Origin of the sequence: Gordonia sp. QH-12 (assembly GCF_001578675.1) — a bacterium.
Lineage (GTDB): Bacteria > Actinomycetota > Actinomycetes > Mycobacteriales > Mycobacteriaceae > Gordonia > Gordonia sihwensis.
In genome coordinates, this window is sequence record NZ_KQ969296.1 from 56,759 (window position 1) to 108,896 (window position 52,138).

General features: G+C 67.8%; 49 protein-coding genes. 21 read left to right on the plus strand and 28 right to left on the minus strand.

The window, feature by feature from the left end:
- Nucleotide 1 precedes the first annotated feature (1 nt).
- The 6 genes from Y710_RS13810 to Y710_RS13835 are packed head-to-tail and all read right to left on the minus strand — an operon-like array spanning nt 2 to nt 6,189.
- Nucleotides 2–874, minus strand: coding sequence for a hypothetical protein (locus Y710_RS13810; protein WP_006895071.1), 873 nt, complete (start codon nt 872–874; stop codon nt 2–4).
- Nucleotides 874–1,950 carry a hemolysin family protein gene (locus tag Y710_RS13815; protein WP_006895070.1) on the minus strand — a complete coding sequence of 359 codons (1,077 nt, stop codon included), beginning with the start codon at nt 1,948–1,950 and terminating at the stop codon, nt 874–876. The genes Y710_RS13810 and Y710_RS13815 overlap by 1 nt, the downstream gene beginning before the upstream one ends.
- Nucleotides 1,943–3,331 (minus strand): hemolysin family protein, encoded by a 1,389-nt coding sequence (locus tag Y710_RS13820; protein WP_006895069.1) that lies wholly within the window; start codon nt 3,329–3,331, stop codon nt 1,943–1,945. Before Y710_RS13820 ends, Y710_RS13815 begins: the two co-directional genes overlap by 8 nt.
- A gap of 9 nt (nt 3,332–3,340) precedes the next feature.
- Nucleotides 3,341–4,777 (minus strand): GMP reductase, encoded by a 1,437-nt coding sequence (locus Y710_RS13825; RefSeq protein ID WP_006895068.1) that lies wholly within the window; start codon nt 4,775–4,777, stop codon nt 3,341–3,343.
- A 35-nt stretch (nt 4,778–4,812) separates the two neighbouring features.
- Complete coding sequence (locus tag Y710_RS13830; protein WP_062367702.1) at nt 4,813–5,751, minus strand: M56 family metallopeptidase; 939 nt, start codon at nt 5,749–5,751, stop codon at nt 4,813–4,815.
- Between the two features lie 45 nt (nt 5,752–5,796).
- Nucleotides 5,797–6,189: a BlaI/MecI/CopY family transcriptional regulator gene (locus tag Y710_RS13835; protein ID WP_006895066.1), complete on the minus strand. Its 393-nt coding sequence runs from the start codon at nt 6,187–6,189 to the stop codon at nt 5,797–5,799.
- 288 nt (nt 6,190–6,477) lie between these two features.
- Between Y710_RS13835 and Y710_RS13840 the strand changes: the two genes are divergently transcribed.
- A complete protein-coding gene (locus Y710_RS13840) occupies nt 6,478–6,900 on the plus strand; it encodes a PaaI family thioesterase (RefSeq protein ID WP_045537875.1) in 423 nt (140 codons plus the stop codon).
- 58 nt (nt 6,901–6,958) lie between these two features.
- Here the strand turns inward: Y710_RS13840 and Y710_RS13845 are convergent, their stop codons facing one another.
- Nucleotides 6,959–8,389 (minus strand): NAD(P)/FAD-dependent oxidoreductase, encoded by a 1,431-nt coding sequence (locus tag Y710_RS13845; RefSeq protein WP_006895064.1) that lies wholly within the window; start codon nt 8,387–8,389, stop codon nt 6,959–6,961.
- Nucleotides 8,390–8,481: 92 nt separating this feature from the next.
- Nucleotides 8,482–9,102 carry a GNAT family N-acetyltransferase gene (locus Y710_RS13850; RefSeq protein ID WP_006895062.1) on the minus strand — a complete coding sequence of 207 codons (621 nt, stop codon included), beginning with the start codon at nt 9,100–9,102 and terminating at the stop codon, nt 8,482–8,484.
- A gap of 119 nt (nt 9,103–9,221) precedes the next feature.
- Here Y710_RS13850 and Y710_RS13855 point away from each other — a divergent pair, with 119 nt between their 5' ends.
- The 4 genes from Y710_RS13855 to recD are packed head-to-tail and all read left to right on the plus strand — an operon-like array spanning nt 9,222 to nt 18,351.
- A complete protein-coding gene (locus Y710_RS13855) occupies nt 9,222–9,653 on the plus strand; it encodes an acyl-CoA thioesterase (RefSeq protein WP_062367703.1) in 432 nt (143 codons plus the stop codon).
- A gap of 60 nt (nt 9,654–9,713) precedes the next feature.
- The gene (recC, locus tag Y710_RS13860) at nt 9,714–13,094 is read left to right on the plus strand and encodes an exodeoxyribonuclease V subunit gamma (protein WP_062367704.1); all 3,381 of its coding nucleotides are present in this window, start codon (nt 9,714–9,716) and stop codon (nt 13,092–13,094) included.
- Nucleotides 13,091–16,459 (plus strand): UvrD-helicase domain-containing protein, encoded by a 3,369-nt coding sequence (locus Y710_RS13865; RefSeq protein WP_062367705.1) that lies wholly within the window; start codon nt 13,091–13,093, stop codon nt 16,457–16,459. Before recC ends, Y710_RS13865 begins: the two co-directional genes overlap by 4 nt.
- Nucleotides 16,456–18,351: an exodeoxyribonuclease V subunit alpha gene (recD, locus tag Y710_RS13870; protein WP_062367706.1), complete on the plus strand. Its 1,896-nt coding sequence runs from the start codon at nt 16,456–16,458 to the stop codon at nt 18,349–18,351. Before Y710_RS13865 ends, recD begins: the two co-directional genes overlap by 4 nt.
- Nucleotides 18,352–18,359: 8 nt before the next feature.
- Here the strand turns inward: recD and Y710_RS13875 are convergent, their stop codons facing one another.
- Complete coding sequence (locus Y710_RS13875) at nt 18,360–19,124, minus strand: PIG-L family deacetylase (protein ID WP_082781325.1); 765 nt, start codon at nt 19,122–19,124, stop codon at nt 18,360–18,362.
- A 50-nt stretch (nt 19,125–19,174) separates the two neighbouring features.
- On the opposite strand from Y710_RS13875, the gene htpG reads away from it, so the two are divergent.
- Both htpG and Y710_RS13885 read left to right on the plus strand, forming a co-directional pair.
- Nucleotides 19,175–21,115: a molecular chaperone HtpG gene (gene htpG / locus Y710_RS13880; protein ID WP_062367707.1), complete on the plus strand. Its 1,941-nt coding sequence runs from the start codon at nt 19,175–19,177 to the stop codon at nt 21,113–21,115.
- Nucleotides 21,116–21,119: 4 nt separating this feature from the next.
- On the plus strand, nt 21,120–21,590 hold the full coding sequence (locus tag Y710_RS13885; protein ID WP_006895053.1) for a nitroreductase family deazaflavin-dependent oxidoreductase: 471 nt from the start codon (nt 21,120–21,122) through the stop codon (nt 21,588–21,590).
- Nucleotides 21,591–21,717: 127 nt separating this feature from the next.
- Here the strand turns inward: Y710_RS13885 and Y710_RS18780 are convergent, their stop codons facing one another.
- The 5 genes from Y710_RS18780 to Y710_RS13905 form a co-directional block, all read right to left on the minus strand.
- Entirely contained in the window at nt 21,718–21,861 is a 144-nt protein-coding gene (locus Y710_RS18780; RefSeq protein WP_156150511.1) for a hypothetical protein, read from the minus strand.
- A gap of 121 nt (nt 21,862–21,982) precedes the next feature.
- Nucleotides 21,983–23,017 (minus strand): LLM class F420-dependent oxidoreductase, encoded by a 1,035-nt coding sequence (locus tag Y710_RS13890; protein WP_062367708.1) that lies wholly within the window; start codon nt 23,015–23,017, stop codon nt 21,983–21,985.
- Between the two features lie 137 nt (nt 23,018–23,154).
- Entirely contained in the window at nt 23,155–25,356 is a 2,202-nt protein-coding gene (katG, locus tag Y710_RS13895) for a catalase/peroxidase HPI (RefSeq protein WP_062367709.1), read from the minus strand.
- Between the two features lie 38 nt (nt 25,357–25,394).
- On the minus strand, nt 25,395–25,856 hold the full coding sequence (locus tag Y710_RS13900; RefSeq protein WP_006895049.1) for a Fur family transcriptional regulator: 462 nt from the start codon (nt 25,854–25,856) through the stop codon (nt 25,395–25,397).
- 9 nt (nt 25,857–25,865) lie between these two features.
- Entirely contained in the window at nt 25,866–26,909 is a 1,044-nt protein-coding gene (locus tag Y710_RS13905; RefSeq protein ID WP_006895048.1) for a phosphotriesterase family protein, read from the minus strand.
- 177 nt (nt 26,910–27,086) lie between these two features.
- Between Y710_RS13905 and Y710_RS13910 the strand changes: the two genes are divergently transcribed.
- The gene (locus Y710_RS13910) at nt 27,087–27,740 is read left to right on the plus strand and encodes a phosphatase PAP2 family protein (RefSeq protein WP_006895047.1); all 654 of its coding nucleotides are present in this window, start codon (nt 27,087–27,089) and stop codon (nt 27,738–27,740) included.
- Nucleotides 27,741–27,754: 14 nt separating this feature from the next.
- Nucleotides 27,755–29,686 (plus strand): serine/threonine-protein kinase, encoded by a 1,932-nt coding sequence (locus Y710_RS13915; protein WP_006895046.1) that lies wholly within the window; start codon nt 27,755–27,757, stop codon nt 29,684–29,686.
- Nucleotides 29,687–29,696: 10 nt separating this feature from the next.
- Here Y710_RS13915 and Y710_RS13920 read toward each other — a convergent pair whose 3' ends face one another.
- Nucleotides 29,697–30,407, minus strand: coding sequence for a CPBP family intramembrane glutamic endopeptidase (locus tag Y710_RS13920; RefSeq protein WP_062367710.1), 711 nt, complete (start codon nt 30,405–30,407; stop codon nt 29,697–29,699).
- 148 nt (nt 30,408–30,555) lie between these two features.
- Here Y710_RS13920 and Y710_RS13925 point away from each other — a divergent pair, with 148 nt between their 5' ends.
- A complete protein-coding gene (locus tag Y710_RS13925) occupies nt 30,556–32,943 on the plus strand; it encodes an ATP-binding cassette domain-containing protein (RefSeq protein WP_062367711.1) in 2,388 nt (795 codons plus the stop codon).
- A gap of 23 nt (nt 32,944–32,966) precedes the next feature.
- On the opposite strand, the gene Y710_RS13930 is transcribed toward Y710_RS13925, so the two are convergent.
- Both Y710_RS13930 and Y710_RS13935 read right to left on the minus strand, forming a co-directional pair.
- Nucleotides 32,967–33,452: a nuclear transport factor 2 family protein gene (locus Y710_RS13930; RefSeq protein ID WP_062367712.1), complete on the minus strand. Its 486-nt coding sequence runs from the start codon at nt 33,450–33,452 to the stop codon at nt 32,967–32,969.
- 56 nt (nt 33,453–33,508) lie between these two features.
- Nucleotides 33,509–34,294, minus strand: a complete 786-nt coding sequence (locus Y710_RS13935) for an SDR family oxidoreductase (protein ID WP_062367713.1) — start codon at nt 34,292–34,294, stop codon at nt 33,509–33,511.
- A 112-nt stretch (nt 34,295–34,406) separates the two neighbouring features.
- Between Y710_RS13935 and Y710_RS13940 the strand changes: the two genes are divergently transcribed.
- Nucleotides 34,407–35,261 (plus strand): MarR family transcriptional regulator, encoded by an 855-nt coding sequence (locus Y710_RS13940; RefSeq protein WP_062367714.1) that lies wholly within the window; start codon nt 34,407–34,409, stop codon nt 35,259–35,261.
- A gap of 12 nt (nt 35,262–35,273) precedes the next feature.
- Here the strand turns inward: Y710_RS13940 and Y710_RS13945 are convergent, their stop codons facing one another.
- Nucleotides 35,274–35,714, minus strand: a complete 441-nt coding sequence (locus tag Y710_RS13945; protein WP_045538462.1) for a MarR family winged helix-turn-helix transcriptional regulator — start codon at nt 35,712–35,714, stop codon at nt 35,274–35,276.
- Between the two features lie 246 nt (nt 35,715–35,960).
- Between Y710_RS13945 and Y710_RS13950 the strand changes: the two genes are divergently transcribed.
- From Y710_RS13950 to Y710_RS13970, 5 genes are read left to right on the plus strand one after another with little or no spacing between them, the layout of a single operon-like run.
- Nucleotides 35,961–36,608 (plus strand): ABC transporter permease, encoded by a 648-nt coding sequence (locus Y710_RS13950; RefSeq protein ID WP_174302276.1) that lies wholly within the window; start codon nt 35,961–35,963, stop codon nt 36,606–36,608.
- Complete coding sequence (locus Y710_RS13955) at nt 36,605–37,837, plus strand: ABC transporter ATP-binding protein (protein WP_062367715.1); 1,233 nt, start codon at nt 36,605–36,607, stop codon at nt 37,835–37,837. The genes Y710_RS13950 and Y710_RS13955 overlap by 4 nt, the downstream gene beginning before the upstream one ends.
- Entirely contained in the window at nt 37,837–38,607 is a 771-nt protein-coding gene (locus tag Y710_RS13960; RefSeq protein WP_006895037.1) for an ABC transporter permease, read from the plus strand. The genes Y710_RS13955 and Y710_RS13960 overlap by 1 nt, the downstream gene beginning before the upstream one ends.
- Nucleotides 38,604–39,608, plus strand: coding sequence for a glycine betaine ABC transporter substrate-binding protein (locus Y710_RS13965; protein ID WP_231650211.1), 1,005 nt, complete (start codon nt 38,604–38,606; stop codon nt 39,606–39,608). Before Y710_RS13960 ends, Y710_RS13965 begins: the two co-directional genes overlap by 4 nt.
- A gap of 54 nt (nt 39,609–39,662) precedes the next feature.
- Nucleotides 39,663–40,400, plus strand: a complete 738-nt coding sequence (locus Y710_RS13970; RefSeq protein ID WP_062367716.1) for a 1-acyl-sn-glycerol-3-phosphate acyltransferase — start codon at nt 39,663–39,665, stop codon at nt 40,398–40,400.
- Between the two features lie 10 nt (nt 40,401–40,410).
- On the opposite strand, the gene Y710_RS13975 is transcribed toward Y710_RS13970, so the two are convergent.
- The 5 genes from Y710_RS13975 to Y710_RS13995 form a co-directional block, all read right to left on the minus strand.
- A complete protein-coding gene (locus Y710_RS13975; RefSeq protein WP_006895034.1) occupies nt 40,411–40,974 on the minus strand; it encodes a peroxidase-related enzyme in 564 nt (187 codons plus the stop codon).
- A gap of 97 nt (nt 40,975–41,071) precedes the next feature.
- Nucleotides 41,072–41,725, minus strand: coding sequence for a 5,6-dimethylbenzimidazole synthase (gene bluB, locus Y710_RS13980; protein ID WP_006895033.1), 654 nt, complete (start codon nt 41,723–41,725; stop codon nt 41,072–41,074).
- Nucleotides 41,726–41,805: 80 nt separating this feature from the next.
- Nucleotides 41,806–42,315, minus strand: a complete 510-nt coding sequence (locus Y710_RS13985; protein ID WP_006895032.1) for a GNAT family N-acetyltransferase — start codon at nt 42,313–42,315, stop codon at nt 41,806–41,808.
- On the minus strand, nt 42,312–43,058 hold the full coding sequence (locus tag Y710_RS13990; protein WP_006895031.1) for a methyltransferase: 747 nt from the start codon (nt 43,056–43,058) through the stop codon (nt 42,312–42,314). The genes Y710_RS13985 and Y710_RS13990 overlap by 4 nt, the downstream gene beginning before the upstream one ends.
- Nucleotides 43,055–44,116, minus strand: a complete 1,062-nt coding sequence (locus tag Y710_RS13995; RefSeq protein WP_039866846.1) for an iron-containing redox enzyme family protein — start codon at nt 44,114–44,116, stop codon at nt 43,055–43,057. The genes Y710_RS13990 and Y710_RS13995 overlap by 4 nt, the downstream gene beginning before the upstream one ends.
- Before the next feature lie 21 nt (nt 44,117–44,137).
- On the opposite strand from Y710_RS13995, the gene Y710_RS18565 reads away from it, so the two are divergent.
- Nucleotides 44,138–44,362 carry a CDGSH iron-sulfur domain-containing protein gene (locus tag Y710_RS18565; protein ID WP_081598062.1) on the plus strand — a complete coding sequence of 75 codons (225 nt, stop codon included), beginning with the start codon at nt 44,138–44,140 and terminating at the stop codon, nt 44,360–44,362.
- Between the two features lie 22 nt (nt 44,363–44,384).
- On the opposite strand, the gene Y710_RS14000 is transcribed toward Y710_RS18565, so the two are convergent.
- Complete coding sequence (locus Y710_RS14000) at nt 44,385–46,181, minus strand: acyl-CoA dehydrogenase (protein ID WP_062367717.1); 1,797 nt, start codon at nt 46,179–46,181, stop codon at nt 44,385–44,387.
- Between the two features lie 158 nt (nt 46,182–46,339).
- Between Y710_RS14000 and Y710_RS14005 the strand changes: the two genes are divergently transcribed.
- Nucleotides 46,340–46,957, plus strand: a complete 618-nt coding sequence (locus tag Y710_RS14005; protein WP_062367730.1) for a TetR/AcrR family transcriptional regulator — start codon at nt 46,340–46,342, stop codon at nt 46,955–46,957.
- A 13-nt stretch (nt 46,958–46,970) separates the two neighbouring features.
- Here the strand turns inward: Y710_RS14005 and Y710_RS14010 are convergent, their stop codons facing one another.
- On the minus strand, nt 46,971–47,423 hold the full coding sequence (locus Y710_RS14010; protein WP_006895027.1) for a MarR family winged helix-turn-helix transcriptional regulator: 453 nt from the start codon (nt 47,421–47,423) through the stop codon (nt 46,971–46,973).
- A gap of 51 nt (nt 47,424–47,474) precedes the next feature.
- On the minus strand, nt 47,475–47,663 hold the full coding sequence (locus Y710_RS14015; protein ID WP_045538450.1) for a TSUP family transporter: 189 nt from the start codon (nt 47,661–47,663) through the stop codon (nt 47,475–47,477).
- Nucleotides 47,664–47,716: 53 nt separating this feature from the next.
- Between Y710_RS14015 and Y710_RS14020 the strand changes: the two genes are divergently transcribed.
- Nucleotides 47,717–48,412, plus strand: coding sequence for a hypothetical protein (locus tag Y710_RS14020; RefSeq protein ID WP_197462941.1), 696 nt, complete (start codon nt 47,717–47,719; stop codon nt 48,410–48,412).
- Nucleotides 48,413–49,001: 589 nt separating this feature from the next.
- Here the strand turns inward: Y710_RS14020 and Y710_RS14030 are convergent.
- Nucleotides 49,002–49,298, minus strand: a complete 297-nt coding sequence (locus Y710_RS14030; RefSeq protein ID WP_006895015.1) for a helix-turn-helix domain-containing protein — start codon at nt 49,296–49,298, stop codon at nt 49,002–49,004.
- Nucleotides 49,295–49,648, minus strand: a complete 354-nt coding sequence (locus Y710_RS14035) for a type II toxin-antitoxin system RelE/ParE family toxin (protein ID WP_006895014.1) — start codon at nt 49,646–49,648, stop codon at nt 49,295–49,297. Before Y710_RS14035 ends, Y710_RS14030 begins: the two co-directional genes overlap by 4 nt.
- Before the next feature lie 788 nt (nt 49,649–50,436).
- Here Y710_RS14035 and Y710_RS14040 point away from each other — a divergent pair.
- Nucleotides 50,437–51,543 carry a tyrosine-type recombinase/integrase gene (locus tag Y710_RS14040; protein ID WP_009678360.1) on the plus strand — a complete coding sequence of 369 codons (1,107 nt, stop codon included), beginning with the start codon at nt 50,437–50,439 and terminating at the stop codon, nt 51,541–51,543.
- Nucleotides 51,540–51,872: a helix-turn-helix domain-containing protein gene (locus Y710_RS14045; protein ID WP_009678361.1), complete on the plus strand. Its 333-nt coding sequence runs from the start codon at nt 51,540–51,542 to the stop codon at nt 51,870–51,872. The genes Y710_RS14040 and Y710_RS14045 overlap by 4 nt, the downstream gene beginning before the upstream one ends.
- Nucleotides 51,873–52,138 lie beyond the last annotated feature (266 nt).

Below are 52,138 nucleotides of genomic sequence, written 5' to 3' on the forward strand. Positions count from 1 at the left end.
TTTATCCGAGGCCGACCGATTCGAGAAGGCTGTCGCAGGTTGTGATGAGGGCCTCACGGAGTTCCTGCCCGCGCCGCGCGATAGCCGCCTGCTCGCGGACGTACCGGGCCCGCCCCTCGGGCGTCTCGATGGCCACCGGTGCGTAGCCGTACGAGGTGAGGTCGTACGGACTGGCTCGCATGTCGAGTTCCCGCGCGTCCAGGGCCAGCTCGAAGCAGTCGGCCAGCAGGTCCGCCGGGAGCAGTGGCGTGAGGCGCAGACAGTAGCGGTACAGGTCCATCGTCGCGTGCAGGCAGCCCGGCTGCTCGTTGTCGACGGCTCCGGCTCGACTCAGGGCGGTGGCGTTGCGCCCGACCGCGTCCGCGGTGAAGAACCGGAAGGCGTCGAAGTGCGTGCACGCGAGTGTGCTCTCCTCGACCACGGCGTCGGTGCCGCGCGCGCCGAGCCGGAGCGGCAGTTCGTGACGGGTCTCGTCGGCGCGATACACCATCGCCCACTCGTGCAGGCCGAGACAACCGAGGCGCGGTGCGCGGTTCGCCGTCGCCCGCGTGATGCGGACGGTGTCGGTGAGCAGCCGGACCCGGGACTCGAGATGTTCGCGCGTCACCTCTGCGGTGCCGTCGACATCGACGCGGTAGCCACGCAGACCGGAGTAGCGGTGGGCCTGGGCCAGCCGCACACCGTAGCCGGGATGCCAGCGCAGCACCTGACCGGGGCGGGCCGAGTAGTAGGTGAAAAGGAAGTCGATGACCGGGTGCTTGCGTCCTTCGTTCCGCATCCGCAGATACGGACCGATGAGGGTCTCGACGCGCTCCCGGTGGGCGTCGGCCCGGGACTGCCACTCCGGGCGCGACAGCGTCTCCTGCCGCTGCATCAGATGCGGTGCGTGGAGTCGCGGAGGTCGCCGACGAAGGCCTCCGCGAGGTCGGCGAGTGCGATAACCCCGATGATCGTGCCCGCCGTGTCGACGACCGCCCCGAGGTGGGCGCTGGTGCGGCGGAGCACGACGGTGGCTTCGTCCAGCGGTGTCGCCGAACCGATCTTCGGCAGCGGCCGGATCTGGTCCACACCGATGATCGACTCCGGGCCGACGGCCGGATCGAGGATGTCGTCGAGCACGTCCTTGATGTGCAGGTAGCCGATGAACGAGCCGTCCAACCCGCGGACGGGGAAGCGGGAGTAACCCGTCTCGCGCACCGCACGCTCGACTGAACCGAGTGTGGGACCGAGTCCGCCCGTCGATGCGTCGAGCTGAACGCGCACGCTGCGCACCGTGCTCAGCGGGATCATCAGTTCGGCCACCGTCCGTTCGACGGTCGTCAGTGCGCGGGTGAGCCGCTCGTGCTCGTCGGCGTCGAGCAGACCGAGCTCCCGGGACTCGCCGATCATGTCGGCCAGCTCGGCCTCGTTGACCGTGGTCGCCAACTCGTCCTTGGGCTCGACGCGCATCGCCCTGAGCGAGATGTTCGCCAACGCGTTGTAGAACCAGATCAGCGGCCGTGCGACGCGCATGAAGACCAGGTGCACCGGAACCACCAGCATCGCCACGGTCTCGGGGCCGGCGAGCGCGATGTTCTTCGGCACCATCTCACCCAGCAGGATGTGCAGGATCACCACGATCGCCAGACCGATCGCGAAGGCGATCGGGTGCAGCAGCTGACTCGGCACGCGCATCAGATCCAGCGGTGCGCTGATCAGATGGGCGATGGCCGGTTCGGCGACCCGACCGAGCAGGATCGAACAGATCGTGATTCCGAGCTGCGAGCCCGCGAGCATCAGCGACAGATGCTCGGAGGCCTCGATCACCGTGCGGGCACGCTTCTTTCCCGATTCCTCGAGGGCGACGAGCCGGTCCCGCCGCGCCGCGATGAGCGAGAACTCGCCGGCGACGAAGAAGGCGTTGGCGGCCAGGAGCACCACCGTCAGCAGGATTCCCCACCAGTCACCCACGGGACGCCTCCGTCCCGCCGGGCTCGGCACTGCCGTCGATGATCGTCATCCACACCTTGTCGACGCGGCGCTGATCCATCTGCACCACGGTCGCGCGCCATCGGGGTTCGGGTTCGTCGAGGAAGTTCTCGCCGGCCGACTCGCGCTGCGGAAGGTCGACGATGTCGCCGGTGCGCGGAATGCGGCCGAGGCAGAACATCACCAGTCCGCCGAGCGTCTCGTACGACCCCTCGGGTGCGCGGTAGCCGGTGCCGCTCTGCAGTTCGTCGAGCCGCAGCAGCCCGGAGCAGCGGAAGCCGTTGCCGACCGGAGTCACGTCCGACTCCTCGACGTCGTGCTCGTCGGTGACGTCGCCGAGGATCTCCTCGACGATGTCCTCCGACGTCACCAGGCCCGCGGTGCCGCCGTACTCGTCGATGACCACGCAGACCTCGAGGCCGTTCGACGAGATGCGATCCATCAGCGAGTCGCCGTCGAGGCTGTCCGGGACCCGGGTGATCGGGCGTGCCAGCGACCGCAGCGACGTGGTCGCGAGGCTCTGCGGCGGCAGGGTGAAGGCCTGCTTGATGTGGACGACGCCGACGAGGTTGTCGAGGTCGCCGCCTTCGGCGATCAGGAACCGGGAGTGGCCGGTCCGGGAAGCGGCGGCGATCAGATCGCGCACCGAGTCGTTGGGTTCGAGCGATTCGATCCGCACGCGGGGAGTCATCAGGTCCGCGGCCGTGAGATCGCCGAAACGCAGCGACCGGTCGACGAGAGTCGCGGTGTCGGGGTCGAGGGCCCCGCGCAGCGCGGAGTTGCGCACCAGCGCGGCGAGTTCGGCAGCCGACCGCGCCGACCCGAGTTCTTCGGTGGGCTCGATGCCCAGGCGCCGCACCAGTGCGTTCGCCGAGCCGTTGAGGCCGTTGATCGCCGGCCGGAAGAACGAGGAGAACATCGCGAGGGGAGTGGCGGTGGCGCGCGCGACCGCCAGCGGCTTGGTGATCGCGAGGTTCTTCGGTATCAGCTCACCGAGGACCATCGAGAGCGAGGTGGCGATGATCAGGGCCAGCGCCAGGGAGATGCCGTCGGCGACTCCGTCCGGAATCCTCATCGCCTCCAGCACGGGCGCGAACAGGGTCGCCAGCACCGGTTCGGCGATGTAACCGGTGATCAGCGTTGTGATCGTGATGCCCAGCTGGGCGCCCGACAACTGGAAGGAGAGGGATCGGTGCGCTCGGTCGACGGCTCGCGCACGGCGATCGCCGCGACGCGCGACGTCGCCCGCGATGGTGGACCGTTCGAGCGCGGTCAGCGAGAACTCTCCGGCGACGAACAGCGCCGTGCCCAGCGTCAGCGCGATGAATCCGGCCAGACTCGCGATGATGACGAATACGTTCACCGGCGCGGGTCACCAACCACCCGGGAGCGGGCGTCCCTCGGCGAAACCGGCGGCGGACTGGACGCCCAGTACCACCTTGTCGTGCAATTCCTGCAGAGTCGAGGCACCGGCGTAGGTCGCGGTGCTGCGGACTCCTGAACAGATGTGGTCGATCAAGTCCTCTACTCCGGGGCGGTCGGGGTCGATACGGATGCGCGAGGAGGAGATGCCCTCCTCGAACAGCGCTTTCCGGGCACGATCGTATGCGGCGTCGGCGGACGAACGCGCGGCGACGGCGCGTTTCGACGCCATGCCGAAGCTCACCTTGTATTCGCCTGCGGAGTCGGCGTGCAGGTCGCCCGGCGACTCGTACGTTCCGGCGAACCAGGAACCGACCATCGCATTCGATGCGCCGGCCGCCACCGCCAGCGCCACGTCCCGCGGGTGCCGGATGCCGCCGTCCGCCCACACCGCCGCACCGTGCTCGCGTGCGACGGCGGCGCATTCGGCGACCGCCGAGAACTGTGGCCGGCCGACGCCGGTCATCATCCGCGTGGTGCACATCGCGCCCGGGCCGACACCGACCTTGACGATGTCGGCGCCCGCCTCGATCAGATCGAGCGTGCCCTGTGCGGACACCACATTCCCCGCGGCCAGCCGGACGCCGAGATCGGCGCCCGCGATTGCGGCGAGCGCACTGATCATCTTCTCCTGATGTCCGTGAGCGGTATCGACGACGAGCAGGTCGGCCCCGGCCTCGACCAGTGCGCGGGCCTTGCCGACCACGTCCCCGTTGATGCCGACCGCGGCACCGATCCGGAGCCTGCCCGAGGCGTCCACGTTGGGGCGGTAGATACCGGACCGGAGCGCGCCGAGGCGGGTCAGCACGCCGGCGAGCTCGCCGGCTCCGTCGGTGAGTACGGCCAGGTCGGCGTTCGCCTCGACCAGCGCGTCGAAGACAAGCCGGGGGTCGGTCTCGGCGGGCAGGGTCACCGGCACGGGCTCGGCGACCGAGGCGACATCGGTGAAGAGGTCGATCTCGTGTCCGGGCGCCGCGCGTGGGATCAGTCCGATCGGCCGACGTCCGTCGAGGACCACCGCGTAGCCGTGCGAACGCTTCGGGATCAGTGCCTGCGCATGCGCCATCACGTCGGTCGCGCAGAGGGTGACCGGCGTCTCGGCCACCAGGTGCGCATTCTTGACGTAGGCGATGGTCCGGGCCGCGACATCGAGCGGCACGTCCTGCGGAAGCACCACCAGGCCGCCGCGTCGCGCCACGGTCTCGGCCATCCGCTTTCCGGCGATCGCCGTCATATTGGCGACCACCAGCGGGATGGTGGTGCCGGTGCCGTCGGAGGTCGACATGTCGACGTCGAACCGCGAGGCCACCGACGACCGGTTCGGAACGATGAAGACGTCGTCGTAAGTCAGGTCGTAGTGCGGTGCGTGGCCGTCCAGGAAGCGCACGGGGAACCTTTCATGTCACAGCGTCTCGGCGGTCGTCAGTGGTGGGCGATGAGGCGGCTGAGCTCGGTGAGCCAGGGGATGGCCACCGCGAGGGTCGGAACGACCAGGATGGCCGCGGCGAGCAGGTAGGCCGTCGCCGAGATGCGGCGTGCGGAGTGCATGTATGAGAGCCGCCGGACGCGGACGAGGGTGGTCGGGCCGCCGACCGCCATGGCGCCGCGAGGTGCGGTCGCGTCCGCGCAGGCCACCAGTGCGCGGCCGAGAGTGGTGGGAGTGGTGGCACGCGCGGCCTGATCGTCGGCCAGGGCCTCGGCCAGCAGTTCCACCGACCCGAGCGCGGACTTGGACCGGACGAATCGGGGGAAGGCCTCGTGCAGCGCGATGAATGCCTCAAGCACCAGATCGTGCCGGGCCCGCAGGTGTGCGCGTTCGTGTTCGATGACGGCGGTCAGCTCGCGCTCGTCGAGTCGAGCCAGCACCCCTTCGCTGAGGACTACTCGCCTGCGCAGTCCGGGCAGGCAGTAGGCGAGCGGCGCGGGGACGTCGAGGATCCGGATGTCGCGCCCGGCCGCGAGCCTGCGGTCGGCGTTGTCGACCAGGTCGATGAGCGTGCGGTGCGCATTGCGTCGCGCCCGCGTGCGGATGCCGACGCGGATCACGGTGTACATCAGGCGCGCGCCGATGAGGAGGGTCAGCGCGAAGACCGCGACGTAGACCGTCCAGAGAAACCAGCCGAGCCGGTGGATCTCTTCGATGGGATTGCTGGTCGGCGCACCGTTGGGCCCGGGCGAGAGCAGGTTGGCGGCGATCGCGAGCCCGGTGCTGAATGCCGACAGCACGGCTGCGAGGGCGATCGACTGCCACAGGGCCATCGCCGCACGCGGAGCGTAGAGCGGCCAGGTGGCGCGGGAGAGGGAAGCGGGGATCGGTCCGACCAAGGCGATCGTGAGGATGCCGAACAGCAGCGCCGTCATGGCCCTCCCCAGGTCGTCGGAGTCGGTGATCTCATGTCAGGGTAGTCAACTGTGGCTGCCGCGCGTGGTTTCCAGCTCATCGAGAGCTTCGCGCAGTGCCGCGGCTTCGTCCGCGCCGACTCGTCCGACGAACGAGACGAGGGCCGCGTGACGCGAGTCCGGGGCGTCGGCGGAACTGAGTGCGTCGACCATCAGCTTGGCCACGAGGTCCTCGCGCGGCGAGGTGGCCGTGTACTGGTGTGCGCGGTCGTCACGGATCTGGGTAACCAGACCCTTCTTGGTGAGACGCTGCAGCACGGTCATGACGGTCGTGTACGCGAGAGTGCGGCTCTTGGCCAGTTCGGCATGCACCTGACGCACGGTCTGTGGCGTCGCGGACGCCCACAGGGTGTCCATGACGGCACGCTCGAGATCGCCCAATCCATTCATCTTCTTCATCTTACGTCGACTCCCTGATTTCTCCGCTTCGTGCCGGTCATGGATCGTGTCGGTCGAGGCCGCCATCGCTCACGATTGTGTAACGCGTGAGGCGGGGAAGGAGTTCCCGTCGGCTCTGCGGCGGACCGTGTTGACACGAAACTAAGGTTAGCCTACATTCATCACCAAGGATCGCGTGAGAGTCCTGAGGGCTGCAGAGACCCCCGATCCGCGACGGTGACCCCCGTGTTCGATGAGGAGCGCGGGGGTCACTGGCGTCTCTCCTGCCGGCAGTGGCAGGGTTCACGTATGGAAGAGACGTCAATTGCGATCGACCCGACCGAGGCCCGAGGCCTCGACCGACTCCTCGGCTTCACCGTGACCCACGCAGACGGCGAGGGACTGCGCGGCACGCTGGAACTCTCCGAGATCCACCATCAGCCCTTCGGCATCACTCACGGCGGTGTGTACTGCGCACTGGCCGAGAGCGCCGCGAGCATCAGCGCCTTCTGCTGGCTGCAGGAGAGCGGACTCGGCGGGACCGCCGTCGGTGCGAACAACTCGACCGATTTCCTCCGCTCGGTGTCGAGCGGGACGCTGTCGGTGTCGACCAGCCCGATTCACCGGGGCCGCCGCCAGCAGCTCTGGCAGGTCGACATCACTGATCAGACGGGCAGGCTCGTCGCGCAGTCGCGGGTCCGCCTGCAGAACATCGAGACACCCGCGGGCTGAGAATGCCGATCGGGCCCTCTCGCCGCGGCGAGAGGGCCCGGGTCACGGGAACGATCGGTCAGCCGGCAGTGTCGGTCCGTTCGGGGCCGTCGCCGTCGGCGCGGGCGGCCTCGGCCAGCCGGAGCCGTTCGAGATAGGACAGTTCGGTGAGGGCGGTCCGCGCGTACACCTGCTGCTCGGTGACCGCCAGCTGAGTGCGCCCGCGGGTGTTGAAGGCGAAGAACCAGTTGATGATGGTGTTCAACCGGTTGCGGAAGCCCACCAGGTACACCAAGTGGAGTGCGAGCCAGCCGAGCCAGGCGATGTAACCCTCGCTCTCGAACTTCCACTTGGTTCCGGGGATCGGCACCTGCATCACGGCGCTGAAGCGTGAGACGGTGGCCATCGAGCCCTTGTCGAAGTAGCTGAAGGGCTTGCGCTGGTCGGGCGTCTGCCCCTTGCGGATCTCCGCGAGAATCGCGTCGGCGGCGTACCGGCCGCCCTGGATCGCGCCCTGCGCGACTCCGGGGACGCCGTCGACCGCCATCATGTCGCCCACGACGAAGACGTTGGGATGACCGGGGATCGTGAGGTCCGGTCCCACCTTCACCCGGCCCGCGCGGTCGAGTTCGGTGTCGGACTGATCGGCCAGCACCTTGCCGAGCGAACTGGCCTGCACACCGGCCGACCACACCTTGCACTGGCTCTCGATGCGCCGGGTGGTGCCGTCCTTCTCCTTGACGGTGAGACCGTCGTAATCGAGATCGGTCACCATCGCACCGAGTTGCACGTCCACGCCGAGGCGTTCGAGCCTGCGTCGCGCCTTCTCGCCGAGTTTGGGGCCGAAGGGCGGAAGAACGGCGGGCGAGGCGTCGAGAAGGATGACGTTCGCGTCGGTCGGATCGATGTTGCGGAACGCGCCGCGGAGCGTCTTGTCGCTCATCTCGGCGATCTGACCCGCCAGTTCCACACCGGTCGGGCCCGCACCGATCACGACGAAGGTCAGCAGCTTCTTCTGCTCGGCCGGATCGTTGGAGAGCTCGGCCTGCTCGAAGGCGCCGAGGATGCGGCCGCGCAGTTCCAGTGCGTGGTCGATGGTCTTCATGCCGGGTGCGTACTCGGCGAAATGATCGTTGCCGAAGTACGACTGGTCGGCCCCGGCGGCGATGATCAGGTCGTCGTAGGCGGTCTCGGTGACGCGCTCGAGCAACTGCGAGCGGACCACCTGGTTCTCGAGATCGATGTCGAACACCTCGCCCAGGAGGACCCGGGTGTTCTTCTGCTTCCGCAGCACCACCCGGGTGGCCGGGGCGATCTCGCCCTCGGCGATGATGCCGGTCGCGACCTGGTACAGCATCGGCTGAAACAGGTGATGGGTGGTCTTCGCGATCAGGGTCACGTCCACGTCGGCCTTCTTGAGGCGCTGTGCCGCGAACAGACCGCCGAAACCGGAGCCGATGATCACCACCTGTCGGCGGCGCCGCAGGCTGGTGGCTGGGCTGCTGGTCATTGAATGTCTCCTGGGTGGTGGGTTCACATGACGAGGTGAAGCGGATGCTCGGTGATGCCGGGCCCCTGACCGATCACGGTAGTCCGCGACGATCAGGCGGTCATCTCGACGGTGCCGGGGCCGCGCGCACGGTGCCGGGGTCCGGACGGTGCGACGGCTGCGGGCCGGCGGGTCCGGAGCCAATCGGCGCGGCAGATCTCGTACTCCACATCGTGACCGGTGAATCCGTCGTCGAACTGCTCGCGACGCAGGTGTTCGGCCGCCAGACGCATGCCGAGTTTCTGCATCACCCGCTGCGATCGCATGTTGTCCGGGTGAGTGCTGGCGAAGATCCGCTCGGTCCCGGTCTCGGTGAAGGCGACCGAGATCAGTGCGGACGCCGCCTCGGTCGCCAGTCCTCGGTGCCACGATTCGCGCCGCAGCCGGTAGCTGAGCTCCAGCTCCGGCACCGCCGAATGCCGGGGTGCCCGCAGCCAGACCCAACCGGTGAACAGCCGGGTTCGGCGGTCGAACGCGACCCAGAGGCCGGTTCCGCATTCGCGGAACTGCGCCTGGGATCGGGGGATGACCCAATCGGTGATCATCGCCGGCGCAGTGGCTTCGCCTCCGGTGACGAACTCCATCACCACCGGGTCGGCGTCCAGGCCGTGCAGCAGCGGTGCGTCGTGAGGTGCCACGGGGCGCAGCCGAAGTCGTCGAGTCCCGATGTCCACGTGGGGAGTGTATCGGCGACGACCGACATCGCGGCGCGACTTCGGGTCCGTCGGCGAGGCGCACCGACCGACCCGTCCCGGCGGGCCGGACTGTCGGAGGTGGGCGATAGGGTGCACGCATGCCCGACACACCGTTCGTCGTCGAGATTCAATTGCGCTGGGGTGACATGGACCCGCTCAGCCACATCAACAACGTGCAGTTCGCGCGGATCCTCGAGGAGGCTCGGGTCCGGGCCATGCACCTGTGGTTCCAGAAGGACGATCGGCGGTTCGGCTTCCTGATCGCGCGGCAGGAGATCGAGTTCGTCACTCCGCTCCTCTATCACCACGAATCGGCCAAGGTCGAGATCTGGATCTCACGGATCGGCGAGAAGTCGTTCGACTACGGCTACCGCGTCCGCGCCTGGGACGGCGAACTCGCTGCGCTCGCCGAGACCACCTGTGCCGTGGTGGATCTCGCGACCGGCCGACCCGCGCCGCTCCCGGAGGCGGTGCGTGCGGGGCTCGCCGAACACACCGGCGGGGAAGTGGAGTTCCGGCGGCGCCGCTGACACCGTCCCAGACGGCCGAGCAGTCCGGTAGCGCCAGTTGAGCAGAGGGGAGAGTCGCCAGTGCTGACCGTGCACCGCGCCGAGCAGGCGGGATGCCTCGTGGAGGCGCTCGCCGACACCCTGTCCCAGCCGCTGGCCGATCCCATGCGGACCGAGATCGTCGCGGTCCCCGAGCGCGGAGTGGAACGCTGGCTCCGGCAGCAGCTGTCGCTGCGGCTCGGCACCTCGTGCGGCGGCGACGGCATCGCCGCGAACATCGCCTTCGACTCGCCGTCGTTCCTGCTGCGTCAGGTGCTCGACGGCGTGTCGGACGATCCCGAGGCCGCCGAGAGCTGGTTCGCCGATCGTCTGCGATGGCCGGTGCTGCGGGTGGTGGACGGCCACATCGACGATCCCGTGCTCCGCGTTCTCGCCACACATCTCGGGACCGGAGACGCCCGCGCCGATCGCGGACGTCGGCTCTCGACCGCGTCGACCATCGCCGCACTGTTCACCTCGTACGGATGGCAGCGGCCGACGATGATCGCCGAGTGGGCCTCCGGCTCCGACACGGACGGTGCGGGAGGAGAACTCGCCGAGCATCTGCGGTGGCAGCCGTGGCTGTGGCGGCTGGTCCGCGAGGAGGTGGGGCATCCGCATCTGGCGGAGCAACTGCCGGTCGTGGTGGACCGTCTGCGCGCCGACGCGGACGCCGTCGACCTTCCCGAACGGCTCTCGTTGTTCGGGGCCACGCGGATCCCGCAGACGCTGCGAAGCGTGCTCGCGGCGCTGTCGGAGCGGCGCGAGGTGGGCTTGTATCTTCCGCATCCCTCGCCCGAACTGTGGTCGGCGGTCCAGACCGCGGGGCCGCAGCGGAGTGGACGGCTGCGCGCCGAACGCCGACCGGTGCGCGTGCGGCACCCATTGCTGGCGAGCCTGTCCCGGGACGTGCAGGAGCTCCAGGAGGTGCTGGCGCCCGCGGTCGGCGCCACCCGCCACCATTCCGCGGAACACCGTCGTCCCGCGACACTGCTGGGTGCGCTTCAGGACGGCATCAGGCGCGACGATCCCGGGCGCCCGGCCGAGGGCGAGGGACTCGACCCCGGTGCCGACGGCAGCGTCGAGGTGCACGCCTGCCACGGTCCGCAGCGCCAGGTGGAGGTGCTTCGCGACCGGCTTCTGCACCTGTTCGACGCCGACCCGACTCTGGAACCGCGCGATGTGCTCATCATGTGTCCCGACGTGGAGGCGTACGCACCGCTGATCGGCGGGGTCTTCGGGCAGTCGAGCCGCGTCGGCGACCATCCGGCCTTCTCGCTGCGCGTGCGGCTCGCCGATCGGGGCATCCGTGCGCAGAACGCGGTGCTCGACGTGCTCGCCCGCGTCCTCGACCTCGCGGCGGGCCGGGTCCGGGCCGGCGATCTGCTCGATCTGGCCGCGACGGAGCCGGTGCGCCGCCGGTTCGGCTTCACCGACGACGATGTCGACACGATCACCGGCTGGGTCCAGCGCTCAGGTATCCGGTGGGGCGTCGACGAGACCCAGCGGCGCCGATTCGGGCTCGGCGGTTTCCCCCAGGGCACCGTGCGGACCGGGCTCGACCGCATCCTGCTGGGCGTGGTCGCCGAGGAAGCGGAGAACGAGTGGCTCGCCACCGCTCTGCCACTGTCGGGAATCGATTCGACGGACACCGATCTCGCCGGAAGATTCGCCGAGTTCGCCGAGCGCCTGACCACACTGCTTGAGACCGTGTCCGAACCCCATGCCTCCGGTCAATGGCTGCGAACGATGATCCACGCCGCCGATCTGCTGACCCACACCGACTCGGAGACCGAGTGGCAGCGGGCGCAAGCCGTCGGCATGCTCACCGATGCGCTCTCGGTTCCCGAGGGAACCCCGGAGTCCGAACTCGAGCTCGCCGACATGCGTGATCTGATGGCGCAGCTGCTCATCGCGCGTCCGACGCGATCGAACTTCTGCACCGGCGAGCTGACCGTGTGCTCGATGGTGCCGATGCGCTCGGTGCCGCATCGGGTGATCGTGGTGCTCGGCATGGACAGCGGTCAATACCCGCGGGCCGGGGCCGTCGACGGCGACGACATCCTCCAGGTGGCGCCGATGGTGGGGGAACGGAATGTGCGCGACGAAGACCGCCAGGTGTTCCTCGACGCGATCTGTGCGGCGACCGAGCACCTGCTGGTGTTCTACACCGGCGCCGATGCGCTGACCGGTGCCCGGACGCCGCCGGCGGTGGTGGTCTCCGAGCTGCTCGACGCCGTGCGCGGGGTGCTCGGGCTCGGCGTCGGCGATCCGGTTCCGGTGCTGTACCGGCACACCCTGCACGCGTTCGACGAACGGAACTTCGTCGACGACGGTTCCGGGCCCTTCAGCTACGACGCGGCCCTGCTTCCGGGCGCCCGTGCTCTGAGCGCACTCACCCGATGCCGCGAGCGGGGACCCGCGCTGCCGGTGATCGCCGATGAGAGACTCCCGCGGGCGCCGGGCGATGCCGACGTCGACCTCGACGAGCTCATCAGCTTTCTGGCCGCACCGGTGGAAGGTCATGCACGGCAGCGTCTCGGCGTGGGGCTGCCCGAACAGGCCGACGAACATCGGGACGAACTCGCCGTGGAGTTGGACGGTCTCGAACGGTGGGGCGTGGGCAACCGCTACCTCGACGCGCTGCTCAGCGGTGCGGATCCGCACGCCGCGCAGGGAGCCGAACTGCGGCGCGGCAGTCTGCCGCCCTTCGCGTTCGGAACCAGAGAGTTCGGTCCCATCTGCGACAAGGCGCAGGCGGTGGCGACTGCCGCACACGGCTATCGTGACGATTCCGCCGACGCCGTCGACGTCCGCGTGGTGCTGCCCGACGGCCGCCGGGTGTACGGGACGGTCGGAGACGTCTTCGCCGGCAGGCTGGTGCCCGTCAGCTATTCGCGGCTCGGGCCCAAGCATCGCCTCGCGGCCTGGATCCGGTTGCTGGCGATCCGGGCCGGTTCCGACCGCGACGTCGCCGAAGCCGTCGTCGTCGGCAGTGCCTCCGGTCGGTACCCGTCGGCCAAGGTGAGTCGAATCCGCACCCCTGACGACGCAGGGGACCTGCTGGCGGTGCTCGTCGCCATCCGTGACGCGGGACTGACCGCGCCGATCGGCCTGACCCTCGATGCCGCGGTGGCCGCGGCGTCGGAGTTCGGCAGGTCGGGCGACCCGGCGAAGGCCCGGCGTCGAGCCGAGTGGGCGTACAAGAAGTCGTACGGCGATCAGAACCGGTACGCCGGGCTCGTCTTCCACGGGGATCCCGGCGCGGCGGTCGGATTCGAGACGATGGCCGCGGCGGTGCCGCAGCCGGAGGCGCTGTCGTCCGTGGCGGGTCTGCTGCCCGGCGACGACGCGACCGACATGTACATCCGACTCGCCGCGGCCCTGTTCGGGTCGCTCCTGGCGCACGAGGAGGACCGATGACGGCACTCGGAAGCGACACCGCCTTCGATCTCACCGGACCGCTGCCCACCGGGACGCTGGTCCTCGAGGCCAGCGCGGGCACCGGCAAGACCTACGCGATCGTCGCGCTGGCCGTGCGCTACATCGCCGGCGGCGTCCCGGTGTCGGAGTTGCTCATGGCGACGTTCTCGAACGCGGCCTCCGCCGAATTGCGGGACCGGACGCATTCTCGTCTCACCGAGTGCGTCGCCGCGCTGCACGATCGGGCCACCGCACGCACGTCCGGCGACGATCTGATCGCCTTCCTGGCCGACGCGGACGCCGACGAGGTCGCACGGCGGCGTCAACGGCTCGCGGACGCCCTGTCGGACTTCGACGCCGCCACGATGGCGACCACCCACACCTTCTGCAATCGAATGCTCTCGGTCCTCGGCTTCCTCGGTGGCCGTCAGCAGCAGTTCCCGATCCTCGAGAACGTCGACGACATGGTCGCCGAGCTCGCGCGAGACGCTTACCTCGCGCGTTTCGCCGGCGACCCGGACTCGGCGCCCGGGTACGCCGAAGCCGAGCAGATCGCCGTCGCCGCGGTCCGCGATCCCGCTGCGGCACTGGCTCCCGACCGGGAGGACGAGCGGACCGAGGAATCGGACCTGCGAGTGTGGATCGCTCAGCAGGCGCGCGCACACACGGCGCTGCGCAAGCGGCTGGCCAGGGTCCGCACTTACGACGATCTGCAGCAGGCGCTGTTCGAGATCGTCACCGACGCCGAGATCGGCGATGAGGCGTGCCGCCGGATCCGCGCACAGTTCTCGGCCGTGCTCATCGACGAGTTCCAGGACACCGATCCTCAGCAGTGGGAGATCGTCAGGCGATGCTTCCACGATCACCTGCCGCTGGTGCTGGTGGGCGATCCGAAGCAGTCGATCTACGCCTTCCGCGGCGCCGAGGTGCTGAGCTACCTGAACGCGGTCGAGGCGGCAGACGAGCGGCAGCGGCTGACCGTGAACTGGCGTTCGGACGCCGCGGTGGTGGACGGGCTCGGCGCGCTCTTCGAGGGCGCGACGCTCGGTCACCGACAGATCGCCTATCAGCCGGTTCGGGCGCGCCGTTCCGGATCGCGGATCCACGGCGCGCCCGCGGTCCGTATCCGCGGATTCCTGCGCGGCGACTTCACCACCACGACGCAGGACGGCACCACTCCCTTGGTCGCCGAAGTCCGCGAGCGCGTCACCGACGACGTCGCCGACGACATCGCGGGTGTGCTGGGCGGCGACGTGACCATCGACGACGGCTACGGCGCCCGGTCGGTCGAACCCGGCGACATCGCTGTTCTGCTCCGCGCCAACCGCACGATCGCACCGCTGCAGCGTGCCCTCGCCGAACGGGGCATCGCCTCCGTCGTCACCTCGGGCACCTCCATCTTCGCCACACCCGCGGCCCGATACTGGTGGTACGTCCTGTCCGCCATCGATACGCCGTCCCGCCAGCCACGCGTGCGTCTGGCCGCGCTGACGCCGATCCTCGGACTGTCGGCCCAGACGCTGGAACGGCAGGGCGACACGGGTGTCGGCGCGCTGTCGGGACGGCTGGCCGAACTCGGTCGCGTCTTCGCCGACGGCGGGTTCGCGGCGATGGCCGCACGGCTCTTCGGCGAGTTCGGCACCGCGGAGCGATTGCTCGGCGTCGACGGAGGCGAGCGTCTGCTCACCGACGTGCTGCAGATCTCCGAACTGTGCAATCGGCATGTCACCGAGTCGTCGACCGGGATCGCCACGCTGGTCGACTGGCTCGGACGACAGATCGACGAGGGTTCGCAGTGGGGACAGCAGCGTGACGCGACGCGACGGCTCGACCGCGACACCGAGGCCGTCCAGATCATGACGGTCCACGCGAGCAAGGGACTCGAGTTCCCGATCGTCTACGTGCCGTTCGGCTGGGACGGCGCCAGCCACCCGAATCCGGCCACCTTCCTGTTCCACGAAGGCGATCGCCGCTATCTCGACGTCGGAGGGAAACAGGCGCGCGGCTATGCGCGCCGCGATCGGCAGTCCCGCTCCGAAGGCGCCGGTGAGGATCTTCGACTGCTCTACGTGGCCGCGACCCGAGCCCGCAGCCAGGTGGTCCTGTGGTGGGCGCCGAGCACGACGACCGCGCGCGGGGCCCTGCACCGGCTGCTCTTCACCGCCGACGAGCGTCGACTGGCCGCACGGTCCGGCGACCTGTCGCCGATTCCGGACACCGTGCCGATCCCGGCCGGGGACACCGAGTGCGTCGGCGCTCTGCGCGGCGTCGCAGCCGGGAACCCCTCGGTCGTCGTGGAACCGGCGGGTCGCCGCGGCCGCACCGAGTGGCGCCCTCCGTCCGACGCGGGCACGCCTCCGGAACTGAGCGTGGCACGGTTCACGAGAAGCATCGATCAACGGTGGCGCCGAACGTCGTATTCGGCCATCGTGGCCGCGGCGCACGCGGCATTCCACGCCGAGACGCCCGGACCAGCCTCGCCGGTTCAGGCGGGGAGCGAACCCGAGGACGTGCTGCGGCCCGACGAGCCCGATGACGCGCGGGCGGAGGCCGGTGCGGTGTCCGGAGAAGTCGTGGGCACACCGTCGCTGATGAACGGGCTGCCCTTCGGCGCCGGATTCGGAACCCTCGTCCACGAAGTACTGGAGCATGTGGACACCGCGGAGCCGGATATGGCGGCGCACGTGCGTCAGATGTGCGTGCAGGGCGCCGCGGCACGGGGAGTCGAGATCGACGTCGATGTTCTCGCCCGCGCGCTGATCGGGGTGCTCACCACACCTCTGGGATTCGGCGATCTGTGGAGCATCGAACCCGGCGCGCGACTGGCCGAGATGGACTTCGAACTGCCGTTGTCCGATACCGCCGGCGGGTTCGGCCTCGAGGAGGTCGGAGATCTGCTCGCGCGGCATCTGCCGGGCGACGATCCGCTGGCACCGTATTCGGAAATGGTCCGGACGGTCTCCGACGAGACCTTCACCGGCTATCTCACCGGCAGCATCGACTCGGTGCTGCGGACCGCCGAGAACCGATTCGTGGTCGTCGACTACAAGACCAACCGCCTGCGTCCGGGGGATCTGGCGGTCGAGGACTTCGGTCGCGAGGCGATGGCAGAGGAGATGATGTCCGCGCACTATCCGCTGCAGGCACTGCTGTATTCGGTGGCACTCCACCGCTATCTGCGTTGGCGGCTCGCCGGCTACGACCCCGCACGGCATCTGGGTCCGGTGCAGTATCACTTCGTGCGCGGGATGGCCGGTCCGCAGACTCCGCCCGGCTGCGGCGTCTTTCAATGGGACCTGCCGCCCGCCCTGATCGTCGAGATGTCGGAGCTCCTCGCCGGCCGAACGGAAGGAGTGGGGCGATGACCGACCCGTCCGCGACCGCCGGAGCACTGTCGGACCGCTGCGCGCCGCAGCGTGTGGCCTCGGGATCGGATCTGCTCACGACGTTCAACGCGGCGGGTGTGCTGAACGCCGCCGATGTGCACGTCGCCAGGCGCGTCGCAGCGCTGTGCGGCGGACCCGTCGACGAGCAGGTGCTCCTTGCCGCAGCGCTGGCGGTCCGTGCCGTCCGGACCGGTTCCACCTGCGTCGAGCTGGACAGGATCGCCGATCTCGCGGCGGCCGGTGACGACCAGACGCCGCTGCCGTGGCCCGCACCCGACGCGCTGCGTGCGGCGCTGGCCGCGTCGCCGCTGGTGATCGGCGGCGGCACCGGCCCACTGCGACCGCTCGCCCTCGCCGAATCGGCCGACGGCCCGCTGCTGTATCTGCGCAAATTCTTCCGGCAGGAACAGAGCATCCGGCAGATCCTCGACGCACGCGCCGCGAGCCGGCCCGCGGTCGACGCAGCCGCGCTGACGGCGGCGCTCGATGCGGCGTTCGGGGCCGGCGATACGAGCGGCTACGACCGCCAGCGTGCCGCCGCGGCGCTGGCGGCCACCTCGTGGACCACCGTCCTCGCAGGCGGTCCCGGTACCGGCAAGACGTACACGGTCGCTCGCATCCTGGCCGTGATGGAGACGCTGTTCGGCGGCGACCTCCGGATCGGGCTGTGCGCGCCCACCGGACGCGCCGCGGCCCAGTTGCAGACGGCGATCGGGGAGTACCGCCGCGAACACCAGACCCTGCGGAGTGACCCCGCCGCGGTGACCGTGCATCGCCTGCTCGGATCTCGGCCGGACGGAACGTTCGTCCGCGGGGCGGGCAACCGTCTGCCTTTCGACGTCGTGGTGGTCGACGAGACCTCGATGCTCCCGGTCACGATGATGTGCCGTCTGCTCGAATCGCTGCGCGCCGACACCCGGCTCATCCTCGTCGGCGATCCGCACCAGCTGGTGTCGGTGGAGGCGGGCGCGGTTCTCGCTGACCTCGTCGACCGGGATGTGACCGCGGGGGCCGGCGCCGTGCTTCCGGACGCGTTCACGGCTGTGTGCGATCTCGCGGCGGCCGACTTCGATTCGGCGGAGACCTCCGCACTGGCGCGCGGCGTCATCACGCTGCGCCGCGGACACCGCTACGGAGACCGCATCGGCGAGGTCGCCGAAGCGGTCAACGCCGGCGACGCGGACCGGGTGATCGAGCTCATCGGCCACGGCGCGCGGTCGGAGCATCCGGTCCGGCTGATCGATCCGGATGACGCCGACGTGGTGCGGACCGAAGCCGTGGGCTGGGCACGGAGCCTGCGCGAGGCGGCGCGGAGCGGCGACGCCCGCGGCGCCGTGGTGGCACTCCGGGGGCACCGCGTGCTGTGCGCGCACCGGGACGGTCCCTACGGGGTCGCGGGCTGGTCCAGACGGGTGATCGGCTGGATCGGCGACGACCTCGGCGGTGCGGCCGGAACGGGCCGCTGGTATCCGGGCGAACCGCTGCTGGTGACCGCGAACGACCGGACGCAGGACGTCTACAACGGCGATTCCGGAGTGGTGATCGACGATGCGGGCGGGCTCGCCGCGGTCTTCGAACGCGGTCATGAGATCAAGCGGCTTCACCCGAGTCAGCTCGCCGACGCGATTCCGGTCTACGCCATGACCATTCACCGGAGTCAGGGCAGCCAGTTCGGCACGGTCACCGTGATCCTCCCGCCCCCGGACGCGGAACTGCTGACGCGGGAGTTGCTCTACACGGCGATCACCCGCGCCGAGCGCGAGGTGAACATCGTCGGCACACCGGAATCCCTGCGCGCCGCCGTCGGCCGCCGGGTGGCGCGGGCGTCAGGGCTGCGCACCGATCTCGTCGAGGTCGTGTCGCCGGCCTGAGCCGGGAGTCAGGCGAGCTCGGCTCCGCCCGGAACGAGATCGCGCCGCAGATACGACTCCCACTGCAGAAACAGTCGCTGCGGATCGCGGGGGAGTGCTCCGAAGGCCTTCATCGACGCGCTGCGCGCGATCTCCGTCTTGTGCGAGACGATCGCGCGGATCTTGCTGCCGAGGCAGTCGTCGATGTCGACGGCGAGGTCGATCCGGTCGCTGGGCGTCCCGGACACGGGAAGATGCGAGTCCTCGGTGAGGTGCGGTTTCAACGTGGTCACGGTGGTCTCGGGAATGGTGATGAAGTAGAGCGAACGGACCTGCCAGGGCTCGCCCGCGTCGGGGCGGTAGGCGCCGATCGCCGCGGCGTCGGCCGCGGCGCACGTGAGCCGGTTGGCGTGGATGTGATCGGGGTGGCCGTACATGCCGTAGGCGTCATAGGTGACGAGGATGTGCGGCTTGATCTCCCGGATGTGTGCCACCAGAGCCGCGACCTGCTCGTCGAAGGGCGCTGAGACGAACGGAGTCGCGCCGGGCGCGGACTCGGGGACGAAACTGTCGGCGTAGCCGAGCATGATGGGCTCGCGAGACAGTCCCAGTTCGCGGGCGGCGTCGAGCAACTCGCCGTGGCGCGCGGTCCCGGGCACCCACGTGCATGTCACCAGCGAGACCTCGCCGCCGCGCCGGGCGTGTCGTGCCATGGTGCCGCCGGTCCACAACGACTCGTCGTCGGGATGAGCGTGGACGAACAGAGCACGTGGAACCCCAGACACGCCCTTCACAGTACGCGCAGCCGCCCCGGTACACTCAGCGGCGCGAAATCAGCTCAACGATGAGGAGTTACGCGGTGACCTCGCAGGTGTACGAGTTCCAAGCCCAGGCACGCCAACTGCTGGATCTGATGGTTCATTCGATCTATTCGAACAAGGACAGCTTTCTTCGCGAACTGATCTCCAACGCGTCGGACGCGGTCGACAAGCTCCGCTTGGAAGGCTTGCGCGACAAGGACCTCGACGTCGACATCTCCGATCTGCACATCCGGCTGACCCCGGACGCCTCCGCTCGGACGCTGACCGTGTCCGACAACGGCATCGGCATGTCGCGCGAGGAGGTCGTCGACCTGATCGGAACCGTGGCGAAGTCGGGCACCGATGAACTGCGCCGGAAGCTCGCCGAGACCGACGCCAAGGACGCCGGGGAACTGATCGGCCAGTTCGGCATCGGCTTCTACTCGGTGTTCATGGTCGCCGATCGCGTCGAACTGGTCACGCGCAAGGCCGGCGAGACCGTCGGAACGCGCTGGGAGTCGACCGGCGACGGGACCTACACCCTCGACGAGGCCCCCGACGCTCCGCAGGGCACGTCGATCACCCTCACCCTCAAGGCCGTCGACGAGGAGAACGCGGTCCACGACTACGCCGACCAGAACGTGCTGCGCGCTCTGGTCAAGAAGTACTCCGACTTCATCTCCTGGCCGATCCGCATGCGGGTGACCAAGCAGGTGCCTGCCGCCGAGGAAGGCGGCGAGCCCACGACCGAAGAGGTCGACGAGACCCTGAACTCGCAGAAGGCGCTGTGGGCGAAGTCGCCCGGCGAGGTGTCCGAGGAGGAGTACGCCGAGTTCTACCGTCACATCTCGCACGCCTGGGACGAGCCCCTCGAGACCATCTCGCTGCACGCCGAGGGCACGTTCGAGTACCAGGCCCTGCTCTTCATCCCGTCGCAGGCGCCGTTCGATCTGTTCATGCGCGAGCGCACCAGCGGCATCCACCTGTATGTCAAGCGCGTGTTCATCATGGACGACGCCGCCGAGTTGATGCCCGAGTATCTGCGGTTCGTCCAGGGCGTGGTCGACGCCGCGGATCTGTCGCTGAACGTCTCGCGCGAGATTCTGCAGCAGGACCGTCAGATCCGCGCCATCCGGCGACGTCTGGTGAAGAAGGTCATCTCGTCGGTCCAGGAACTGCAGGACCGTCGTCCGGAGGACTACCAGACCTTCTGGAGCAATTTCGGCCGCGTCTTCAAGGAAGGTCTGATCAACGACCACGACAACGCGAAGGCGATCCTCAAGGCGTCGGTGTTCGGGTCCACCCACAGTGAGACCGAGCCGACCACACTGGTCGACTACCTCTCGCGGTGCAAGCCCGATCAGGACGTGATCTACTACATGACCGGCGAGTCGCGGACGCAGATCGAGCGGTCGCCGCACCTGGAGGCCTTCCGCGCGAAGGGCATCGAGGTGCTGCTGCTGTCCGATCCGGTGGACGAGGTCTGGGTCTCCTCCGGTCTCGACTTCGAAGGCAAGCAACTGGTGTCGGTGGCCAAGGGCGTCGTCGACCTGGATGACGCCGACGCGGACGCCGACGGCGAGGAGAAGTCGAAGCGCGACGAGGAGTTCGCACCGCTGCTGTCCTGGCTCGCCGACACGCTCGCGGACGACGTCTCGGAGGCGCGGCTGAGTTCGCGGCTGACCGAGTCGGCGGCGTGCCTGGTCGGGGACACTTTCTCGATGACCCCGCAGTTGGAGAAGCTGTATCGGGCGTCGGGCCAGCCGGTGCCCAAGTCGAAGCGGATCCTGGAGCTGAATCCGGACAACGCCCTCGTCACGGCCCTGCGGAGCAAGTTCGACGCGGACGGCGACGATCACACGGCTCTCGAACCGACCGCCAAGCTGCTGTACGCGACGGCGGTGCTCGCCGAGGGCGGAGATCTCGACGATCCGGCGGAGGTCGCGAGGCTGTTGGCCGACACGCTCACCAGAGACCTCGGCTGACCCGGTGGGGATCCTCACGCGGTTGGCGATCCTGATCGGGTCGATCTCCTGGCTGCCGCGGTACCTCCCGTGGATCGTGAAGGCGGACACCGTGCTTCAGAAGGTCTCGCGCGGCCGAGTGGATCTGCTGCGGATCGCCGGACTTCCCGGGATCACCATCACGGTGCGCGGCCGCAAGAGCGGAGTGCTGCACTCGACGCCGGTGCTCGCGGCGCCCGACGGCGAGGACTGGATCGTCGCCGGCTCGTACTTCGGGGGACCGCGGACGCCTGCGTGGGTCTACAACATCCGCGCCGCCGATTCGTTCGACGTCGAGGTTCACGGGGCGGCGACGCGGATGTCAGCGACCGAGCTCTCCGGCGTCGAGCGCGCCGCCGCGTGGGACCGGCTGCTCGGCGTGTGGCCGAACTTCACATTGTACGAGAAGCGCACGACCCGGGTGATTCCGCTGTTCCGCCTGCACCGCGTGAGCTGACCGTCGTCGCCGGGCCGTCCGCCGGCCGTTCCTGAACGACGACTTGTTCACAACCCTCCGAAACAGCAGTGGTCCCCGACGGATTCGTTCCGTCGGGGACCACTGCTGTTTCGTGTTGTTCGGGCCGTCAGCCGACGCCGAGCACCGCGACCGGAGAGTTTCCGAGTTGCAGGCTCAGGCGCTCGTTGGCGCTCTGGTTCATCCGCGCGGCGATCCGGCGAATGTACGCGTGAAAGGTGGACGCAAAGGTCGAACCTGTGCTGTTTCGCATGGTGGAGACCTCCTTCGTTCTTTGCAGTCCATACCTTTGTAACCTCCGCGCAAGGTGAAGTCAAGCGTTATTCGGGTCGCGTTAACCTTTCGTTCACCTAATCAAGGTCGCGGTCAACGGCTCAGTCGAGCAGTGCGGCGAGGCGTTCCACCTCGGCCACGGTGCCGGGGGAGACGAGCATCGTGGTGACCCCGGCGCGCTCCCAGACAGCCATCTGTTCGCGTACGTGGGCCTCGTCGCCGACGATCGCCGAATCGTCCACGACCGCGTCCGGGATGATCGCCGCGGCCTCGTCCTTGCGGCCGGACCGGAACAGCGCGGTGACCTCGTCGACTACCTCGGCGTAGCCCATTCGGCGGTAGACCTCCGCATGGAAGTTGGTGTCCTCGCTGCCCATGCCGCCCATGTACAGCGCGAGGAAGGGCTTGATCGCGGAGTAGGCGGCGGCGACGTCGTCGGTGAGGACGATCTGCGCCACCGCGGCGATCTCGAACGTCTCGCGGGTGTGGCGGGCGCCGGGTCGGGCGAACCCCTCGTCGAGCCAGGCGTTGTACTGGTCGGCCATCCGGGGTGTGAAGAACAGCGGAAGCCAGCCGTCGGCGATCTCGGCGGCCAGGGCGATGTTCTTGGGGCCCTCCGCGCCGAGGTGGACCGGGATGTCCCGGCGCAGCGGATGCACGATCGACTTCAGGGGTTTTCCGAGGCCGGTCGCCGACTCGTCGGACAGCGGGAGCGGATAATGCGGTCCGGGACTGGTCACCGGTGCCTCCCGCGCCCACACCTGGCGCATGATGTCGACGTACTCCCTGGTGCGTGCCAGCGGCTTCGCGAATCGCTGGCCGTACCAGCCCTCGACCACCTGCGGGCCGGAGACGCCGAGACCGACGATGTGCCTGCCGCCCGAGAGGTGGTCGAGAGTCAGGGCCGCCATCGCACACGCGGTGGGCGTGCGGGCCGACAGCTGAAGCACGGACGTGCCGAGTCTGAGGCGTTCGGTGTCGCTCCCGTACCAGGCGAGGGGAGTGTAGGCGTCCGAACCCCAGGCCTCCGCCGTATAGACGGAGTCGAAGCCCGCCCGTTCGGCGGCCTGAACGAGTTCGCGGTGGTTCGTGGGCGGCTGGGCGCCCCAGTATCCGAGTTGCAGACCGAGTTTCATCCCTCGAGGCTAACGGGGCAGTCGGGGGCGAGGCCCGCCATCGGGGGGCTGAACTGAGATCCGTCGGGGCAGCGGTGCCGGAGGGCGGATCACCCTCGGACGCCGCTGACCCGACGGATCTCGGCCTGGTCAGTCGGTCAGCGGTGCAGGTCGAACCGGTCCGCGTCCATCACCTGCGTCCACGCGGCGACGAAGTCGTCGACGAACTTGGCTTCGGCGTCGTCGGCCCCGTACACCTCGGCCAGCGCCCGGAGCTGGGCGTTGGCTCCGAAGACGAGGTCGGCGCGCGTGGCCGTCCACCTCGTCTCTCCGGTGGCGAGGTCGGCGCCGACGAAAGTGCCGTCGCCGGCGTCGGTCCACTCTGTCTCCATATCGAGGATGTTGACGAAGAAGTCGTTCGTCAACGTCTCGGGACGGTCGGTCAGCACCCCGTGCTGCGATCGTCCGTGATTGGCGCCGAGCACACGCAGACCGCCGACCAGCACCGCCATCTGCGGGGCGCTGAGCTGAAGCAGCTGCGCGCGGTCGACCAGCAGGTACTCCGCCGGGATCGGCGCGTCGGCGGCGAGGTAGTTGCGGAAACCATCCCAGCGGGGCTCCATCACCTTGAACGACTCGACGTCGGTGTTCTCCTGCGTGGCGTCGGTGCGGCCGAGTGAGACCGGCACCTGAACCGTGTGGCCGGCCGCACCCGCGGCCTTCTCGATCGCCGCGGCCCCGCCGAGGACGATCACGTCCGCCACCGAGACCTGCTTGACGCCGGACCCGGCGTTGAACTCCTGGGCGATCCCCTCCAGGACGGGGAGCACTTCGTCGAGCTCGGCGGGCTCATTGACGGTCCAGTGGCGCTGCGGCTCGAGACGGAGACGACCGCCGTTGGCGCCGCCGCGCTTGTCGCTGCCGCGGAACGACGCCGCAGCCGCCCACGCCGTCTTGACCAGCTGAGACACGGTCAGGCCCGAATCGAGGATCCGCTCCTTGAGCGCCTGGGCGTCGGCGTCGTCGATCTGCTCGTAGTCCGCTACGGGGACCGGGTCCTGCCAGACCAGGGTCTCCGACGGGACCTCGTCGCCGAGGTAACGGGGAAGCGGGCCCATGTCCCGGTGCGTCAACTTGAACCACGCGCGTGCGAAGGCGTCGGCGAACTCGTTCGGGTTCTCCAGGAAGCGGCGCGAGATCTTGCCGTACACCGGGTCCTCGCGCAGGGCGATGTCGGTGGTCAGCATCATGGGCTGATGCCGCTTGTCGGGATCCTGCGGGTCGGGGACGCTGGTGGAACCGGCGTTGTCCTTGGGCCGCCACTGGATGGCTCCGCCCGGACCGGTGTACGTCTCCCACTCGTAGCCGAAGAGGGTCCAGAAGAAGTTGTTGTCCCAGGTGATCGGCGTGCTGTTCCACGCTCCCTCGAGCCCGGAGCTGATGGCGTCGGCACCCGAGCCGGTGCCGTAGGTGCTCTTCCAGCCCAGCCCCATGTTCTCCATCGGAGCGTCCTCGGGCAGCGGTCCGACATGGTCGGCCGGACCCGCGCCGTGCGTCTTCCCGAAAGTGTGACCGCCGGCGATCAGGGCGACCGTCTCCTCGTCGTTCATCGCCATCCGGCCGAAGGTCTCGCGGATGTCGACGGCGGCCTTGAGCGGATCCGGATTCCCGTTGGGGCCTTCGGGATTGACGTAGATGAGGCCCATCTGGACGGCGGCGAGCGGATTCTCGAGGTCGCGGTCGCCGGTGTAGCGTTCGTCGTCGAGCCAGGTGGTCTCCGGTCCCCAGTAGATCTCCTCCGGTTCCCACTTCTCGGTGCGGCCACCGGCGAACCCGAAGGTCTTGAAGCCCATCGATTCGAGGGCCACGTTGCCGGCGAAGATGATGAGGTCGCCCCACGACAGCGCGGAGCCGTACTTCTTCTTGATCGGCCACAGCAGTCGGCGTGCTTTGTCGAGGCCCGCGTTGTCGGGCCAACTGTTGAGGGGCGCGAACCGCTGCATGCCGTGGCCGGCGCCGCCGCGACCGTCGGCGACGCGGTATGTGCCGGCCGAATGCCAGGCCATCCGGATGAACAGCGGGCCGTAGTGGCCGTAGTCGGCGGGCCACCATGCCTTCGAATCGCGCATGAGCGCCTCGATGTCGCGGCGGACCGCGGTGAGGTCGAGGGATTCGAAGGCCGCGGCGTAGTCGAAGTCGGCGCCCATCGGGTCGCCCTCGGCCGGGTTCTCGGCGAGGAGCTTGAGATTCAACTGCTTCGGCCACCAGTCACGGTTGCCGCCGCCTTCGGCAGGGGCTGCCATCGCGGCCGCGTGGACCGGACATCCTGATGCGTTCTGAACGGGCTGTGGGTCGGACACTGCGGTTCCTTTCGGTGGGTGAAACTCCGGGGTGGCGATCAGTGAGCTGAACTGTCAGGACGACCGGAGTCGCCCGGAACGTCCTCGGCGGCGAGACAGTCGGGGCAGACGCCCCAGTAGATGACCTCGGCCTCGTCGATCTGGAAGCCGTGGTCGGTGGCCGCCTGCAGACACGGGGCTTCACCGACCGCGCAGTCGACGTCGCGGACGTCTCCGCATACCCGGCAGACCAGGTGGTGATGGTTGTCCGCGATCCGCGTCTCGTAGAGCCAGACGTGTCCCGACGGCTGGATCCGCCGGATCAGGCCGGCGTCGGTCAACGCGTGGAGGACGTCGTACACCGCTTGCCGCGAGACGCCGGGCAGTTCTTCGCGAACCGTCGTCAGAACGGTCTCGGTCTCGGCATGCGGATGCGCGTCCACGGCCGCCAACACGGCCAGTCTGGGCCGGGTGACTCTCAGCCCGGATCGCCGGATGACGGTGGAGTAGTCGGTGGCCATGCGCCCACTCTACGGCTTTTCTGGACTAAATCCAGTTTTCTCGAAATCTGCCACGGTGATGACGGCGTCACTCGACACGGACGAGCCCGCCGACCTGGTCAGAAAGGCCCGAGGGACGGCACGCATCATCGTGTCGATGACCTCGCGGCTCACGCCGGCGGCGAGAAGATCTGGAATCACGCGTCCGGTCACCTGGAAGTAGTCCCAGTCCGGCGCGGCCTCGGCCAGGCTCGCAGGTTCGAACCAGTCACTGAAGCAGAAGGCGTCCTGCGACAGCATGATCCGGTCTGAGTACCCGCGCTCGATCAGAGCGAGAAGCGTGCGCATACGGTCGGCGTACGGCAGGAGGACGTCGACGCCGAATCGATCGAGTCCGAGCAGCGAGCCGGCATCGGCCAGCCTCATGAGGTAGTCCAGATCCGTGGTGTCACCGCAATGCGACATCCGGACCCGGCTCAGATCGACGCCCTCTTCGGCCAGGACCCGCTGGGCCACCAGTCCGGATGCGGTGTGCGGGTTCGTGTGAACCACCACCGGCGCGCCTGTCTCGACAGCCGCCCGTCCCACGGCCCGCATCACGCGCTCGACGCCCGTGCTCAATCCCTCGGATTCGATCGCGCAGTAAAGGAACCCGGCCCTGATCGCGCTGCGGCCGATGCCGACTGTCAGGTCACGGACGAACCGGCGCTCGAGCGGGTCCGGCGCGTCGAAACCGAGTCCGGGTCCGGTGTAATGGAACTGAAAAGGCAGATCGTGATAGGTGTACAGGCCGGTGGCCAGCACGATGTTGAGGTCCACGCGGTCGGCTACGGCGGCGATCCGCTCCACGTTGCGGCCGAGCCCGGGCACCGAGACATCCATCAGTGTGTCGATGCCCGAGGCCTTGAGTCGGGTCAGCGTGGCGACCGCCGCATCGATCTGGGCCTGCTCGTCCCAATCCGGCAGGAAGTTGACGCGGTAGTCGTCGTTCACGACGAAGATGTGTTCGTGGGAGAGCACGTTGCCCAGGCGGTCCGCGTCGATCGGACCGGCCGCGGTTTCGATGCTCTCCATGGCGCCTCTCACAGAAATGGGCACCGTAGCGGCGCCCGCGATCATTGCCAACCTAGCCGCAGGAGACGCGCCTTGGCGCCGTAACCGCAGAAGCCGTCCCACCGCACTGCTCATGGTTCGCAGATCGGGCCCCGACCTGCGGACTTCTCAGCGTCTGCTCAGTGAGCGGAGCCGAAGATGGTCAGTATGCCGAAGCCCTCGATGACCGTCGGAGTCCTACTGCTGCTCACGACCGCCGCTCTCGGTGCGGTCGTCTACGACGTCCACGGCCCGCTCGCCGCCGACCGGAGCGTGTGGGAGTGGACGCTCGCACAGCGTTCCGGAACCGCGACCGGCGTCGCCGTGTTTCTCTCCACCGTTCTCAGCCCTGTCGGAACCATCGTGCTCGGCGCGGTGGCCGCGATGGTCCTGTGGCGCCGAGACGGCGGCGTCGAGCGAGCCGCGGCCCTGCTCTCGACGGTCGTGGCCGCGGCCGCCGTCGCGGAGGTGTTCAAGATCGCGGTGCATCGGACCCGGCCTCCGGTCGCCTGGCAACTCGAGGCCCACGAGACCGCTGGGTCGTTCCCGTCCGGACACACCACCGGCACCGCGGCGCTCGCGTTCGGGCTGGTCGCGGTCACCGCGGCGTCGGCGTCCGCCGCGACCAGAGTCGTCGCGGCGTGCGGAGCGCTGGCCGTGGCGCTCGCGGCCGCCGCATCCCGGCTCTACCTCGGAATGCATTGGATCACCGATGTGACCGCAGGCATTCTGGTCGGGGCAGCCGCCGCGCTGATCGTTCCGCCGCTGGTGCACGCCGTGCTGCGGCATGCGCCGCTGCATGCGAGGTCATGACCTAGGCTGTTCCCATGTTGAGCCCGGGCCAGTACTTCGCCAACTACTTGATCGAGCGAAGACTCGGGGTCGGCGGCATGGGGGAGGTGTACCTGGTCGCACATCCGCGGCTCCCCCGGGAAGATGCGCTCAAGGTGCTGCCCGCCGAGCTGACCGGTGACCCCACCTATCGGGCCCGGTTCATCCGTGAGGCCGATCTGGCGTCCCAACTCGATCACCCGGGCATCGTGAGCGTGTACGACCGCGGTGAGTTCGAGGGGCAGCTCTGGATCGCGATGAAGTACGTCCCCGGGGCGGACGGCGACGCCCTGCTCCAGCAGTCGGGACCGCTCGACCCGGCGACGGTCTGCGAGATGATCGGCGCCGTCGCGGACGCTCTCGACTACGCGCACTCGCGGGGAATGCTGCACCGCGACGTCAAGCCCGCGAACATTCTGGTGGACGACTCGACCGCGGCGCACCGCAAGGTGTATCTCACCGACTTCGGAATCGCTCGCACCACCACAAGCGACACCGCGCTGACAGCGGCGAACCTGACGGTGGGGTCGATCCAGTACTGCTCACCGGAGCAGTTGCGCGGGGCCGCACTCGACGGACGCACCGACCAATACGCGCTCGCCTGTACCGCATTCCGGCTCCTGACCGGCCGAGCGCCGTTCCCGCTCGCGAAACCGACCGACATCATCAACGCTCATCTCCATGCTCCGGCCCCGAGCGCCACCGCGGTTCTGCCCACTCTGGCACCCGCCGTCGACCTGGTCCTCGCACGGGCGATGGACAAGGACCCCGCCCGCAGGTACCGGACGTGCCGAGAGTTCGCAGACGAATTGGACGGGGCGCTGCGCAGACCGGGCTTCACACCGCAGGCGGCGACGCCGCAGGCTCCGGCGGCGTACGCGCCGACGATGATCAATCCGGCTCCGACCCCACCGCACAGCGGGGCACAGCCCACCGCGCCCCTCGCGCCGCAGTCGCCGCCGGCGCAGCAGGGCCCGTCGCCGGCGCAGCCCTACCCGCAGCGTCCCCGAATCGGCGCCTTCGGCCCGCCCCCGGTACCGCAATCTCCGGTACCGCAGCCCCCGGCACAACAGCCACCTCATTTCGGGCCGCCGCCCGGAGACTTCGGCCGGCAGCAGCCCTACGGTGCGCCCGGGTATCCGCCCGAGCCGACGGACACCGGCAGGCGGAAAGCCGTGATCGTGGCGGCGGTAGTGCTGGTCGTCCTCGCGGCGATCGCGGTCGCCGGATTCTTCGTCTTCCGCGGCGACGACGGTCCCGACACCGCGGCCGGGACATCTACCGTGCCGTCCACTCCCGAGTCGACGTCGTCGCCGGTGAGTACCTCGGCTCCCTCGACCACTGCCGGCGGGCCCGCGGTGGTCGCCGGCGTTCCGACGCTGTGTGCGGGCGGGGTCACGACGCAGTCGTCGTCCGCGTCCAGAGTCGGGACCGGACCGATCTCCATTCCGTCGAACGACCTTCCGGTCAGCGGCTGGGATCCCGACAACATCTCGCAGATCCCGTTCGCGGTGACGGCCAACGGCATCAAAGCCTCACGCCCGGCCGGCACGTCGGGGTGGATGGCGCAGATCGCCGTCGGCACGCTGCCCGCATCCTTCCGCGATCGCACGGAGCCCATCGCCAGGAAACTGGTGGAGTGTCTGTCGTCGAGTTCGGGGTACTCGGGAGTCGACGCCTCACCGGCCCGGATCGAGGACGTGCGCAACGACCGGCTCGACAACAAGATCACCGAGTACACGCTGATCCGGGCTCGCATCGACGTCCGCAATCAGCGCTCCGGTGTGCTCGGTGACGATGTCACGGTGGTCGTCGTGAACAGTTCTCCGATGACCTTCGCCTTCGGAGTGAGTCCGATCAACGATGCGACCACCAGGGCCGAAGTCGACAAGGCGATCGTGAATCTCCGCGTGCAGACCGGGAATTGATCGGCGCGAGTCAGAGCAGCTGCCAGGCCAGGGCGGCGCCGAGCGCACCCGAGGCGTTGAGAGTCCAGTGCAGGACGATCGGGGCGAGCAGATTGGCCGTTCGGAAGCGCAGCCAGCCGAGGATCCATCCGGCCGCGGAGGTCGCGACCACCGCGCCGACCACGCCGGCGACGGCGGCTCCGACGCCGGCGCCGATCGCATCGGTGACACCGGCGTTCCCCGCCGAGAGTCCGAGCGACGAGGCGATGTGCCACAAACCGAACAGGGCCGCGCCGGCGATCAGGGTGAGCCGCCGGCTCATCACTCGCCGCAACGATCCCTGCAGCACACCGCGGAACAACAGTTCCTCGGGAATCACGGTCTGCACGGGAATCCACACAAGAGCGGCGAGCAGCGCGTCACGCGCGGACGAGTAGCGGTCGTTCAGGAAGAACGTCCGGGTCCAGGGGATGGCGACGCCGGCACCGACCACCACGACGACCGCGACCACGACGATCGCCGACCACCGGAACCCGTACTTGAGCTCCGAGGAGCTGATGCCCATCTCCGACCACGCCAGGCCCCGCATCCGCGCGAGGAGCACCACCGCGACCGCGCCCACCGGAACCGCGAGGAGCCCCGGCCAATGCCCGGCGAAATGCGCCAGGGCGTTGACCGTGATCAATGCCGCGACCACGACGCCGACGATCGCCCAGTCTCGATGGTTGCGCGCCTGGCTCACTCGGCCTCCGGTCTGACGATTCTTCGAGCATCCCCCGCCACCTGAGCTATCTGACATGCGGCAGTGTGGGAACCACCGAACAATACCCGGACCGGGCCCCTCCCGGAGCGTCCACGCGATCCGGTCCGGGTAGGGGACAATGTGCTCCATGTCTGCCGACCGCCCCACTACCGCGCCCGCCGACAGTCACGACGTCATCAGAGTCGGTGGCGCGCGGGTCAACAACCTCAAAGACGTCAGCGTCGAACTGCCGAAGCGCAGGCTCACCGCCTTCACCGGAGTCTCCGGGTCCGGAAAGAGCTCGCTCGTCTTCGGCACCATCGCAGCCGAGTCGCAACGGCTGATCAACGAGACCTACAGCGCGTTCGTCCAGGGATTCATGCCGACGCTGGCCCGCCCGGACGTCGATGTGCTCGACGGCATCACCACTGCCATCATCGTCGACCAGGAGCGGATCGGTGCGAATCCGCGGTCGACGGTCGGCACCGTCACCGACGCCAACGCGATGCTGCGGATCCTGTTCAGCAAGCTCGGCGATCCCCACGTGGGCAGCCCCAACGCGTACTCGTTCAACGTCCCGACCGTGTCGGGCGGCGGTGCGATCAAAGTCCAGCGAGGCAAGCAGACCAAGGCGGTCAGACGGTCCTTCGAGCAACTCGGAGGGATGTGCCCGCGATGCGAGGGGATGGGAACGGTCTCCGACATCGACCTGAGCGAGATCTACGACGCGGACAAGTCGCTGTCCGGCGGAGCGCTCAAGGTGCCCGGCTACAGCATGGACGGCTGGTACGGCCGCATCTTCGCGGGCAGCGGCTACTTCGACATGGACAAGCCCGTCGGCCGGTTCTCCGATCGCGAACGCGATGATCTGCTCTATCGCGAGGCCACCAAGATCAAGGTCGAGGGCATCAACCTCACCTACGAGGGCATCATCCCGAAGATCACCAAATCGATGCTGTCCAAGGACATCGACTCTGTGCAGCCGCATGTGCGGGCCTTCATCGAACGCGCGGTCACGTCCACGACCTGCCCGGAGTGCGACGGCACCCGACTGGCCGAGCACGCCCGGAACTCCCGGATCGGCGGAGTCAGCATCGCCGACGCATGCCGGATGCAGATCTCCGACCTCGCGGACTGGGTGGCGGGGCTCGACGAGCCGACGGTGGCACCGCTGGTCGAGAAGCTCCATGCGGCACTCGAGTCGTTCGTCGAGATCGGCCTGGGCTACCTGTCCCTGGAACGGCCCACCGGAACACTGTCGGGCGGGGAGGCTCAGCGCACCAAGATGGTCCGCCACCTCGGATCATCGCTCACCGACATCACCTACGTCTTCGACGAACCCACCGTGGGACTGCATCCGCACGACATCGCCAGGATGAACGCCCTGCTGCTGCGACTGCGCGACAAGGGGAACACGGTCCTGGTGGTGGAGCACAAACCCGAGGCCATCGTGATCGCCGACCACGTGGTCGACCTCGGGCCGGGCGCCGGATCGCTGGGCGGAGAGATCTGCTTCGAGGGCACCGTCGAGCAATTGGCGGCCTCGGACACCTTGACCGGGCGTCATCTCCACGACCGCGCGCGGCTCAAGGACAGTGTGCGGACCCCGTCGGGATTCTTGGAGATCCGAGACGCCACCACCAACAATCTGCGCCACGTGGACGTCGACATCCCGCTCGGCGTACTCGCCGTCATCACCGGTGTCGCGGGGTCGGGCAAGAGCTCCCTGATCCACGGCTCGCTGCCCGCCGACGCCGACGCGGTGTCGATCGACCAGACGGCGATCCGCGGCTCCCGGCGGAGCAACCCGGCGACCTACACCGGTCTGCTCGACGCCATCCGGAAGACCTTCGCGAAGGTCAACGGAGTCAAACCCGCTCTGTTCAGCCCCAACTCCGACGGCGCGTGCCCGAACTGCAAAGGCGCGGGCGTGATCTACACCGATCTCGCCACGATGGCCGGCGTGGCGACGCCGTGCGAAGTCTGCGAGGGGAAGCGGTTCGACGCCGCGGTGCTCGACTACCGGGTCGACGGCCGGGACATCAGCGAGGTGCTGGCGATGTCGGTGGACACGGCGTTGGAGTTCTTCGACGACGGTGACGCACGCACGCCGGCAGCCCACAAGATCCTCAAGCGTCTCTCCGACGTCGGACTGGGCTATCTGACCCTCGGCCAGCCGCTCACCACGCTCTCGGGAGGCGAGCGCCAGCGCATCAAGCTCGCGATCGCGATGACTGAGAAGGCCGGCGTATACATCCTCGACGAACCGACGACCGGACTGCATCTGGCCGACGTCGAACAACTGCTCGGGTTACTCGACGCCCTGGTGGAGGCGGGGCGCTCGGTGATCGTGATCGAGCATCACCAGGCGGTCATGGCGCACGCCGACTGGATCGTCGACATCGGTCCGGGCGCGGGTGACGACGGCGGCCGCGTGGTCTTCGAGGGAACGCCGCGCGACCTCGTCGCATCGGCTTCCACCCTCACCGGCCGGCACCTGGCCGAGTACGTGGGCGCGGGTACCGGCGCCGACTGAACCCGGTGTCGGAGGCTCCCGCGCTACGTCGCGGGCCGGTGGACGGCCGGTCCCTGCTCCACGTGCATCCGGGCCGCCGACAGACTGCCTCGCGCCTCGAAGGTGCGCTCGTATCCGGTGGAACTGATGCGCCAGCCGTCGGGTGTCCGCCGGTAGGCGTCGCGGTAGAACGCGGCTCCGATGATGATGACGTCGTACTCCGGAACGATGACGCGGTCCTGCAGGTACCAGCTGCCGGTGGCGGTGTCGCCGTCGGTTTCGATGATCGGATGGTCGACGCGATGCTCGGTCACCATGGTCGGAGCCATGATCGTGCTCAGATGTGCGACCAGAGAGGCTCGGTCGTCGAAGGTCAGCGGCCGGCCGTTCACCTGCGATCCGTATTCGGCGTGCACGTCGTCGGTGAGCGTGTCGGCCAGCGCCGACCAGTCCTTCGTGTCGACGGCTCGCAGGTAGCGGTACTTCACGGTCTCGATGGCGCGCAGATCGTCGGCGGTGGTGATCGTCATGGGGGAGTCCTAGGGGCTGTCGGCGGGAGGTCGTCGGCCGGTGATGGGGCGGGCGGTCAGAGATCGGGGAGCGGCATCACCATGTTGGGGGCGATGAGACCGCCGTCCACCTCGATGGTCTTGCCGGTCATGTACGCCGAGCCGTCGCCTGCCAGGAACACCGCGGCGGCGGCGATGTCGTCCGGCACACCCAGTCGGCGCAGCGGGGTGCGGCTGACGATCTCCTCGCGGATCGCGTCGTCTTCGGCGACGTAACCGAGCGCGGGTGTGTTGATGGTGCCGGGTGCGATGGCGTTCATCCGAATGCGCGGCGACAGGTCCTGCGCGGCCATCCGGGTGTAGTGCGCGAGGGCCGCTTTAGCCGTTCCGTAGGCCAGCAGCCCGCGTCCCGGCTGAGTCGTGATCGACGAGGTGATGTTGATGATCGAACCGCCGCGGTCGTTGGACAGCATGCTCGGCACGGCCGCCAGATTGAGCGCGTGCGCCGTCCCGACGTTGAACGCGAAGGCACCGACGAGCGCTTTGACGCTGGTCTGCAGAAAGGGCTTCGGGAGGGCGCCGCCGACGTTGTTGACGACGATGTCGAGCGCACCGAACTCCCGCGTGGCGGCGCCGACCAGATCGGCGGGGTCGTCTTCGGCGACATTCGCGGGCACGGTGATCGCGCGTCGGCCCAGTCTCCGGATCCGGTCGGCGACCTGCTCGAGTTGGTTGGCACTGCGGGCAGCGATCACCAGGTCGGCGCCGGCTTCCGCGAGACCGAGCGCGATGCCGGCTCCGATGCCGCGGCCGGCACCCGTCACGATCGCTGTTCTGCCCTCGAGGGACTGGGTCTGGCTCATGGGACCGCCTTCAGGAATCGAATATTCGAATAGATGTGATTGAATATCCGTCACAAGGTAGCGGGGTATGGGCCGCGACACAAGATCGGCACGCATGCGGGGGAGGACACACATGGCCGGATCGCCACCGACGCGCCGGGTGATCGACACCCTCGAACTCCTCGCCCGCGTCGAGCGCCCGCAGACCATCGCGGAGATCGCCGACGAGCTGGGCGTGGCCCGCGCCACGATGTCGGCGATCCTGGCCGAGCTCGACGACGCGGGGTGGGCCGAGCGCGACGCCTCTCGTGCCTATCGGCTGGGCCCGGCGGCGATGGCACTCGGCGGAGTCTCGCCTCCGGCGCTTCACCTGCCGAGTCCGGGCGTGGCGCAGGTTCTCGAAGAACTCGTCGCGGCCACCGACTGCGGAGTGACGCTCGCGCGGATGGCGCCCGGCGCGATGACCGTCGTCGCCAAACGGCACAGCGAGGTGCGGCCGGTTCCCGGCCTGGGGCTCGGCCAGTCGTTGGCGATCGTCTTTCCCGTCGGGGCCGCGGCGATGGCCTGGCGGGAGGCCGACCAGGAGGCCTGGCTGGGCGAGCGAGACCGTCCGAGACGGAGGCTCCTGCTCGAATCGGTACGTCGGCGCGGTTTCGCGGCGTACCGCCCGGAGTCGTCGGACGCGATGCTCGTCGAGGTGCTCGCCGAGTTGCTCGGCGCGGTGGGTCCGCTTCTCATCGACCCCGCGCTCCGCCACACGGCGACCCGCCGGCTCGCGCAATTGTCGTCGCGTGCGTATTCCGACGACGAACTCGACGGCGCTGACGCGCAGCCGATCAGCTATCTCGCAGCACCGGTCTTCGCCGGCGACCAGGCCGAGTTCGAGTTGCAGCTGGGGGTGCTCAAATCGGCGGTGGACGGTCGGGAGCGTCGCAGGCTCGTGACCGCGCTCGTCGAGGCGGCGGACCGGATCTCGGCACTCATTTGATCCGGCGGCGGCTCAGACTTCACTCGCGGCCAAGGCGTCGCTGAGGAGTTCGAAGGCGCGCTCGACGAGTTGCCGGTCGGCCGGTTCGAGCGTCTCGAGAGCCTCGGCGATACGCCGCACCCGGGCGTTCCGCGTCGTCGAGACCACTTCGCACCCCGATTCGGTGGGATAGAGCAGTCGGGCCCGCGCATCGAGTGGATCGGGTCGCCGCTCCACGTAGCCCATGTCCTCCAGGCCGGTGACGATCCGCGAGATGGCGGGGGTGGAGACCGACTCGATCTCGGCCAGTCGGGACAGCCGAAGGGGTGCGTGCTGGGTGATCGACCACAGGGCCGCGGCGGTTCCAGCGCTGAGACCGGAACCGGAACCGGCCACCCGCAGCACTCGATTGATCCGCACGAGCCGGTGGTGCAGCGAACGCACGTCGACGAGCTGCTCCTCGTTGTCCGACACCTGCTGCCTCCTCCGATGAACCGTTCCCACGCATGGTAGTCGGAGGCTCCCGGAGGGCTCGGGCCGCGTATGCGGCCACCGGCGGGGTCTCGACGCCCGCAGCCGCCGCCGAAGTGTGAACGTCGCTCCTTGCGCTCTGTCGGAATCGGTGCGTGGCGCTAGGTTCTGACCTGCGATTACACCGTGACCGCGCGAACCGTCCGCCGATATGCGCTACGGTGAAAACGCTAATAGAGGGGAATTGTTCTGAACGGGATCTGGGATTTCATATCGAGCCGCAAGTCGCAGCTTGTGGTCGATTCCTACTTGCACGTCAGCGCAGTGATTCAGTGTCTACTCCTGGCGACGATCATCGGAGTGGGCGTCGGAATCGCGGTATATCGCAGCCCCGGAGGCTCGGCTATCGCAACGGCGCTCTCGAGCACCATTCTGACCATTCCGTCGTTCGCACTTCTCGGTCTGCTCATTCCGATAGTGGGCCTCGGTGTTCCGCCGACCGTCATTGCGCTGACGATGTACTCGCTTCTGCCGATCGTGCGTAACACCATCGTCGGTCTCGGCGCGGTCGACCCCGCGGTCACCGATGCCGCACGCGGCATCGGAATGAGTCGTCTCCGCGTGCTGACGCGGGTCGAGTTGCCGCTGGCATGGCCGTCGATCCTCACCGGCATGCGTGTCGCGACGCAGATGGCGATGGGAATCCTGGCGATCGCGGCCTACGCGAAGGGCCCCGGCCTGGGCAATCTCATCTTCTCCGGTCTGTCGCGCGTCGGTAGCCCCACGGCTATTCCGCAGGCGCTGACGGGCACCGTGTTGATCGTCATCCTGGCTTTGATCCTCGACGGGATCTATGTCCTGATCGGCCGATTGACAACGTCGAAAGGGATCCGTTGACCCACAGCAAAGATGACGCAGAGAATGAGATCTCCGGAGTCGAGATCGTTCTCGAGCATGTCTCGAAGATCTATCCCGGCCAGCGCGAACCTGCTGTCGAAGACGTTTCTCTGACCATTCCGGCAGGCGAGGTGGTGGTCTTCGTCGGGCCGTCCGGCAGCGGTAAGACCACGACGATGCGCATGATCAATCGGTTGATCGAGCCGACGAGCGGCCGAATCACCATCGGCGGCCGGGACGCACTGTCGATCGACGCGAACAAACTGCGACAGAACATCGGGTACGCCATTCAGCAAGGTGGCCTCTTCCCGCACATGACGGTCGCACAGAACATCGCCGTGGTGCCCAAGCTGCTGAAATGGGATAAGAAGCGGATCGCCGACCGAGTCGACGAACTGCTCGACATGGTCGGCCTCGACGCCGACGAATTCGGCGGTCGGTATCCGCGCCAGCTCTCGGGTGGACAGCAGCAGCGCGTCGGCGTCGCGCGAGCCCTGGCCGCCGATCCTCCGGTCCTGCTCATGGACGAGCCCTTCGGCGCGGTGGACCCGATCACCCGAGGCGTCCTGCAGGACCAGTTGATGCAGTTGCAGGCGGAACTCCGCAAGACCATCGTCTTCGTGACCCACGACTTCAGTGAGGCCGTCAAACTCGGCGACAAGATCGCGGTGCTCGGCGCGCGCTCGAAGGTGCTGCAGTACGACTCGCCGGAGGCGATTCTGGCCAACCCCGCCAACGAGACCGTCGAGGGCTTCGTGGGCTCCGGTGCGTCGCTGCAGCAGCTCAACCTGCTGCGCGTGCGCGACGTGGACATCGAGCAGCGGCCGACGGCCCACGAAGGAGATTCGGCCGCCGACTTCGCTGCACGGATCGGCAGTGACTGGGGAATCATCCTCGACAGCCGTGACCGGCCGATCCGGTGGACCGACGGGCGCCATCTGGTCGGCGCATCGTCGATTCGCGGCGTCGGTATCCCGCTCGGTGAGACGGTCGCCACGAGCTCGACCCTCCAGGACGCACTCGAAGCGATCCTCGCCGAACGTAACGCGTCCGCCGTGGTCACCGGTGCCCGCGGCCGCTACGTCGGTGTGGTCACCATCGAGACGCTGATCGACTCGATTCGCGCGCTGCGCGAGGAGCACGAGGGCAGTCCCGCGATCGTCGACCCGCACGCCGATGACCCAGCTGCGGACCTGACCGCGGACGCCTCGCCGGAAGGCACCAGCTGATGACCAGCGCGGAGGCGGTGTCCAAGGAGACCGGTGCCGGGAGGGCCAGCAATCTTCAGCTGTGGATTCAGCCGACGATCGCGGTGCTGCTCGCGGCGGGCGTGCTCGGTTGGGCCTTCTCCCGCGACCTGACCGCCACCCAGAAGGCGACCATCAATCCGTCGTACATCGGGCAGCTCGTCGGTGAGCATCTGGCCTTGACCGTCGCGATCGCCGCGATCGTCGTCGTGGTGGCGGTACCGCTCGCCGTGCTGGTCACACGACGTCGATTCCGCTGGCTGGCACCGTTCTTCATCGGCGTGGCCAACATCGGGCAGGCGGCGCCGGCGATCGGTCTGCTGGTGCTCTTCTTCCTCTGGACCGCCACGACGGGCTTCTGGATCGGCGTGCTGCCGATCGCGTTCTATTCGCTGCTCCCGGTGCTGCGCAACAGCATGCTCGGCCTGCAGGAGGTCGATGCGGCGACCATCGACGCCGCCAAGGGACAGGGGATGTCGGAGCCGCGAGTGCTGGCCCAGGTGGAGCTGCCCCTGGCGGTGCCCTTCATCCTCGCCGGCCTGCGGACATCGCTGGTGCTCGCGGTCGGCACCGCGACCCTGTGCTTCCTGGTCGACGCCGGGGGACTGGGCATCCTGATCGACACCGGTTACAAGTTGCGCGACAACGTGACACTGGTCGTCGGAGCCGTGCTGGCCGTCGCGCTGGCGCTCGTCGTCGACTGGTTCGGCGCGCTCGCCGAACGGTACCTCGGACCCAAGGGGCTGCGATGACACCGCACCTGCCCGCGGCCGCACGCCGCCCACTGCGCTCGCTCGTCGCGCTGATCGCGGTGGCCGCCCTCGTCTTCGGTGCCGCGGCCTGCGGTCTGCAGTCGGGCGGTGCGCTTCCGCTGCCGGTGAAGCCGGGTTCGATCACCGTGCAGCCCGATCTCGAAGGACAGACCATCACGGTGGGCTCCAAGGACTTCACCGAGCAGGTGATCCTGGGGTACATCCTCGGCTTCTCCCTCGCCGCCGCAGGCGCCAACGTCCGCGATCTGACCAACATTCAGGGATCCAACAGCGCACGCGACGCGATGGCCGCGGGACAGGTGGACGTGACGATCGAATACACCGGTACCGGCTGGATCAACTATCTCGGCAACGAACAGCCGATCCCGGACTCCACCAAGCAGTTCGAGGCCGTCCGTGACGCGGATCTGGCGAAGAACGGCATCGTCTGGATCGACCCGGCGCCGATGGACAACACCTATGCCCTCGCGGTGAATCAAGAGAACGCCGCGAAGACCGGCGTCAAGACGCTCTCCGACTACGCCGCGCTGGTGAAGAAGGATCCCGCGGCGGCGACCACCTGCGTCGAGACCGAGTTCCGCAGCCGGCAGGACGGCTTCCCGGGTATGGCCGCCAAGTACGGGTTCGATCCGGCGCAGGTGCAGATGCAGATCCTGCAGACCGGCATCATCTACCAGGCGGTCGCCAACGGGAATTGCGTGTTCGGAGAGGTCTTCACCACCGATGGCCGGATCAAGGCACTGAACCTCAACGTGCTGGAGGACGACAAGCAGTTCTTCCCGCACTACAACGCGGCGGTCACCATGCGTTCCGATGTCAACGAACAGTTCCCGTCGATCGCGAAGGTGATGGCGCCGGTGATGGCGAAGCTGACGTCGGAGCAGATCAGCGAGCTGAATCGTCAGGTGGACGTGGACGGACGCGAGCCGGCCGACGTCGCGCGCGACTGGCTGGTCGAGAACGGCTTCGTCAAAGTCTGACTCGACGCTGTTCCCCGTGGTTACGGAACCGTAAGTTACGGTACCGTAGCTCGCATGGACGTAACGCTCGAGAACGCCGACGAGGTGTACCGGTATTACAGCGACCACCGTCAGACCCGGATGAAGGCGCTCGCCATGTACGGCGTACTGGCGGCTCGACACCGTCCGCGTGTCCGCTTCGAAGACGACGCGCGCGACCGTCTGCGCGCTGTTGTCGGGCGAAACGAGGTGCCGCTGGTGATCGCCGCCAATCACGTGCGCCAGACCGATCCGTTCATCCTTGCCGCATCCGGCTTCTTGTCGCCGCTGCGCCCGCGGATCGGGCGGATGCGTGTGTTGGCCAAAGACGAACTCTTCGACGATCCGGACCGTCGCCGCAAGATCGACGACCTCGGCGGCATCCCGGTCTTCCGTCAGAAGGACCACGGTCTCCGCGCCGCGGCCACCGCGGGCAAGCAGATGATGGACGTCTGCATCGAGCGGATGGGTCGGGGAGACTCGATCGCGATCTTCCCCGAGGGCACGTGCAACGAGGAGGATCCCCGGCTGCTTCAGAAGGTCAGCAGCGGAGTCGGCCACATCGCGAGCGGGGCACTGAAGAAGGGGAGTCGGCCGTGGTTGGTATGCGCGGGCATCGCCTATCCGGACCAGGACCGCCCGGTGGTGGTCTTCAGCGTCCCGATCGCACTCGATGCGGTCGCTCCGGCCACTCCGGCGCAGACGACCCGGCTGGTCGCCGCCGAACTGCAGCGCGCCGTCACGGCCGCCCATGCGTCGCTGCAGATCGGGTGATGCCGGGACGTCATCGCGCTTGAGCCGAGTACTCCGGGTTGGGACGCATGTCGATGCCGCTCGCCACCCGGTTCGTCATGTTGAAGAACGCCGCGGTCGACGAGATGTCGAAGATGTCGCGATCGGTGAAGCCCACCGCGCGCAACGCCTCTCGATCGGCGGCGTCGAGTTTCGAGGGCTGCTCGGTCATCTTCTCGGCGAAGAGCAGCATCGCACGGTGACGATCGGACAGATCGGCGGCCCGGAAATTCATGACGAGCAGTTCGCCCAGTTCGGGATCGCCCGACAGTTGGCGCACGGCGGCTCCGTGCGCGGTGAGGCAGTAGTAGCACTTGTTGATCGACGAGACGACGACGGCGATCATCTCGCGTTCCAGCTTCGACAGTCCCGAGTCGGCCAGCATCAGGTCGTTGTACATCGCGGTGAAGGCGCGAAGCTTGGTCTCGTCGAAGGTGTACGCCTGCAGGACGTTCGGGACCATCCCGAGCTTCTCGCGGCAGACGTCGAAGTACTTGAGCGTGTCGGCGCTCAATTCTCCGGCGGGCAGATCGAGCGCGGTGATTCGGTCGGTCATGGGGAATTCCTCTCGCAGCACGTCGTCCGGCCGCCGAAATGCGCGGCCCTGGCGATCGTATGACGACCGAACGAGTGATCGGTACCGATTAGGCGAGTCAGCGGATGAAGTAGCGCGTCTCCGGGTCGGTCCGGGCCTGCCAGCCCGCGCGTTCGAGTTCGGGCACCGAGTTCACCTCTTCCGGATAGCCGATGCAGAGGTAGGCGACGAATCGCCACCCGGGCGGAACGCCGAGGGCCCGGTGCACCTCGTCGGGTTCGACGATCGAGATCCAGCCGACGCCGATGCCGCGCGCGCGGGCGGCGAGCCAGAGACTGCTGATCGCCGTGACCACGGAGTAGGCGAGGGTCTCGGGCATGGTTCGACGACCGAGGCCGTGTCCCTGCTGCGGGTGGTCCTCACTGAAGACCGCGAGATGGACAGGTGCCTGATCGAGCCCGGCGAGTTTGAGCGAGGCGTACTGCTGGGCACGCTCTCCGCGGTATCCCTCCAGTGCCTCCGCATTGCACCGGGCGAAGGTGGACTTCACCACTGCCCGCAGCTCCGGCGATCGGACCTCGACCCATCGCCAGGGCTGGCTGTTGCCCACGGACGGCGCCAGTTCGGCGGCGGCCACGATCTCCTGAATCAGTCGCGGCTCGACCGGGTCGGTCCGGAAGCGTCGCACGTCGCGGCGCCAGCGGAGGAGTCGGTCGAACTCTTCGATGAACTGCTCGCCGAAACTGCCCTCGGCTTCGGGCGCGGTGGTCATCGTCTGCCTCTCGTCGGATCTCCGGGCCAATGGTATCGGCCGCACGCCGGCCGGTGATCGTCCGGAGACTCCGATCGTGGTCAGAGGCCGAAGGCCGCCGGATAGGCGATGACTCCGGAGGGGACGCGCGCCGCTGCGGTCAGCGGCAGTGCGAGGAAGCTGTCGTCGGGTACCGTGACCGGCGCCGAGATACCGAATCGGGACGCGGGAACGAAGCCGAACCGCGGGTAGTAGTCGGCATGGCCGAGGACGACGACGGTCTCGTCGCCGATCCGGCGGGCAGCGTCGAGCAGTGCTGAGATCACCGCCGTTCCGACGCCGGTGCCTTGCTGTGCCGGAACCACCGCACACGGTGCGAGGGCCAATACCGGCGTTCCTCCGACGGTCGCCCGGGTGAGCAGGGCGTGCCCGATGATCTCGCCGTCCTGTTCCGCGACATACGACAGCCCGTCGATCCACGCCGCCGGGTCGCGACGCAGTTCGTCGACCAGATCCGCCTCGGCCGGCGTCGGGAACGCGGCTGCGTTGACCGCATGAACCGCCTGCGCGTCGCCGTCGCCCTCCGGGCGCACCGACCACGCCCCGGTCATCGCGACGCTCCCCGCGGCACGGCCGACGTCGACCGCACGGCTCGTATCACCACCACGCGCTCGGTGCGTTCGCCCGGTTCGATGAAGCCCTGCGATTCCAGCCAGAGCGCGCGCTCGTGCATCACCGGACCGAAGTCGACAACGACTTCGTCGGTGACTGCCGCGTCGAAGCCCCGGTCCGCCAGTCCGGAGAGGGTGGGCGTCACACCGCAGACGTCCGACTGGACCAGCAGTGCCGCACCCGCGGGCCGAACGAGCTCGGGCAGCACGCCGATGATCGAGTCGACCACGCTCCTGCCGTTCGGTCCGGCGTTCCAGGCGTGTCCGTCGGGCATGTGCGCGGGCGCCGGGACATACGGCGGGTTGGCGACCACCAGGTCGGCGGGATCGAGCCGAGGGAGTGCGCGGACATCGGAGCGGACGACGTCGACGGTCACATCGTTCGACGCCGCGTTGACCGCGACCGCCTCGACCGATTCCCGGGTGTCGTCGACCGCCGTCACGCGGGCGCCGGCCAGAGCGGCGTAGACCGACGCGATTCCACTCCCAGCGCACAGCTCGATCACCGAGGTCACGCCCTTCGGGTGGGTCTGCATGTGGTTCACCATTCGACGGCACAGCATCGCCGAGTCGACCGACGGCCGGTACACGCCCGTCGGCGCGGTCACGGTGGGCTGGGGCAGGGGCAGGGTCCCGAGGATCCGGCCGGCGGTGGCCTCGCCGACCGCCCATCGGCCGATCACCGGGCGGACCCCACGCGCAGCGACGACCGGCCCGCCTCCCACGCGGCCCAGATGTGCTGTGCGGCCAGCCGTTCCACCGCCAGACAGGTCAGTGCGCCGCGCAGGAGGCCGATGCGGCCGTCGGGTGTGTCGCCGAGCGCTCCGGCGACCTCGCGGACGACGAGCTGTTCGTGCACCGCATCCGCCTCGACGTGTTCGTCGAAGAACAGCCGAACCGGGCGCCCGAATCCGAGGCGGCGCAGGCCACGGCTGTACTGCCTGCTCGGCAGTGACGACGTGGTCTCCACCATGCACAGATGTCCGACGAGTTCGCGGACCCTTCCGCGGTGGAGGCCGAAATAGGAGAGTGTGTTGACGGCCGCCAGGGTGGGAGCCGGAATGCTGTCGATATATGCGGCGTATCCGGAATCCAGATCCATTCCCCGCATCAGATCGGCCCACAGAGTGGCATGCATGTAATCGAGTCGGCCGCCGCCGTATTCATCGCTCTGCACTTCGATCAGCGCAGCCTTGGGTGCGCCGCCCAGGCGCGGAATGCCCAGCGTGTGAACATCGGCTTCCCGCAGCTGGTTCAGCGATCGGTGAATCACGAGTTCCCGGAATTGATCGACGGTTCCCGACCGCGCGAGAAATGCCGCCAGCGGCGGACCGTCGTCGTCCGCGCTCGCCTGGAACAACGCTTCCACGACGTCGTCGGGGTCCTCGATCGGGCCGACCAACGCGTTCAGTTCCGATTCCAGACGTTGTTCGAGTTCGCCGCGCACCTCGAGCAGTCGCAGGTCCCACTCCGCCCGATCGTCGACGCCGCGGATGCCGCGCAGGTGCAGTTCATACAGCATCGTCAGGGTGAGCTGGGCGTCTTCGTCGTCCAGCACGGGACTGCGATGTGCGGCGACCGCGGCCGAGAGGGGCTCGGCCGGACCGTCGAGATCGAGCAGCAGTTCGGCCAGTGCCGCGCTCACCGGGCCGCGGGGCGCGGGCATCGGCATGCGCGGCTGCGAACCGTTGGCGCCGTCGTCCGAGGTGAGTAGGCTCGCGCTGAGCGATGAATTCCGCACGTTCCCAGGAATTGAGGACAAATGACCTCCAACGATCAGGGCGGCGACCATCGGGACGATGACGTCACCGTCATTCCATGTCCTTCAGGGCCGCTATTGGTACGCGGGCCGATTTCGGTGATCAAGCCCGATGGTACCGCCTATTCGCCCCGGCGGCGCACGGTCGCATTCTGTCGATGCGGCCGGTCCACCATCGCCCCGATGTGCGACGGCTCGCACAAAGTGCGGACCCGCCCCGGACGGTGACCGAGGCGACGGACGGACCGATTCAGAACCAGTTCGGTTCCATGACCGCGGTGGTGTCGTCGAGAGACGCGAGCAGGGCCGTCCACGGTCCGGTCTGCGGGAGTTCGTGGGCGAAGAAGTAGCGCGTGGCCATCCTCTTGCCGTCGTAGAAGTCGCCGGACCGGTCTTCGCACGCGAGATACTGGTCGAGCCAGAGCCAGGCGACCACCACGTGACCGAAGGCCTCCAGGTACACCGAGGAGTTCGCCAGTGCCGTAGCGGGATCACCGTCCGCCCACAGGGTCCCCGTCACTTCGACCACCCGCCGCCAGGCGTCGTCGAGACCGTCGGCGAACGCCGACGCGGTGCCGCCGCGACCGCGGGCGGCGTCGATGGTCGTGCAGATACGCGCGCCGAGCAGGCTCAGCCCCCTGCCGTCCCGCATGATCACTTTGCGGCCGAGCAGGTCGAGCCCCTGAACGCCGTGCGTGCCTTCGTGGATCGGATTGAGGCGGTTGTCGCGGTAGTGCTGTTCGACGTCGTAGTCGCGGGTGTAGCCGTAACCGCCGTGCACCTGGATCGCCAGATCGTTGGCCTTCAGACACCACTGCGACGGCCAGCTCTTGGCTATCGGTGTCAGGACGTCGAGCAGCAACTCCAGGTCGGCTGCGGTCTCCGCGTCGGCGGCGGTGTCCAAGTCGTCGACGAGTTTCGCGCAGTACAGGCCCAGTGCCAGACCGCCTTCGACGTAGGCCTTCTGTGCCAGCAGCATGCGGCGGACGTCCGGGTGCTCGATGATCGGGACCGGCGGCGCGGCCGGATCTTTGGCGCCGATCGGGCGGCCCTGAGTGCGCCCGGCCGCGTAGTCGACGGCCTTGAGATATCCCACGTACCCGAGTGCGGTCGCCAGGAAGCCGACGCCGATCCGGGCCTCGTTCATCATGTGGAACATGTACGAGAGCCCGCGGTGCTCCTCACCGACGAGATAGCCGACCGCGCCGGCCTCGCCGCCCGGTCGATGGGTGCCGTCACCGAGGGCCAACGCCGTGTTGACGGTGCCGCGATTGCCCATCTTGTGGTTCAGCCCGGTGAGCGTGACATCGTTGCGCTCGCCGCGGCCGCCGTCGTCGCCGGGCAGGTACTTCGGCACGATGAACAGCGAGATGCTGTGCACACCGGGCTTGCCGCCCGGCGTCTTGGCCAACACCAGGTGGACGATGTTCTCCGACAGTTCGTGATCGCCTCCGGAGATCCACATCTTCGATCCGACGACCCGGTAGGTGCCGTCCGGCCTGCGTTCGGCGCGGGTGGTGATGTCGGCCAGCGAGGATCCGGCCTGGGGTTCGGACAGGCACATGGTGCCGAACCAGCGTCCTTCGAGCATGGGCCGGACGAAGGTGTCGATCTGTTGAGGCGTGCCGTACTCGGCCAGAAGTGCCGCGTTGCCCGCGGTGAGCAGCGCGTACGACGAGGTTCCGGCGTTGGCGGCCTGTAGCCAGGCCATCGAGGCCCGCGCGAGGGTGGTCGGCAACTGCATGCCGCCGACCTCGTGGTCGAACGGTCCGGCGATCAGCCCGGATTCGGCGTACGCCGCCAGTGCGCGCTGGACGTCCGGGATCATCTCGACCGTGCCGTCCGGACGCATCGTCGGCTCGGAGGCGTCGGCGAGCCGGTTGTGGGGGATGAAGTACTTGTCGGCGAGGTCGGCCGTGAGGTCGAGGACGCCGTCGAAAGTCTCGCGGGAATGATCGGCGAACCGTTCGCGGGCGGTCAGGGATTCGACGTCGAGCCACTCGTAGAGCAGGAAGTCGAGGTCGCGGCGAGAGAGAGCGTGCGTCATGGGAGGGTTCCGATCGGTCGGGGGTCGGGCGACGTACGACTCGGGGCACTGTCACTCCGGCCGGCGTCATGTACTATGCAAACGCATAGAAACTATGCATATGCATATTTCAGGACTGTGTGCGCCGTGTCAATCCCGACCGGAGACAGGAGAGTTCGATGACCGCCACCGCACCCGGTCCGGCCGACGGCGTACCGGGTTCGAAAGCCGCCGCACGGATCCGGCGGGCGGCCTGCGAGGTGTTCGCGGCGAAGGGCTACGGCCTGGCCACCACCCGTGAGATCGCTGCGAGTCTCGGCATGAGTCCCGGCGCGGTGTATCCCCACTACAAGACCAAGGAGTCGCTGCTCTTCGCGATAGCGATGGAAGGCCATCGGGCGGTTCTGGACGCGCTGCTCGCCACGGACGATCCGGCGCGGTCGCCGACCGAACGGCTCCGGGCCGCCATCGCGTCGTTCGTGAGGTGGCATGCGGAGAACCGGGCGATCGCTCGCGTCATCCAGTACGAACTGCGGGCGCTGACCGACGATCACTTCGAACTGATCGCCGGTCTGCGACGTGCGACCACGAGAGTGTTCACCGAGATCGCCGAAGCCGGCGCCGCCTCGGGCGAGTTCTCCTTCGGTGACGTCTCGACCGTGACACTCGCCCTGACGTCCCTCGGGATCGACGTGAGCCGATGGTTTCCCGTCAGGAATCACGCCGACGCGGACGATCTCGCCGACGACTACGCGGAGATCGCGCTACGGATCGTGGGTGCCCGGGCGGCACGGTAGTCGCGGGTGAGGCTCAGCTCAATCGGTCGCGAATCTTCTGGAAACTCGTCGCCAGGACGTTCAACTCGGCGGGACTGAGCACGTCGATCATCGTCTCGCGGACTTCGTCGACGTGCGCCGGGGCGGCGTCGACCAGCTTGGCCAGACCGGCGGGGGTCAGATGCGCCCAGGCTCCGCGGCGGTCGTCGACGCACGGGATTCGCTCCACCCACCCCTTGTCGACCAGGCGGTTCATCGCTCGGGTGACGGTGCTTCGCGACGTGGCGACAGCGTCTGCGACACCGCTCATCCGCAGTTGGCGGCCGGGCGCTTCGGAGAGGGCGACGAGCAGTGAGAAGTCGGTCAGCGACAGCTGTGCGTCCCGGACGAGCTGATGGTCGAGCGTATTCATCAACAGCCGGGTCGCGTCGAGGTAGGCGCGCCATGCCGCCTGTTCCTCGTCGGAGAGCCATCGTGGAGAGTTCATACGTCGACCTTACCGAATTAGTTGATTATGCAATTACTGGCCCTGCCGGCATCAGGCGGTCAGTGCCAGGTAGGGCGCGAGGGCGAGGAGGGCCGCCGTCAGGGCCATCTTCAGCACGCGCGTCGGCAGGGCCTGCGCGACGCGCCATCCCACCAGCACTCCCGCGAGTTCGGGAACGCCGATCAGGGCCGCGAGCGGCCAATCGATCGCCCCTTGCGCCGCGCATGACGAGTACGACACCGAACGACACCGACGTCCTCGATTTCTGGTCCGGTGGAGCCGGACGTTGGCGTGTGGAGCGAGACGGCGAGGTCCAGTACATCAGCGATGGCCGCCGCACGTTCTACCGTGACAGCAACGGCGCGGCAGTGGAACTCAGCGGCCGCGGTATCCGAATGCCGTGGCTGACGACTCACATAAGCCCGATCGATCTCGTGGGGCAATCCGGAGTCCTCCACCAGATGACGCGAGACGTCATCGCACTCACCACGCCGGTGCCCGTCCGCCGCGATGGGCGGCCGGCGTGGTCGACCCTGCTAGGCCGACCCGGGCTCACGATCACGATCGACGACCGGTCGGGTTTGATTGTGGAACTGTCCTCGGGGCGAGGCTTCGCGCTCACCGTGACGAGCCTGTCGAGCGGTCCGGTGGACGATGACGCATTCGCCTGGCCGTGGCCGGGCAATCCGCCCGTGGAGGAAGTGATCTCCGATAGACAGCGGACGATCGATCGTTCGGCGATTCTGGAAGCGATCACGTCGGCTGTCGACCGCCGTACGGAAGTACTCGCCGCCATCGCATCGTCAACAGTGGTCGACGATGCACGGACGGCCGTCGCGGGGCTGCTGGGAACCGACGAGGCCGGAACTGACGCGGTACTGGCGATGCAGTTGCGTAAATTTACCCGGTTCGAGCGAGAAAAGATCAGAGACGAGGCGGAAAACCTCCGCGCTCTCCTCGACAACGCGAATGATGCAACCAATGGCTAGATGCCCGGAAAACGTGAAGCCCTACGACGCCCGGACCGAGCTCACGCTCTACAGAGATGAGAACATTGCCGACTGGATGGACTCAGTGTACGTCTACCTCGACTCGTTCGAGTTCTCGGTCTCAGTGCGCAAGCGAAGGTGGCATCCGCCAACGTCGACTCCCCAGTTCGGGCGATATCCGCGTGTGGTTCGCCTGACCGTTCTATGGGAATACAAGAGCGATCATTCGTTCTCGACGGAAATCTAATTGTAGAAGATTCGAAGCACGCCATCGAGTTGTGGCCTTCCGAAGGTGCGTCTCCCGACCTCAAGTCGCGAGCCGTGAATTACCCGGTAGAGATCGAACCTGCGAGTTGGTTCGGGACCCGAGTACCAGCGGGGCCAACTATCGCCGCAACCACCATCGGCGACTTCCTGGTCGGCGAGGATGGAGGCTGGGTTCGAGCTGAACTGCACGCGGCGAGCACTTTACGGAGTCGATCGTGGCGACGACACCCGTCCGACTGGCATAGACCGCAAGTGCGAGAGGGATGATCCACCAAGCGGCCCCAGGCGGCGAGCACTTGCTGATGCATGACCGGGGGCGAGGTCAGGCGGCGTCGATGCTGACGGTGAGGCGGGCGCCGCAGGCGCGGGCGAGGCGCTCGAGAAAGTTGACGGTGGGAGTGCGGGAACCGTTCTCGACGGCGGCGACGGAGCTTTGAGTGGTGCCCATCCGTTCTGCGAGCTGGGCTTGGGTGAGTCCGGCGTCGATTCGAGCCTGGTAGGCGATTCCTGCTAGCTCCATCACGACTCCGGCGGTTTCGTATGCCTGGTCGTAGACCTCACGCTCGGCGGCGGTGAGGTCGGCGAGCGCCGCCTGCTTGTACTCGGTGTAGTTGGTCATGATTTCCCTTCCTTCTCCTGATCCCGGCGGCGCAGCACACTGCGGGCTCGCTGGACTTCTTTGCGCTCGTTGTTGCGCTGCTTGCGGAACGTCGTCAACGTGATCACGCGGCGCTCAGGCTGGATGGTGTAGGCGATTCGCTGGTTGACTTGATCACAGCGAAACCGGAGTTCCCAGAGATTCTCGTCGAGCTTGCGACTGTGCGGCATTCGGAGCATGGCACCTTCGACGGCCAGGAGGTCGAGTGCCCGGAACGCCTGTGCCCGTCCCTTCACTGTGAGGCCGTCGAGCCAACTGCGCACCTCTTCACTCAGCTCAATCTGCCACGTCGATCCCCGCTCGATTCCCACCCTCCGAGTATACCGGGAGAGCTATATAGCATCAACGGAATAATCAGCAACTGGCGTGCAAGCGTTCGGGGCGAGTTCGGTGTGTATCGGGTAGCCGCCTTCGCGGGTCAATGGCGGCGTGACTGGTCGTGTGGCCTCAGCGATGCACCTTGTCAAGAACGAACCGGACGGTCCACGACGCTGCGAAGTGGTGCTCGCATCGTGGTGGAGGCGGGAGTATTGCAGCGTGTATTGGTCGGGTCACGAGAACGGCGCAGCGGCCCAGGTGCGGCGGCTGCGCCGTCTGGTCATCGTCACAGTGACGATAAACTATGGGACCGCGAACCATGCTTTGACCAACTGCTTTGATCCAACTGGCTAACCAGGACCAGGATTGCCGAAAGCTGAGGTTTCCAACAAGCAGACCCAGCTCAATCGGTTAAGCACTTCTCAACAATTGCCAGTTGTGTGCAAAACGCGCTGAACTGTCGTCGACTGGCGAGTTGCATATATGGACATGGAACCCGAGCCGATAAGATACATTATGTCAAGTTAACCTCTGCGTATTGCACCAGATGAATCATCATCGGCGTTCGGCCCCCGGCCCCCACTGCCGACGCTACACCAGCAACAATCAGCAAGAACGTAGAGAATCCGCAGGCGGAATGCCGCCGCTCGTCGCGCGCCAAGTGCTTCAGAGATGGTTGCGGAGCGGTTCCATCCAATGCTTCGACCTGCGGGTATTGCCTTCTCGTCTCATCAGATGCATCATTGAATCATCAAATGAAACCGGTTTTTCGGAGGTTTCGATGCAGGTCGACGAGGTCGGACGCGTTCATCTCGTGGAGTCTGTGCCCCTGCTGCGGCCGGACGAACGGGTCGTGGAGTCGATGCTGGACGGCTGGCGCAACCAGCAGTTGTCACGCAATCTTCAGTTCGACACGATCGATCAGCGAGCGCGGTGTGTGCGCCGTTTCATCGAGCACTCCAACGAAGAACCGTGGAACTGGACGCCGGCCATGGTCGAAGAGTTCTCCGCCGACCTGCGGTCAATCCATCATGTTGCGCACGCGACGCTGCGTGGTTATCACGCCGCGTTGCGCGCGTTCTGCTCGTACATCAGCAACCCGGACTACGGCTGGGACCTGGTGTGCGAGCAACTGTTCGGCACTCACCCGGCACAGGTCTTTCACGATTGGAACACCGCTCGACACATACAGCAGTATGACGGCCAGCCGACCAAGCGGCCCTATACAAAGCAGGAACTCGACGCCCTGTTCGAGCACGCCGATGATGAGGTCGCCCGGATAGGTTCGACCAGTCGCAAAGGCTGGCAGGCTGCCTATCGCGACGCAACGATGATGAAGCTCTCCTACGGGTACGGGTTGCGATTCAACGAGGTCCGCCACCTGCAGACCGTCGATTTCGCCCGCAATCCGCACGCCCGGGAGTTCGGACGCTTCGGGGTGTGCAAGATCCGATACGGCAAGGCTCACCGAGGGTCGCCTCCCAAGCCTCGCTCGATACTGACCGTATGGCGGTGGACACCGCCGGTCATCGAGGACTGGCTGGCCAATGGCCGCGGCGATCCCGACTGCCTGGACATGTTCCCCAGCGAGCGCGGCGGGCTCGTCGTCGAATCAACATTGCTGCGACGAGTACGCCGGTACTGCACGGACGTCGGTATTCCCGAGGGTGTAGACCTGCATTCGTTTCGCCGCTCGTACGCGACGCATCTGCTTGAGGACGACTGGGACCCGCGGTTCGTTCAGGACCAGATGGGCCACGAGTACGCCTCAACCACTGGGATCTATCAGTTCACATCTGATGAGTTCCGCCGGTCGACGTTGCGATCAGCACTCGATCGAACGATGCACCAGGCACTGCACAGCGCAGAGGAAGGCACCCCGAAATGAAGAGACACGTCGACTACACATGGCGCCTGGCCGAGCTGATGGCAGCTCGAGGGATGAACAACACCACGGACCTCATTCCGCTCCTCGCCGAACGCGACATCTCTCTCTCACGGCCACAGGTCTACCGCCTGGTCAACCAGAGACCCGAACGCGTCTCACTGCAACTGATCGCGGCCCTGTGCGACATCTTCGGCTGCGGCCCCGACGCCCTGGTCACCGTTACCGCGGTCAACGCACGCGAACGACACACCGCAACCAACAGCGGCCCGAACGTCGTACCACTCGACCGCACAACGCGCCCACGGCGGGCCAACATCCTCGATGAATAGGTTCGAAATGAGGTAACCGAGATGCGCCCACACGGATTGAAACCGCACACACCAACCCGCGGCCGACCCCGGCTGGCCGATGGCAAATGGATCTGCGACCGATGCGGACGATCCACTACCCGCATCCAAGCTCGCTGGCCCGAAGGTCGCGTGTGTTTCACCTGCTGGTTCACCGCGATTCATACTCACGGGATCTGCCCCGCATGCGGCGCCGAACGACTCCTCCCCGGCCCCACCACACTGAAGCGCCCTGGGTTCCGTTCCGA

Coding starts and splice junctions, on each gene's coding strand:
- Y710_RS13810 (WP_006895071.1), bottom strand. CDS start 874: ATGCAGCGGCAGGAGACGCTGTCGCGCCCGGAGTGGCAGTCCCGGGCC.
- Y710_RS13830 (WP_062367702.1), bottom strand. CDS start 5,751: ATGACGGCGCTGCTGTTCGGCATCCTCACGATCGCCTTGGTCGGACCG.
- Y710_RS13835 (WP_006895066.1), bottom strand. CDS start 6,189: ATGAAGAAGATGAATGGATTGGGCGATCTCGAGCGTGCCGTCATGGAC.
- Y710_RS13840 (WP_045537875.1), top strand. CDS start 6,478: ATGGAAGAGACGTCAATTGCGATCGACCCGACCGAGGCCCGAGGCCTC.
- Y710_RS13845 (WP_006895064.1), bottom strand. CDS start 8,389: ATGACCAGCAGCCCAGCCACCAGCCTGCGGCGCCGCCGACAGGTGGTG.
- Y710_RS13855 (WP_062367703.1), top strand. CDS start 9,222: ATGCCCGACACACCGTTCGTCGTCGAGATTCAATTGCGCTGGGGTGAC.
- Y710_RS13865 (WP_062367705.1), top strand. CDS start 13,091: ATGACGGCACTCGGAAGCGACACCGCCTTCGATCTCACCGGACCGCTG.
- recD (WP_062367706.1), top strand. CDS start 16,456: ATGACCGACCCGTCCGCGACCGCCGGAGCACTGTCGGACCGCTGCGCG.
- htpG (WP_062367707.1), top strand. CDS start 19,175: ATGAGGAGTTACGCGGTGACCTCGCAGGTGTACGAGTTCCAAGCCCAG.
- Y710_RS18780 (WP_156150511.1), bottom strand. CDS start 21,861: ATGCGAAACAGCACAGGTTCGACCTTTGCGTCCACCTTTCACGCGTAC.
- Y710_RS13890 (WP_062367708.1), bottom strand. CDS start 23,017: ATGAAACTCGGTCTGCAACTCGGATACTGGGGCGCCCAGCCGCCCACG.
- Y710_RS13900 (WP_006895049.1), bottom strand. CDS start 25,856: ATGGCCACCGACTACTCCACCGTCATCCGGCGATCCGGGCTGAGAGTC.
- Y710_RS13905 (WP_006895048.1), bottom strand. CDS start 26,909: ATGGAGAGCATCGAAACCGCGGCCGGTCCGATCGACGCGGACCGCCTG.
- Y710_RS13910 (WP_006895047.1), top strand. CDS start 27,087: ATGGTCAGTATGCCGAAGCCCTCGATGACCGTCGGAGTCCTACTGCTG.
- Y710_RS13915 (WP_006895046.1), top strand. CDS start 27,755: ATGTTGAGCCCGGGCCAGTACTTCGCCAACTACTTGATCGAGCGAAGA.
- Y710_RS13925 (WP_062367711.1), top strand. CDS start 30,556: ATGTCTGCCGACCGCCCCACTACCGCGCCCGCCGACAGTCACGACGTC.
- Y710_RS13930 (WP_062367712.1), bottom strand. CDS start 33,452: ATGACGATCACCACCGCCGACGATCTGCGCGCCATCGAGACCGTGAAG.
- Y710_RS13935 (WP_062367713.1), bottom strand. CDS start 34,294: ATGAGCCAGACCCAGTCCCTCGAGGGCAGAACAGCGATCGTGACGGGT.
- Y710_RS13940 (WP_062367714.1), top strand. CDS start 34,407: ATGGCCGGATCGCCACCGACGCGCCGGGTGATCGACACCCTCGAACTC.
- Y710_RS13960 (WP_006895037.1), top strand. CDS start 37,837: ATGACCAGCGCGGAGGCGGTGTCCAAGGAGACCGGTGCCGGGAGGGCC.
- Y710_RS13965 (WP_231650211.1), top strand. CDS start 38,604: ATGACACCGCACCTGCCCGCGGCCGCACGCCGCCCACTGCGCTCGCTC.
- Y710_RS13970 (WP_062367716.1), top strand. CDS start 39,663: ATGGACGTAACGCTCGAGAACGCCGACGAGGTGTACCGGTATTACAGC.
- Y710_RS13975 (WP_006895034.1), bottom strand. CDS start 40,974: ATGACCGACCGAATCACCGCGCTCGATCTGCCCGCCGGAGAATTGAGC.
- bluB (WP_006895033.1), bottom strand. CDS start 41,725: ATGACCACCGCGCCCGAAGCCGAGGGCAGTTTCGGCGAGCAGTTCATC.
- Y710_RS13985 (WP_006895032.1), bottom strand. CDS start 42,315: ATGACCGGGGCGTGGTCGGTGCGCCCGGAGGGCGACGGCGACGCGCAG.
- Y710_RS18565 (WP_081598062.1), top strand. CDS start 44,138: ATGACCTCCAACGATCAGGGCGGCGACCATCGGGACGATGACGTCACC.
- Y710_RS14000 (WP_062367717.1), bottom strand. CDS start 46,181: ATGACGCACGCTCTCTCTCGCCGCGACCTCGACTTCCTGCTCTACGAG.
- Y710_RS14005 (WP_062367730.1), top strand. CDS start 46,340: ATGACCGCCACCGCACCCGGTCCGGCCGACGGCGTACCGGGTTCGAAA.
- Y710_RS14010 (WP_006895027.1), bottom strand. CDS start 47,423: ATGAACTCTCCACGATGGCTCTCCGACGAGGAACAGGCGGCATGGCGC.
- Y710_RS14030 (WP_006895015.1), bottom strand. CDS start 49,298: ATGACCAACTACACCGAGTACAAGCAGGCGGCGCTCGCCGACCTCACC.
- Y710_RS14040 (WP_009678360.1), top strand. CDS start 50,437: ATGCAGGTCGACGAGGTCGGACGCGTTCATCTCGTGGAGTCTGTGCCC.
- Y710_RS14045 (WP_009678361.1), top strand. CDS start 51,540: ATGAAGAGACACGTCGACTACACATGGCGCCTGGCCGAGCTGATGGCA.